This is a genomic window from Chryseobacterium sp. T16E-39 (genome assembly GCF_002216065.1).
In the GTDB taxonomy this organism is placed as follows: domain Bacteria; phylum Bacteroidota; class Bacteroidia; order Flavobacteriales; family Weeksellaceae; genus Chryseobacterium.
On record NZ_CP022282.1, the window covers coordinates 1,499,461 to 1,557,131 of the forward strand.

The window sequence follows — 57,671 nt, forward strand, 5'->3', positions numbered from 1 at the left end:
CAATAGGATTTCCATCTAAAAACCAAACGGGATGTCTGTGCCAGATTTTATTTTCAGCCTCCTGCAGCTGATGACCGATAATCACAGAGAGTTTTTTGCAGATTTCCTGATCCGATTCTTTCGATTGTGTATTGTTATAATCTATTGTATCGGGATGTATCATATTTTATGTATTGGTATTGTTAAGCATTGGAACAAACTTATATGCACCAAACTCTTCTTTTTCAATCTCCGTTGGAGAAATTTTTGTAAACCTATATAATACCTGTTCATCAGTAGGTCCTAACGGAATAACCATTTTTCCGCCCACTTTCAATTGCTTTAATAATTCAGTCGGCAGTACAGAAGCTCCGCATGTTACAATGATCTTATCAAAGGGAGCAAATGTTGGCAATCCGGCAAAGCCGTCCCCAAAACTCTGAAATTTTGGAAAAAGGTGAAGTTCCCTCAGTTTTTTCTTAGAAAAATCAAATAAATCTTTCTGTCTTTCTACTGTATACACCAAAGCTTTCATCGTTAAAAGAACAGCAGTCTGATACCCACACCCAGTTCCGATTTCAAGGACTTTTTCTCCGGGTGTTACTTGTAAAAGCTCCGATTGCTCAGCAACCGTTGAAGGGTGAGAAATGGTTTGATGAGCCAGAATAGGAAAAGCACGGTCTTCGTAGGCATAGTCTTCAAAAATACTTTCAATAAAAAGATGCCTCGGAACTTCATTCATGGCCGAAAGTACATTTTTATCTGTAATCCCAATTCTTTGTTGAAGATATTCAACTAAAATTTTTCTTTTTCCTTTATGTACAAACGAATCTTGCGTCATTAAATAATAGTTATTAGGTTGCTGATGGTAGTTCCTCACAAAAATAAGAATTAGATTTTAGATTTCAGGAAACCTCCGGAATTTTTGCTGATTAAAGTCAAAAGTCTTTATATCTAAAATATCATACCTAATGTATATCTTTACAAAAATTAAAAAAGCTATGTTGAAAGCAGGTTTGGTAGGCGCCGGACATTTGGGAAAAATACACTTAAAACTTCTCAATCAATCAGATAAGTATGATTTTGTAGGTTTCCATGATAAAGATGTAGAAAACGGAAAAAAAATAGAAGCCGAATTCGGTTACAAATATTTCGAAAACTTCGATGATTTATTGAATCAGATCGATATGTTGGATATTGTAACACCCACGGTTTATCATTACGATTACGCATTAAAAGCAATTGAAAAAGGATTGCATTTTTTCATTGAAAAGCCTGTAACGCAAACGCTTCAGCAAGCAGAGGAGATCCTTTACAAATGTCGTGAAAATGGGATAAAAGCTCAGGTAGGCCATGTTGAAAGATACAATCCCGCCTTTATGGCAACCAAGGAATATATCAAAAATCCAATGTTTATTGAAATTCACAGGTTGGCAGAATTCAATCCCAGGGGAACAGATGTTTCTGTAGTACTGGACTTGATGATACACGACCTGGATATTTTACTGAGCATGGTGAGATCAAAAGTAAAAGCAATCCATGCCAGTGGTGTCTGTGTAGTAAGTAAAACTCCGGATATTGCGAATGCTAGAATAGAATTTGAAAATGGATGTGTTGCCAATCTTACCACTTCAAGAATTTCTATGAAGGCGATGAGAAAAAGCCGTTTCTTCCAGAAAGATGCCTATATCTCGGTTGACTTCCTTGAGAAAAAGGCAGAAGTCATCCGAATGAAAGATGCCCCTGAGACCCCTACTCCATTTGATATGATCATTGAAAATGCTGATGGTGAAAAGAACCAGATCTTATTTGAATATCCAAACATCCAGCCTAACAATGCTATTTTAGATGAGCTCAATTCGTTTGCAGATTCTATCACCGAAAATAAAAATGTAGAAGTATCACTGGAAGATGGTACGGAGGCATTAAAGGTTGCTTTAGAAATCATGAAACTGATAAGCTAAGTAACAATAGCTATAAAAAACATTCCTCTTTAAATTGTTCATATATTTAAAGAGGAATTTTAATTTTTATTCAATATTTTTTAAATATATTTGTGATTAGCAAACTTATAATTCTAAAAACAATCCCATAATCTTATAAAATCAATACTATGAAAAGAACCATCCTAATTTCCGCTTTATTATTGTCTCAATTTGGGACATCACAATTACTCAAGACAAGCGGTCAAAAGATCGTAAATGACAAAGGTGAAAATATCCAGCTTAAGGGGCTCGGTTTGGGAGGATGGATGTTGCAGGAGGGCTATATGCTGAAAACAGCAGATTTTGCCGGTCCTCAATATAAAATCAAACAGAAGATCTCTGAACTGATTGGTGAGGAGGGAATGAAAGAATTTTATAAATCTTATTGGAAAAATGGAATTACCAAGCAGGATATTGATTTGCTTGCAAAAGCAGGCTTTAATTCCGTAAGGCTTCCGATGCATTATAATTTGTATACACTCCCGATTGAAAAAGAACCGGTAAAGGGCCAGAATACATGGCTTGAAGAGGGTTTTAAAATGACTGATGATCTTTTGAAGTGGTGTGCCGATAATAAAATGTATCTGATCCTGGATTTACACGCACTTCCCGGGGGGCAGGGAAATGATGTAAACATTTCTGATAACGACAAATCTAAACCATCACTTTGGGAAAGTGAGGAGAATCAGAAAAAGACCATTGCTTTCTGGAAGAAGCTTGCAGAACGTTATAAAGATGAGCCCTGGATAGGAGGTTATGACCTCATTAACGAACCTAACATCAATTTCACGGGGAAAAACCCAAATGGAACAGATGAAATGTCTAACGCTCCCCTATGGAAATTCCAGAAAGAGATCACAGAAGCCATTCGTGAAGTGGACAAAAAGCACATCATCATTCTCGAAGGAAACGGATGGGGAAATAACTATAATGGGCTGACTCCACTTTGGGATAATAATCTTGTTTTCAGTTTCCATAAATATTGGAATAATAATGATGATGCAACGATAAAGGGAATCCTTGATTTAAGAGAGAAACATAATATTCCGATCTGGCTGGGAGAAACCGGAGAAAACTCCAATGTATGGTTTACAGAACTGATCCAGCTGATGAATAAACACAACATCGGTTATGCTTTCTGGCCAATGAAAAAGATTGATAATACAGCAGGAATTGCCAATGTAAAAATTACCCCTGAATACCAGAAACTTTTAGATTACTGGAAAAATGGTGGTGAAAAACCAACAAAAGAGTTTGCAACAAAAGCTTTAATGAAAATTGCTGACAACTATAAATTCAGCAACGTTGAAATAAAACAAGATGTTATCGATGCCATGTTCAGACAAATAACAGATGATTCTACAAAACCATTTAAAAACCATCAGGCACCTGGAAGAATTTTTGCTGCAGACTATGATTTGGGAAGAATGGGTTCTGCCTATATGGATAATGATTTTACCAACCTTTGGGTAAGCGATCCGGCTAAAAGATCCGAATGGAATTCCGGTCACCAAATGAGAAATGATGGAGTTGATATCTATTTGTGTAAGGACAAGCCGAGCAATCAATACTACGTGGGAAAAACGGAAAAAGGAGAATGGCTGCAGTATACCATCAACAGTAAAACAGACAAAGGATACACTTTTGATATACGATATGCTGCAGGTAGTGATTCAAAAATAAGGATTGAAGATGCAGGAGGGAAACAACTCGCCACAGTTTCATTACCTTCAACAGGGGGGAAAGATCAGTGGAAAACAATCTCAGTTAAAGGTGTTAACCTGAAAAAAGGAGAAAACAAGATCAGGGTCATCTTTGAAAATGATGGTGTTGACCTCAATTACTTCGAATTAAAATAATAAATATCTTAAATTTCAAATCCCTTTAGAATCTAAAGGGATTTATTTTTTAAATTTACCCTTATGAAAAAAACAGGATTTCTTCTTCTTTTGATCTCAGCATTTAGCTTTGCTCAAACAACGTCACTGGAACAAAAGATCAACTCTATTGTAAATGGCAAAAATGCGACCGTAGGTGTTTCTGTCCTGAGCATTGAAAATGATTTCAATTATAACAAAAACGGGGAGAAAAAACTTCCGATGCAAAGTGTTTTCAAATTTCACATCTCCTCTGCTGTTTTAGATCTTGTTGATAAGGGAAAACTCTCATTGGATCAGAAAGTTTTAATTAAAAAATCCGATCTCCTGGATGACACCTGGTCTCCGATGCGGGAAAAGTATCCTGCAGGTAATGTTGAACTCCCTTTAAGTGAAATTATCGATTTTACCGTTGCTCAAAGTGACAATAATGGATGTGACATCCTTTTACGATTAATTGGAGGAACATCTACAGTACAGAAATTCATGAATTCAAAAGGAGTAAAGAATTTTCAGATCAAATTCAATGAAGAAGAAATGCATAAGGGCTGGAATGTGCAATATGAAAATTTCAGCACGACCAATTCTATTGTAGATGTATTGAAAAAGTTTTATCAGGGAAAACTACTTTCAAAAAAATCGACTGCCTATCTGATGAAAGTAATGCTTGGAACAAAGACCGGAGCCAATAAGTTGGTTGAACAACTTCCTAAAAATACGCCAGTCGCACATAAAACAGGTTCTTCAGGCAAAAATAAAGAAGGGCTTACCGGTGCAGAAAATGATATGGGAATTGTGACCCTTCCCAATGGAAAACACTATGCAATTGCTGTATTTGTAAGTAATTCCACTGAAACAGAAGCCGTAAACTGTAAAATCATTTCTGATCTTTCAAAGGTAGTTTGGGATGATTTTAATAAGTAGATTTTAAAGCTTAATTTTAAGCGAAAGAAAAAAGGCTTCATGTCTTAAAAAAAGAGGCTTAATTAACCTTAATTCTATTGATCAAAATGAAAAAATTAGCAATACTTCTCGGTATTTTTTGTGGTACATTCTTTTTCTCACAAAAGAATCAAAACTATTTACAGGTGGGATACGCAAGTATTTGTTGCGGAACTCCTTCTGAAGACCCTGTCATTAATTATATTTCAAAATTTCAAAAAAAGAATAAAACCAAACCTTTCGAAATTTACAGAGAAAGTGGCTTGGGAAGAGAAGGTGAATTTAACCTTTATATCGGAGTCGATGCTTTAGCAAAAAGAAAAAAAAGTAAATTCATATCGGGTCTTAAAGCTGCTATTTTTTCACAAAATGCACAAAGAAAAAGCAACAGTGGAAATGTGAATTTTGATGAAGCACAGGTGGTAACAAAAGCTGACTTAGCCAATTCAAGAAATCTAACTATCTATAAAAAATAATTTAATTAAAGGAAAAATGATCAAAAACGTTGTAGTTATCGGAGCTGGAACCATGGGAAATGGTATTGCACATACTTTTGCGCAAAGCGGATTTAAAGTAAGCCTGGTGGATGTATCTCAGGAAGCTTTAGACAGAGGAATAAAAACCATCACCACCAACCTCGACAGAATAATTGCAAAGGGTAACCTTACAGAAGAGCAAAAAGCAGAAACTTTAGGAAATATCACCACTTTTACAGAACTGAAGGGGGCTGTAGGAGCAGCTGATCTGATCGTAGAAGCAGCGACTGAAAATCAGGATCTGAAGTTAAAAATCTTTGGACAAATGGATGAATTTGCTCCTGAAAACTGTATTCTGGCAACCAATACTTCTTCCATTTCTATTACGAAAATAGCAGCAGCAACGAAGAGAGCTGATAAGGTGATCGGTATGCATTTTATGAATCCAGTACCTATCATGAAATTGGTAGAAATCATCAAAGGGTATTCTACATCAAAAGAGACTTTTGATACGATCTATGAAATGAGTAAAACCCTAGGAAAAGTACCTGTAGAGGTTAATGACTACCCAGGTTTTGTTGCTAACAGAATTTTGATGCCTATGATCAACGAGTCTATCGAAACATTGTATAACGGAGTGGCAGGCGTTGAAGAAATCGACACTGTAATGAAACTCGGAATGGCTCACCCAATGGGACCTCTTCAGTTGGCTGACTTTATTGGTCTTGATGTTTGCCTGGCTATCCTTAATGTCATGTATGATGGTTTTAAAAATCCTAAATATGCTCCAAATCCACTTTTGGTGAATATGGTAATGGCAGGAAAATTAGGAGTGAAATCTGGTGAAGGTTTTTATGACTATTCTGAAAGCAAAAAAGCAGAAAAAGTTTCGAAAATGTTCTCTAAATAATTCTCTGAACTACTTTTATATATTCAGACAGTAGGCTCTTGCTTGCCATCTGCAATTAAAAAAACAAATACTATTTGGTCATCACCAGCAAGTGATGACCATTTTTTCATTTCTTTATTAATAAGTCCCGGAAACAGGACAAATTAATTCTTACACTACAGATATGGCGCGGCTATCAGTAGATTTTAATGGTATAATTTGACTTTAAAGCGTGTAGACTTCTTATAGAAAACATCTGTTACTGGGTGCAAAGTTTTACAAAAAAACAGGCTCGACGAGAACAAATATCAATAATTTTATTATCTTTGAAAAAGTTAAAATATTAAAAAAATGAAATTACCAAAGTTTTTATTAGCAGATAATTCGGAATTTCCTGAGGATTTATTCGTGGTTCATACAGAATACCCAAGATTTATCTTAAACGTTGAGGAAGAAGAAGTTGAGTGGCTTGATGATTTGGAGGGTGACGATGAAGAGACCATGGCAGATGAAGCTACTAAAGTGGTAGAAGCAGCTTTCAAATGGTGTGACGAAGAATTGGCTAAGTACGACGAAGAAGAGGAAGAATAAGAAAACCTTAAAACATAAAAAAGGAACTCAATTGAGTTCCTTTTATTTTTTATTCTGATTTATTGAATTTCAATAACAAAAGATTGTCTTTATACAATTCTAAAGTAGTTCCGGAAATTACATATTTATTAGCTTTTCCCACCATATCCATAAAGTTCTGCTCCACATTCATATTGTCACAAGCCATTTTTGTAGACCCCATTGGACCCGCAGAAAAATTACCTGTTGAAGCATCCAGCTTTACTGTTCCAAAATAGTTGTTACATCCCCCATTTCCATTGATCTTTTCTCCTTCGATATTCAATGTAGGAATTTTTCCTTTCACATTATCTGCTAAGGTCCATTTTGTATTTACTAATGAAGGCTGAGATTTTCCTACTTTTGAAGCAGATGCGCTTGACATAGTTCCGCACGACGCCAAAATCACGGCTGCACTTATACTTAAAAAAAGATTTTTCATTTTTTTCTTTTTTGATTTTACCAAATTTACGGAAATTATATTACCTAAACGGTTTTCAAAGAATTTTATTATTCATCTATCCTTTGGATCTATAATTTATTTCCCGCAAATGGGGAGATAGGTTTTGGCTAAAGCCGAAATATGTAGATAATTATTTTAGGTAGGCTAAAGCCTACCTCTATTGATATTCATTTCATTTTTCTTTCAATGTATTTGGCTAAAACATACATTCTCCGACATATCTGTATTATATTAAAACAAAAAAAACGGGCTAAAGCCCGTTTCAATATATTTATATGTTTTATTTTATGATCTCAATTCTGCATTAAAGTCTTTTTGGAAAGATTTAATTAAAGAATCCATCACTTCGGAAATTTCTTTTTCCTCCAAAGTTTTTGTTTCATTTAATAACTCAAAGCTCATCGCATAAGATTTCTTTCCTTCCGGAAGATTTTTCCCTTCATATACATCGAATAAGTTAATATCCTTAATGAATGGAGATTTATTCTTTTTTGCCGTTTGATATAATTCCTGATACGTAATATTCTTATCAATCAATAGTGCTAAATCTCTTCTGATCTTATTGAATTTAGGAATATCCTTAAATTTCAGTTCATTAGTAGAACGCAATTGCTGAGCCATTTCCAATTCAATTTCTGCATAGAAACAATCCTGATCAACATCAAAATCTTTTAATAATCCTGCAGAAACTTTTCCAATTCTTACTAATGTTTTTCCATCTACTTCATAAGCTAATGCATCAGAGAATCTTTCATCAGATAAAGCTACCTCTTTATAATCAATCGCCAGTTTTTCCAGCAATACCTTTACATATGCTTTAAGGTTATAAAAATCAGTTGCCGATTTAGGTTGTAACCAGTTTTCTGCAACATCTCTTCCAGAAACAAGAATTGCTAATTGTTTTCTCTCTTCATATTGAGCTCTTTTGTGATAGATCTTTCCAAACTCAAAGAACTTGATATCCTGATTTTTTCTATTGATGTTGTAAACTGCATTTTGAAGAAGACCTTCCAATAAAGATTTTCTCATGAAAGCTAAATCACCACTTAAAGGATTCAGTAATTTTACTGCATCTGTTTCGTCTTTTACAGAAGTTAATGAATTATTCATTACTTCATTAAAACCTAAACTCTGCAATGTTCTTGCCCAGTTATTCTCCAATTCATCCTGATCGTTAGCGCTCAGCTTTACAGGTGTAAATGAAATCTTTTGTGGAGCATCAATTTTATTGTATCCATAGATTCTTAAAATCTCCTCAATAACGTCTATTTCTCTCGTTACATCAGCTCTGTAGGCAGGAACAGAGATTTCCAATCCATTCTGAATTTCATTTAAAACTTTGATCTCAAGAGCTTTTAAAATTTCTTTTACTTTCTCTCTGTGAATCTTAGTTCCTAAAATCTGTTCAATTTTAGAGAATCTGATAATTACATAGCTGTCTTCGATTTTCTTTGGATACTCTTCCAATAGTTCACCTACCAATTTTCCTTCTGCAATTTCCTGAATCATTTTGATTGCGTGGGTAATTGCTGTTCTGGTAAGATTTGGATCTACTCCCCTTTCAAATCTGAAAGATGCATCCGTATTCAACCCATGAAGTTTAGCCCCTTTTCTTACCGCTACCGGATTGAAATAAGCACTCTCCAGGAATATTGTTTTTGTTTCGTTGGAAACTCCGGAATTAGCACCACCGAATACACCGGCAATACACATTGGTTTATCTTTTCCGTCTTTGATCATTACCTCAGAACCATTCAAAGTTCTTTCAACACCATCTAAAGTCGTAAATTTTGTTCCCTTTTTTACGGTTCCTACTTTTACTTTTTTATCTGCAATCTTATCCGCATCAAAAGCATGAAGTGGCTGTCCAAATCCATGAAGAATATAGTTTGTAATATCTACAATATTGTTAATCGGGCTTAATCCGATTGCTTTTAATCTGTTTTTTAACCAAGCCGGAGATTCTGCTACTTTTACATCTTCAATGACAGCACCAATATATCTTGGACACAGATCTGTATTTTCTACTTCTAAAGTAAAGCTATGAGCACCTTCATTATTTAATGGCTCAGAAGCTACTTTTTCAAACTGCGCTTTCTGCTGATTGGTTGATAGAAACGCATATAGATCTCTTGCAACTCCATAGTGTGACATTGCATCTGTTCGGTTTGGTGTCAAACCAATTTCAATCACCTCATCATTCGTCAGTTCAAAATAGTCTGCAAAATTCTTTCCTACCTCATATTTCGTTTCATCCAAAACCATGATTCCTCCATGATCATCACTAAGACCTAACTCATCTTCAGCACAGATCATTCCCTGGGAAACCTCGCTTCTGATTTTTGCCTCTTTGATTTCAAAAAAGTTACCGGTTTTATCATAGATTTTTGTTCCAACAACTGCTACAGGAACTGTTTGTCCTGCCTCTACATTAGGAGCACCACATACAATGTTAAGTACTTTTCCATTTCCTACATCTACAGTTGTTTTCTTTAGTTTATCGGCATTTGGATGTTTTTCACAGGTTAAAACTTTACCTACTACGATTCCTTCCAAACTTCCTTTTACACTTTCAAATTTATCTATACCTTCAACCTCAAGACCAATATCTGTAAGGAACTCACCGATTCTTTCAGTTTTCAATTCCGTCTTTATGTAATCTCTTAGCCAGTTATTTGATATTTTCATCTGCTTAAATCTATTTTTTTATCGGTTAGATGGTACTGTTATAAGCATTCATCTACTTTATTTTGAAAAATTCCACTTCGAATTTTGCGTTTACAAAGGTCGTGTTTTTTTAAGAAATAACGAAATTTTTAACTTCTCAACTGACCTTAAAAACAAAAAAAAGAGGTCTTGAAAATTCAAAACCTCTGTTATTCATGTAACTTAATCTTATAATCCAATTACAGGCATTGATAACATTAAGATATTTTCGTTTTCTTCAAGACCGTCAAGAGGTTCAATAATTCCCGGTCTGTTGGGTTGAGACATTTTCATTGTGATATCGTCAGAACCAAGGATCGTTAACATTTCAGTTAAGAACTTAGAGCTAAATCCAATGTTGATATCTTCGCCGTTATAATCACAAGGAATCTGCATATCTGCTTTGTTTGCATATTCTGTATCTTCTGCATGAAGGTGAAGAATGTTTGCAGACAATTTAAATCGAACCTGATTGGTTGATTTATTAGACATGATTGATGCTCTTTTAATCGCTCCTAATAAAAGATTTCTGTTGATCGTTAATACATTCGGGTTTTCTTTTGGAATTACCGCTGTATAGTTAGGATATTTCCCATCGATCAGTCTACAGATCCAGATATGTTTACCAAAAGTAAATTTAGCCATGTTCTCGTTGAAATCAATCGTCACATCTTCATTAGAACTTGCTAAAATATTTTTGAAAATATTCAAAGGTTTTTTAGGCATGATGAATTCCATCGGTTCGGCATTCATCAGATCCATTCTTTTATAAACAACCAATCTGTGAGAATCTGTAGAAACAAAATTCGTTTCATTCTCTCCAAACTGGAAAAGAACTCCTGTCATTACCGGACGTAAAGAATCATTACTTGTTGCAAAAAGCGTATTGGTAAGTGCCTCAGAAAGAACTCCTGCAGACATTGTTACACTTTGAGAAGCATCAAATTCAGGTAATTCCGGATAATCATCTGCATTATCCAACGCTACCGCGAAATTATCCTTTTCATCTAAAATCTCCAGCTGGCTCCCTGTTCCTTCTGCGTTATCCTTTACAGATAACGTAAGCGGTTGTTCACCATAAGTTTTGATAAAATCTTGAAAAATTTTAGCAGGAACAGCAAATTTACCCGAGTCATCAGACTTCACTTCCAAAGAAGTAACAAGCGTTGTTTCGCCATCGGATGCCGTAATGGTAACTTGAGTTTCGTTTAGTTCGATAAGATAGTTTTCTAAAATCGGTCTCGATTGAGAGCTTGATATTACGCCACTTACAGTTTGCAAAGCCTTCTGCAGTTCACCACTTGAAATAATAAATTTCATAGATTTAAAAATAAATTTTTACAAATATAATAAATAGAAAATAGATTAAAAAATATAATTCTGAGAGTTATTAACAACGAGTAAAAGATTTTTATAGCTACTTCCGGTACACTTTTTCATGATTATAAAAACATCATAAAGGATTAAAGATAGGCATTTTCTTTAAGCAATTAATTATATTTGTACATAATCTTTTTGATCATGCGTAAACCACCTATCCATAGAAGTTTCCTGAATGCTTTTCGAGGTGTTTTTTTAATGGTAAAAAGCGAAAGAAATTTTCAGATTGAATGTCTGGCTCTGTTGATCAATCTGTTTCTCGTCTTTTATTTACAGCTGTCAAAGCTGGATGCAGCCCTGATTCTTATCGTCTCTTTCGGTGTTCTAAGTACTGAAATTCTCAATACAGCCATTGAACGGATATGTGATATCATTCAACCGGAATTTGACAGGAGAATTGGATTTATTAAGGATGTTTCTGCGGGTGCAGTAATTCTTATGGCGATTGTTTCGGTGATTGTTGGAATTTTGGTGTACTGGAAATATATTTTCATTTAAATTGCATTCCTAATAAGCACTCCCGCAGATTATGCAGATTGAGCATATTTTTCCGGTTTTCATTAATTAGCCCTATGTCTATAGTAAAAAAGCTTTATTGTGTCATTCAGAGCGAAACGAAGTGAAGCCTGGAATCTCTACCATTTTAATAGATACATACACAGACCGTTTTTATTACAAATTATTTCACAACATAAATAAATCCCTTTTTACCTGATCTAAAAGTGGTTTCAATCCTCTTATAATCATCTACTTCATATTCATCAGCCTGAAGGATTTCACCATCAGTAACTTCAAAAAGCATTCCCTCCACTTCGTCTTCAATCATTCCTGAAAACTCCAAAATCGGATGATACTTCTGATTACTTTTTCTCAGCACTTCAGGATCAGTGATCTCAAGCATTTTGAGTTTACATCCCATAAGAATATCTTTTTCACCGTTCAATACTCTTCCAAATGTTTCTGTTTGAACCTGTTCATTCTGTAAGGTTCCGTATGAAAATAAATAGGGCATTATAAATATTTTTCGATAATTGGTATTGCAATTTCCGCCATTGTTCCATAGCCTTTTTCATTGGGATGCACTCCATCCTGAGAGAGTAAAATTTCTTTATCCATCAAGAATGCAGCATAAAAATCGATATAAGCACATGAATTTTCAAGGGCAATGTCCTGAAGAATTTTATTATATACTAAAACTTCATCATTGGTCCTTAACTTTCCGGAAGCGACTTCAATTCCATCTACATTTTTAGAAAATGGTAAGATACTTACGAGATAAATATCGTCGGTATATTGTTTCGCAGAATTGATTGCGGTTTGAATATGTACTTTAAACTGTTCAGAGCTCACCATTTGGGATCCCTCTTTTATAGCCAGATCATTTGCTCCATATGCTAAAAAGACAACATTTCCTTCAGCTGAATATCGCGCATCCAATTCATGAGATATCCTTTTTACAAGACCTTCAGTTGTTTCTCCGCCAATTCCTAAATTGTAAACAATAACTTCGTTACTTCCTTCATGGAATTTTTGTAATGCATATCTTTTCAAAATATCTACCCAGCCTCCAAATACTCCGTCATATTCGCCATAAGTGATACTGTCCCCAAAGAACAGTGCATATATCATTCTTTTCATTTTTACAATTTATTTTACCCTTGAAAGAGTCTAATATAGCTTGAACCTTATTTACTAAATTTTCAGTCTAACGTCAATTTGATTTTTTCATGTGATTCAATGATTTCAATCAGAATATCAAATAAGGTCTGTCCTTCTCCTGAAATTAGGGCATCTAATTTTTCCTGAATCAGTTCTGTATTAAAAGGCCTTCCCTGTTTGATCTTTCTTTCATAAAACTCACGCGTTGCTTCAAGTCCCAACTCATCTTCTGACTTTTTAGCGTCCTTCCAGATTATTTCAATTTCTTCATTGTTTTCGAAAACTCCGAACCCTCCGTAAAGAATATCATCAAAACCATCCAGTGTTCCCACTTTCCAGTCTACATCTTTCATTAAAACGCCGGAAACCTCTTCATAGAACCCTGCCAGATTAGAAAAATGACCGCCATTAATGACGATCATTTTCTTGTTATTTTTATTTGAAGTACTCAACTCCATTTTTAAAGATGTTGTGATAATTCGCTGTTGGAATATTTTTCATGAGACCTTCAGCAAACCGTTCCGGGTGTCCCATTCTACCAAAAATCTTACCACATGGACTGGTAATTCCTTCAATTCCGAATAATGAGTTATTAGGATTGAATGGCATTCCATGCGCAATATTTCCATCAAAGTCAATATACTGGGTAGCGATCTGGCCATTTTCATACAACTTTTGAATTTCAGCTTCAGAAGCCATAAAGCGACCTTCACCATGAGAAATCGGAATGGTAAATGTCTGGTCTTTCATTCCTTTCAACCATGGACTTTCGTCATTCACTACCTTTACAGTAACCATTTGAGAAATATGTCTTCTGATTGCATTGTGAGCAAGCGTTGGAGCATTTTCATCAAGGTCTTTAATTTGTCCGTAAGGTAATAATCCTGATTTCACCAATGCCTGGAAACCGTTACAGATTCCAATGATCATTCCGTCTCTGTCTAAAAGATCGTGAACCGCCTTTTTCATTTTTTCATTCTTCAAGACGTTCACTATAAATTTAGCTGATCCGTCCGGCTCATCTCCTGCTGAGAATCCTCCAGAGAAAGCTAAAATCTGAGACTGTTTTATTTCTTCTACCCAAGCATCAATACTTTCATCAAGCAATTGGTGGTTGATATTTTTCAACGGTAAACTGTTTACCAGAGCTCCTTCTTTCTGGAATGCATTTAATGTTTCATACTCACAATTCGTTCCAGGGAACAAAGGAGCAAAAACTCTTGGCTGAGCAATTCCATGTTTTTTAATGATAATATTTCTAGGTGTTGTTGAATTCAGTTTCTCATCTAATTCAACTGTAATTTTTTCCTTCTCAACTGTTGGGAAAAGTTTTTCGAAAGTTTTTGTATAAGCAGATTCGAGATCCGAGATACGGGATTCCAGATTGTTTATTTTCAAAATACCGGAATCTTTCACTTCTCCAATCAACTGAAGGAATGCTGAACCTAACTCTTCTTTCGTCTCAATGATCAGACTACCAATATTTTTAGCTAATAAGGTATTTTCATCAACATTGATTTCAGCTCCAAGTCTGTTTCCAAAACTCATTTTTGCCAGGGCTACTGCTACTCCTCCATCTTTTACTGTTTTAACCGAAACAATTTTTCCAGCTTTAATATTTTCAAAAATGAAATCGTAAACAGCCTTTAAACTGGTATAATCTGGAAGACCATTTTCCTGAGCAATATGATTGTAGAAATACAGTTTATTTCCAACCGTTTTTAATTCAGGAGAGATAACATTCTTCTTTTGTCCGTCAGCACAAGCAAAGGAGATCAATGTTGGCGGAACATTCAGATCCTGATACGTTCCACTCATCGAGTCTTTACCTCCGATTGCAGCCAGACCCAGATTGATCTGAGCGTCATAAGCTCCTAAAAGAGAAGCTAATGGTTTTCCCCATTTTTCAGGGTTCTGTCCTAATTTCTCAAAATACTCCTGGAAACTTAGTCTTATATTTTTATAATCGCCACCCATGGCTACGATCTTTGCAACACTTTCTACTACAGCATAAGATGCTCCAAGCAATGAGTTCTGTTTGGAAATTTCGGCATCAAAGCCCCAACTTGCCAAAGAAACTGTTTCTATGTTCTTAGCTCCTAAGATAGGCAGTGTCTGAGCACTTCCTTCCATCAGTGTCTGCTGATATTTACCTCCAACCGGCATTGCAACTGTTGTTGCCCCAATTGAAGAATCAAACATTTCTAACAATCCTTTTTGAGAAGCTACATTTTTATCTGCTAAGATCTTTAAGAATTCTTCTTGTGAGAAAGTTTTTTGATCAAGTTTTACTTTTTCAAGATGAGTAATTTTTACCTCCTGGCTTTTTGCACATCCGTTGGTATCTAAAAATGCTCTTGAAAGATCAACGATCTTATCTCCTTTCCAGAACATTTGCATTCTTCCTGAATCTGTTACTTTTGCTACTTCTACCGCAACAATATTCTCAGCCTCACAATACTTGATGAACTGTTCTTTATCTTTCGGATCAACAACAACCGCCATTCTTTCCTGAGATTCAGAAATAGCAAGTTCAGTTCCGTTAAGTCCTTCGTATTTTAATGGTAATACATCTAAATTCACTTCCAAAGAGTCTGCAATTTCTCCGATTGCTACAGAAACACCTCCCGCACCAAAGTCATTGGATTTTTTAACCAATTTTGTTACTTCCGGTTTTCTGAACAATCTCTGAATTTTACGTTCTTCAACTGCATTTCCTTTCTGAACTTCAGAACTCATCGTGTGGATAGAAGTTTCGTCCTGTTCTTTTGAACTTCCACTTGCTCCACCTACTCCATCGCGACCTGTCGCACCACCTAAAATGATGATAGAATCACCATTTGCAGGCTTTTCACGTCTTACCCAATCAATAGGAACAGCTCCGGTAACGAAACCAACTTCCATTCTTTTAGCTTTATAGCCTTCATCATAGATTTCAGAAACCATTGTTGTTGCCAGACCGATCTGGTTACCATAAGAAGAATATCCATTGGCAGCCTGTTTAGTAATCGTTTTCTGAGGCAATTTACCTGGTAAAGTTTTGTCAACAGACTCTAATACATCTGCAGCACCCGTTAATCTCATCGCCTGAAAAACGAAAGATCTTCCAGACAATGGATCTCTGATTGCTCCTCCTAAACAGGTTGAAGCCCCACCAAAAGGTTCGATTTCTGTAGGGTGATTATGGGTTTCATTCTTGAATAACAAATACCATGGTTCTTTTTTACCATCATATTCTGCTTCGATCTGAATGGTACATGCATTGATCTCATCAGAAACCACAAGATTATCCAGATTCCCGGTCTTGTGGAAGTATCTTCCACAAACTGTCGCTAAATCCATTAAAGAAATAGGTTTCAATTCGCGGCCCAAGAATTTTCTTTTTTCAATATAGTCGTTGAAAATTGTCTCCAATGTCTGTTTAAAGTCTCCTTCAAACTGAATATCTGACAATTGCGTTTCAAAAGTCGTGTGACGGCAGTGGTCACTCCAATAGGTATCTAAAACTTTAAGTTCAGTTTCCGTTGGATTTCTTTGTTCAGTTTTAAAATATTCCTGAATAAATTTTAAGTCATCTAATCCTAATGCAAATCCATGCTGGTTGTAAAAATTCTCCAACTCAGCATCATTGAAATTGATGAAATTTTCGTGGATCAAAACTTTTGCTGGTACTTCATCTGCTGGAATATCTAGAACTGACAAATCCTTTAGCTGAGATTCTACTTTATTGATCAAAAGATCTTTTATTTTCACAAGATCAGCTTCTGAAACGCCTTCAAATTCGATCAGTTTTCCACTTCTTACTTTAGATTTTTCATTTTCAGTCAGTAAAGCAATACACTGTTGTGCAGAATCAGCACGCTGATCAAATTGCCCAGGTAAAAACTCCATCGCAAAATGGATGGTTTCTGCAGGGTTTTCTGTATGTAAAATATCAGTAACAGGGTCTACGAAAGTGCTGTTCACCACCTTCTCCAATTCACCATCATTCAAATTAAAGATATCGTATACATTGTATACTTTTACATTTTTGACTGACGGAACTACCGCTTTTACTTCATCAAAAATTTTTGGACTTTCTACATCGAAAATACCTCTTTTTTCTACGAAAATTCTTTTGTTATTAGACATTAGATGTCAGATATTAAATATTATTAGACTTATTTACTTAATTTATTCGGATTATCCGGGTGCTCCTTCTGGTATGCTTCTGCTTCTTTGATCTCTTTCTTCAGCCACTGGTCAAATGGAAGTTTGTCCACATCATAGTCCTGTGCAAATACTTTTTTACCATCTTCTGAGACTAAAAATTTGAAATCAAATGATAATCCTCCATCTATCTTTCTATAATCGTACGTATAGACCTGATAAAAAGGAAAATTCTCTTTGGGCCTTTCAACGATTTCAAAAAATAGTTTTTTTTCATCTCCTGATAATTTATTATACCAATTCACATAATAAATTTCCGAAAGCTTCTTATTTTGTTTTTCAAAAAATTGAAGAATACTCTTCTCTTTTTCATTGTATTTGAATGGATTCGGATAAAATTTCCCGCTAACTTCTACCGCGTTTTCTGGTATTGAAACAGGCTGAGTAATTTCTCCTTTAAAGTTCATCACGCCCCAGGTTCCTCCAACAATTGCTTTGTGTTCATCCTGTGTCTTCTCCCAGTCACAACCGTCACAAAATGCTGCATAGCCATAATTAAAAGGAGAAACAAAATCGTGCTTTGCTTCAATGATGGTCTTTCCATTTCTATCTGCAAAACCAACCTTCCCATTTTTGACAAATCTTCTTACCCCTTCTGAGAAATAATCAGCTCCATTATCATAAAGAAAAGGCCTGTATAAGAAGTTCCCTTTTTTATCATAGACATATCCCCAGGCGTTTTTTTCTTTGACCTCATCTTTCTTAAAACCATCAAATTCGATCGTTTCACCTTTTACCGTTTCACCATCTTCCAGAACAGAATATACCCTGAATTGCGCAGGAATAATCACTTTTCCATTTTGGTCTTTTACTCCAACTAAAGAATCTTTTGATTTAAAATACATTAAAACATCTTTCCCTTGTGAAAAGGAAATGAAAGGTATCCATAAAAGTAAAAATGATATTTTACTCATTCTTCAGATGAAATAAAATATGCAGCCGAAAAGACTGCATATGATGTTATACTTTAAGATCAGCTTCCAGTCCTATCAGGTCTTTGTTTTGATCGAGAATCGGCTGAACTTCATTTTTAATGAATTCCTCCGTCTGAATTGGTGCAAAGCCAATGAAATTTTTAGGATCTAAAACTTCTTTTAATTTTGATTTATCCAGTTTTAAAGAATCATCATTCAAGATTCTTTCAATCAGATCATTTTCTTTTCCTTCTTCTTTCACCTTTTTGGAAGCTTCCATTGAGTGAACTCTGATCACTTCGTGAATTTCCTGACGGTCTCCCCCTGCTTTTACTTCTTCCATGATGATATATTCAGTTGCCATGAAAGGTAGCTCTTCTTCGATATGCTTGTTGATTCTGTTTGGATATACCACGATTCCGTTCATGATGTTATTCCAGATCAATAGGATTGCATCCACAGCTAAGAAAGCCTGAGGAATCGTTAATCTTTTGTTAGCAGAATCATCTAATGTTCTTTCAAACCATTGTGTAGAAGCTACCATTGCAGAACTTGTCGTTAAAGACATTACGTATTTAGCTAAAGCTCCAATTCTTTCACTTCTCATCGGGTTACGTTTGTAAGCCATTGCGGATGAACCGATCTGGTTTTTCTCGAATGGTTCTTCAATTTCTTTAAGATTTTGAAGAAGACGTAAATCGTTTGTAAATTTATGTGCAGACTGAGCTATGTTTCCTAGTAAAGCAACTACTTTAGCATCAATTTTTCTGTCATACGTTTGTCCTGAAACCCCAAAAACTTTTTCGAAACCAAATCTTTTTGAAAGTTCTTTATCTAAGTGTTTTACTTTAGAATAATCACCATTGAAAAGCTCTAAGAAGCTGGCAGCAGTTCCAGTAGTTCCTTTTACCCCTCTGAAACGTAATGTTTCTAAGAAGAAATCAAGTTCTTCGATATCAAGAACCAAACTTTGTAACCAAAGTGTTGCTCTTTTTCCAACAGTCGTTAACTGAGCTGGTTGGAAGTGAGTAAATCCTAAAGTAGGAAGGTCTTTATATTGAATAGAAAAATCTGCAAGATTCTTCATTACGTTAACAAGCTTTTTCTTTAAGATCAAAAGCCCGTCACGGATTTGAATTAAGTCTGTATTATCCCCTACAAAAGCTGAAGTAGCTCCCAAATGTATAATTCCTTTTGCTGAAGGTGCTACGTCTCCATAGGTATGAACGTGAGCCATTACATCATGACGGAATTTTTTCTCATATTCTGCTGCTTTATCAAAATCGATATTTTCAGCATGAGCTTTCAACTCTGCAATTTGCTCGTCAGAAATTTCAAGTCCAAGGTCTTTTTCGATTTCAGCAAGAGCGATCCAAAGCTGTCTCCAAGTACGGAATTTATTATTATGTGAGAAATTAAATAACATCTCTTCGCTGGAGTAGCGCTCTTCCAATGGATTTTTGTAGGAATTCATTCTTTCTTATTACTTTTTAGATGCACAAAAATACGGATTTTCGGTGAGAGATAAAAATTGTTAGGTTGGTTTTAAATTTTGATTAAAACCAATGGGTTGGAGAGCAGGTGGTTTCATATCCATGAGTTAATTTTGAGACCTTATATTGCTTTACAGGCCTATGTTTAGCCCCGATAGAAATGGTTACCCCGCAGCTGGAATTGGGATTGCTTTGGAGCGAGGAGTATGAATGGAAGCGGGAAATAGCTCCAAAAAATAGCGAATTATTGTTCATAAAAAAGCCACTCTTTCGAATGGCCTTTTTCATCTATTGATAAATGACTACGTCATCTTTTTTAATCTGGTAACCTGTTTTTTTGTAAGGTACCAAAACATAACTTTCTTTAATGTAGCTTCCGCTTTTCCAGACTTTGCTTTTTCCTTCTCTTGCCAGGATAATACTTTTTGCATTTCCATCTGGAATGAAAATTTCAGCTCTTTTCATGTCCTTACTAAAAATAACAGCCGTCATTGTAGTATAACTTTTATCTGAACCTACTTCTTTTAACTTGATTTTCTGTTCGAAAACCCTTACACAGTCATTTTTGATTTGTGAATAAGTATAGCCTGCAGAGCCTTTACAACCGTGGACATCTCTGTCGCCTCCTACTACAGGGGCTTGTTTTTGTGCAAAAGCTAAAGAACCTAGGAACATCGCGCTCAATAAAATTGTTTTTTTCATATTTAAATTATTAATGTTTTCACTTTGGTAAAAAGTATGCCAAAAAATAGGTATTAGTTAATTTAATCCTAAGTTACAAAAAAAGCCACTCAAAATGAGTGGCTTATCTATTTTATTTTGTCCAATTGATTTTTGAATGTTTCACATCCTCGGAATTGGTTCCGATCATGATGTCAAATTCTCCCGGTTCCCAATCAAATTTTAAATCTCCATTATAGAATTTAAGATTTTCCGGTGTAATATCGAAAGTAACTTTCTTAGACTCGCCTTTTTTCAGGAAAACTTTTTGGAATCCTTTTAGTTCTTTTACAGGTCTGGTAATGCTTCCGACCATATCTCTGATGTATAACTGTACTACTTCTGCCCCATCATAATTTCCTGAATTTGTAACAGTAACTGAAGCCTGAATTGTCTGATTCCCTTTTGGATTGGAATTAGACACACTAAGATCAGAATAATTGAATTTTGTATAGCTCAATCCATAACCGAATGGATAAAGCGGGGTGTTACACTCATCCATATAATTGGAACGGAAACGTTGGTATTCACATTTATCAACCAATTTCTGGTCTAACGGACGTCCTGTGTTTTTAGCATTATAGTAAATTGGAACCTGCCCCAGACTTCTTGGGAAAGTCATTGGTAATTTCCCGGAAGGGTTTACTTTTCCAAATAAAACATCTGAAATCGCATTTCCAGCTTCAGAACCCGAGAACCATACATTCAGAATAGCATCAGGAGTATCTTTTACATTCGTTAATGCCAAAGGACGGCCTGTGAAAAGAACCATCGCAATTGGTTTTCCTGTTTTCTTCAATTCATTTAAGAGATCAACCTGAGACTGAGGAATCGTGATTTCTGTTCTGGAGGAAGATTCGCCACTCATTTCCGCAGATTCTCCAATAGCCAGAATAATTACATCTGCTTTATTCGCAACATCCACAGCTTCTTTCAACAGAGCTTCTTTTGAACGGGTATCTCTATCCGTCTTCTTTCCATGAGCTGCATAGATATTTTCTAATTTTTCGCTGTAATCTATGTTTGCTCCTTTAGCAGAAATAAACTTCACCTCTTTTCCAAGATTATCCTGAAGCCCCTGCATTAGGTTAACAGCAGTTGCATGCTTGGCAGCCACACTCCATGTTCCGGCCATATTCAGTGAATTATTAACCAGTGGTCCGATTACCGCTACCGTTCCGGATTTTTTCAAAGGTAAAACCTGATTATCATTTTTCATCAATACCATCGACTGAGCGGCAACATTTCTGGCAATCGTACGATTTTCAAGATTATATACTTCTTTTGCAGCTAATTTTGCATCCCCATGTTTATATGGATTATCGAATAACCCTAAATCATATTTAGCTTCAAGAATTCTTTTAGCAGCTATATCAATTTCTGCCTGGGTAACTTTCCCTTCAGATAAAGATTTCTTGAGGGTTGTTAAAAAGCCTTCCCCTACCATATCCATGTCTACCCCAGCTTTCAAAGCCAGAGCAGAAACCTGCTGGAGATCTCCCATCCCATGGTCCACCATTTCATTGATTCCGGTATAATCGGTAACTACAAAACCTTTGAAATTCCATTTGTTTCTCAGAACCTCTGTCTGCAGCCATCTGTTTCCTGTTGCAGGAACACCATCCACCTCATTAAACGAAGCCATTACCGAGGCAACTCCTGCATCTACAGCAGCTTTATAGGGTGGAAAATATTCATTGAACATTCTTATATGGCTCATATCAACTGTATTGTAATCCCTTCCCGCTTCACCAGCTCCATACAATGCGAAGTGTTTTACACATGCCAGAATGTTTGTTCCGTTTGCCAAATCTTTCCCCTGATAGCCATAGACCATATTTTTGGCAATTTCACTTCCTAAATAGGGATCTTCACCAGAACCTTCAGAAACTCTTCCCCATCTCGGTTCGCGAGAAATATCCACCATCGGAGAGAATGTCCAGTTGATCCCATCAGAAGATGCTTCTCTCGCTGCAACCTTTGCAGACTGCTGAATAAGATTCATATCCCAGGAAGCAGCTAAACCTAAAGGAATAGGAAAAGTGGTCTCATAACCATGGATAACATCCATTCCAAAGATCAATGGAATTTTCAAACGACTTTTTTCTACGGCAACTTTTTGAACTGCTTTAATTTTATCAGCTCCTTTTATATTGAATAATCCGCCGACCAGACCTTGTTCTACTTTTTTACCTATATCAGAGCTTTGAGCTAACCCGGTTGTAAAGTCCCCTGAACTTGGTAAGTTAAGCTGTCCTATTTTTTCATCTAAAGTCATTTTTGACAAAAGCTGATCTACAAAGGCCTTTTTCTTCGCTTGATATTGAGCTGTCTGGTAGGATTGAACAGGTTTCACAACCATTTCCTGAGCCGAAAACACCTCCGAAAGCGCTAAAGCGGCTATTAAAATTAACTTTTTACTCATTTTATCTTCATTTTTTAATAGTATTCTTGAATCTTAGATTTCATAAATTTATCTTCTTACATTATAGTTCTTACTTTTTGTTCTATTTTAATTAAACGCAAAGGCGCAATTTTTGACAAACTTTATATTTTTAAGACGCAAAGGCGTTTCACTTAACCAAGGCTTGTACTTTATTTTTCCTAATAGGATTATTTATCTCCCTTTTTCTTAGACAACATCCATTCGTAGAGTTTGGGATCTGAATACGCAGAATCCCAGGAATTATGATTATCATTAGGGAATATAATGAGTTCTGCACCAGGATTTACCGGATGGAGCTTCTGGTAGAATTTAAATGCATTTTCAGGTAAGACAATATCGTCCATTCCTCCATGAAAAATTTTCATATTCAGATCTTTATACCGGTTGATATTTGCCGTCATTATCTGATCCGTAGGTGCACAGACAGGAACTACAGCTGCAAACATTTCAGGATGTTCCATAGCCAGCTTTAAAGTACCCCATCCTCCCAGTGAAAGGCCTGTCAGGTAAATTCTTGAGGCATCAATTTTATATTTTTTCTGAATCTCTTTGATCAGATTATAAATGGTCACTGTATCCCACCAACTGTCCGCAGGACACTGAGGTGCTAAAATTGCTACAGGTTCCTTGATCAGATTTTTATAAGTAAAAGGACTGTGGACTTTTACCAGTTCCAGATCCGTTCCTCTTTCTCCTGATCCATGCAGAAATACAATTAAAGGAACATTCCCTTTTACTTTTTGTGGATAATCCAGAATATAAGATACTTTTTCCGCCCTCTTGATTTCTTTGTTCAGTTCAGCTTTGATCTCCTGCGCATTCAGTTGTAATGCAAGAAGAGGAAGCAAGAGGAGCGCATGTCTTAGTTTTAATTTCATATTGTTATTTAGATTTGGCTAAAGCTTGTTTCTATTGGTGATTGGGTTTATAAAATTAAATTACTTAATTCCATATTTTGTTGACTGAAAGCTTAATTTCTTAAGCCCTTGTTGAATTTCAGGGGCATTCATAAATAATTTCCATAAAAATCCTGTTCTGTAATTTTCTATCATGGGAGCAATGGTTCCCTGATCTATCGCCAGATATCTTGGTGTAAACCAATTGTTATAATTGATCGATGTCGCATCATAAGGCCCCGCAGAACCAACAAATTCAGGTTTTTGAATATAAATAAATTTCAAAAAATTCATGGATTCTTTTGGTGAATAAGGAAAACTACTTAAGGCAGCTGTTGGAGAAATAACACCATGATCATTTTGAGGAAAATGGGCGTTGTATCCTGTGGTTCCATCTTCATTTCTGGAATAGCTTGCAGTAAGTCCCCAATAGTTTGGCCCATACCCCTTCCATTGTTTTGGATTTTCTACGCAATATTGGTAATCGATCAAAACCTGATTTTTATTGAGATCAAAATAATTTTTAATCAACTTATCAGACAATCCGGTCGGATCTAAACCGATATAGGAATAATGTGCCCAGAAAAGGGGGCCTCCATATTCTTCAGCATAATTATGCTTCACATACATCGGAAGCCCATATTTTGTTTTATCTGAAAGAAAAGTTCCGTTTCTCGTCCACCCTTTATAATACGTTTCAGCATCAATGGAATAGGTTGGAGATGAAGCCGCCAAAATGTAGGTAATCATGCATTCGTTATATCCCTCCAACGGAAAATTCATTTCCCACTGGTACTCGGGTGACCAGTGCCAATACAGCACCTTTTTACCCCCTTTTGTATACCAGTTCCACTGAATACCTTTCCACAATTCATCACATTTTTTAGCCAACGCTTTTTCCTCTGCATTTCCATTTTTAAAATATTCACGGACCATTAATATTCCTGATGTTAAAAATGCAGTTTCAACCAAATCTCCACCGTTATCTTTTTTACCAAAAGGAACCGTTTTTCCTGTTTCTCCATTGATCCAGTGTGACCATGCTCCTTTAAAACGATCCGCCTTAGCAAGGAAGTCCATCATATGGGAAAGTCTTTTCACCGCTTCTTTTCTTGGGACAAAGCCTCTTTCCACTCCGACTAAAATTGTGGCCAGCCCAAATCCTGATCCACCTGTAGTTACTACATGTTTATCATGATCCGGATAGATGTCGTCTTCGTGATAACGCTCCCTTCCCAACATAGAATTCGGTTCTGCATACTCCCAGAAATACCTTAGAGCATCTTTCTGAACTTTATCCATTAATTGTTCATCCGTAATATCGTTTTTTACTGTTTCCTTTTTAAGAACTTCTTGACTTTGAATCTGAGCTTTACAGAAAAAAAGAGATGCAACTGTAATAATAGAGACAATACCTAGCTTCATAAATGGCTTTTTATTTAGGGTTAAGTAAAAATAGCCAAAGCTGAACTTTGGCTATTTTATATGATTATAGATTAATAACCTGGGTTTTGAGCCGACAAACCTCCAGACTCACTAATAAACTCTTGAGGCAAAGGAAATACCTCATGTTTTCCAATTTGGAATACCTTCCCACCATCTGCAGCCATAGCTGCTTGTGCCTGACCTGTTCTTACAAGATCAAACCATCTGTCGTGTTCGAAAGCTAGTTCCAATCTTCTTTCTTTCCAGATTGCATTCCTTACATCTGCTTGAGAACTTGCTGTCGTATTTGCAACACTAGCTCTTGTTCTCACTTGGTTTAAAAATGGAATAGCTGCAGAAGTCTGCCCCAATTCATTCATCGCCTCTGCTTTAATTAAAAGAATTTCGGCATATCTTAAATAACGAATATTTGTATCTGTAGATGCCTGATCTCTATAATTAGATGAGTACGCTTTATAATTGTAAAATTTATTTTCCACATTAGGTCCTACGTGATACCCATCATATAAGGTCATATCCTTATGGATTATTGTTGCATCTCTTCTTGTATCTGTTGTCGAATAAGCATCGTATAATCCTTGAGTAGGAGTTGCAAATCCCCAACCCCAACCAGTAGTACCTCTTGCTCCTTGGACCTGACTATATTGCTGAATAGCTTTCCCAGAAGTTCCTCCACTACCTTGAATTTCAAAAATAGATTCTCCATTATTTTCTCCAGACACTTTATAAATATCAATAAAATTAGGAGTAAGAGAATAACCAGTAACCAAGTTTGTTTGTTCTATTGCTAACTGCCATTTTTTCTGGTATAAATACACTTTAGCCAATAATGCATGTGCAGCACCAACAGAAGCTCTTCCTACATTAGCTCCTGTATAGCTCGACTTATCTGGAAGTGCTGTAATTGCATCTTTTAAATCCTGTTCAATAAAAGCATAAATTTCTTCTTTACTTTTTCTTGTAAGAGTCATCTTTTTATCTTCCTCATCTCCAGAAACAGGAACATGATCAACTAAAGGAACACCACCAAATGATTTTACCAAAGTAAAATACATAAATGCGCGCAAAAACTTAGCTTCTCCAATCAATCTTTTTCTTAATTCTGAATCTGCCTTATTTAGCTGAGGAATATATTTTAAAGCTTGATTAGCTCTATTAATTCCTTGGTAATTTGAAGCGAATAATTCTTTAAAAGAAGGGGTCGATGGAGTGAAATTTAAAGCGTCTAAAATATCTTTATCTGATCCTGCATCTCCAGGGCTAGAGCCTTTATCCGCATCATCTGAAACAATAGAAGTTACTCCAATCCAAGCAAATGTACTCATATTCCAATCCAAGAACTTAGCATAAATTGCAGTAACAAATTGATTTGCTCCATCATTATTATTATATATTTCCAAATTTGATTCTGGAATATTTTCCGATGGAGACACATCAATAAAATCATTACTACAACTTTGATTTATAGCTCCAAAAAACAATATAGCAGCTGCTATAATATATTTCTTATTCATTTTTTTAAAAATTTAAGTTTACTCCAAATACGAAAGATCTTAAGCTAGGGTAAGTATCCAGTTCAACACCTGTTAGCTTGTATGGATCTCCCTCTACAGCAGCATCTGTGGGATTATAGCCTGATAACTCAGACGAATAACCCGAATACTTTTGGAATACAAAAGGATTAATTGCGCTTACATATAATTTAATTGATTTCACATAATCAGTGATATTTTTAAATGTATATCCTACTGATATGTTATTGATTCTAAAATAATCACCACTTTCTAAAAAGAATGACGAAGCAATTGGTATAGCGGTCGTTGGCGCTGGATTCGCAGCTCCTGTGTTAGATGGTGTCCAATAGTTATCTGCTACAGAAGACTCTATGTTTTCTCCATTGATTCTTTGAGCTTTTTTTCCATTATATACTTTAAAACCAAATGCTCCATACCCATTTATTGCAAAATCCCAATTCTTATAAGCCATTGAAACATTAATACCTAATGTAGATTTTGGAATATATGAGTCAAAGTAACGTCTATCTCCAGCGTCTGCTTTACCTGTTACCCCATTACCATTTAAATCTTTAAACTTCATGTTTCCATTGGAATCATATCCATCAAAATCCCATAAATAGAAACTTCCTAAAGCATGCCCTACTGAAGATGCATCAAATAATTTTGTCCATTCTCCATTCCCTAAACTTCCTCCGTTAATCTGAGAAATAGGTTTTGAAGCATCTATACTTGTCAACCTATTTTTATTAAATGAATAATTAGCGCCAACGGAGTAGGAAAAGTCTTCACCTACTTTATCAGACCAATTCAAACCGACCTCAGCTCCTTTATTTACAACACTTCCCATGTGCGAATAATTCACTTCCGAAATTCCAGTCCCTAAATAAGGAGTAACTGCTAGAATAATATTTTTAGTCTTTCTGTTATAAACATCAAAAGATCCTGTTAATCTATTATTTAAAATTCCAAAATCCAATCCTGCTGAAGATTCTTCTGTCACTTCCCATCCTAAATTTGGATCATAACTTTTATTCACAGTAATACCGTTACTTACCGGAGAATTACCAAATCCATAATTGTAAGCAGCACCAGATAATAATGGTAAATAGTTAAGGGGAACATTTTGGTTACCAATTTTACCCCAACCTCCTCTTATTTTTAAAGTATTAAAAAATCCGCCTTTCAAAAAGTCCTCTTCAGAAATAATCCATCCCGCTCCTAATGAAGGAAATGTTCCCCATTTGTGCCCATCAGCAAATTGAGAAGAACCATCACGTCTTATAGTACCACTTAATAAATAACGATTCATAAACTTGTATTGTACTCTACCAAAATATGAAATCGTTGTATTCCTGTTATATTTTACAGATTCAATAGCTTTAGTAGTCGCATCACTGTACAAGTAATTATAATAATCTGTTCCCGAAAGATTCCAATAATCTTGAGAAACAGGTACATTTTGTCTATTGATGATTAGGGATTCAATACCATTTTTCACAGACGCTTCCGTTCCAGCAACCACTTCTATATCATGATTACCGGTCTTTTTAGTGTATGTTAAATAGTTACTTAATAACCAATTGTAATAATTTTGATTTTTGTTCGTCAATCTGGTAGTGGGCGAAGTAGACTGATATTGACTCTCAAGTCTTGTAGGATCATTAGCTAACCATAAAGATTTAGAATTAACAAAGTTATAATACTTGTAATTATTATATTCTCCATTAAATTGAGATGTGAATTTTAAATCTTTGACAATGTCAATATCCAATTTTAGTCCTCCCTGTAATAAAAAGTTTTTGCCTCTTTGATCATCATAAGCTAATTGCATAACTGGATTTGATACATTATTAAACCTCCCTCCAGTATAACTTATATTTCCATTGTTATCATATATTGGTTGCCCATATTGCCCACTAGGATAATAAACAGGAACAAGAGGAGATTGTTTATAAGCTGATGTAAATGCTCCCAACGATTTCGGAGTATCATTTGTAAAAGTGACACTTAAATTTTGAGATAAGCGAATGCCTTTAGCAATTTTATATTCGTTATTTAACCTTACAGTATTTCTATTATAATTTGTTCCATTAAGAATTGATTGTTCATCATAATTACTAAAACTCAGAAAATATTTCACTGCCTCAGTCGATCCGGAAATTGAAACATTATGCTGATTGTATACACCAGTCCTTGTGATCTCGTCGAACCAATTTGTATTATACGGTTGATTAGGATTTAAATTAACACTCCCGACTCCTGCATTATTATAATTTGCAAACTGGGAAGCATTAGCCATTTTAACTTTCTTTAGTGGGTTTCTTATTCCAATTAACCCATCATAAGATACACTTAACTTTCCTTTACCACTTTTTGTAGTGATAATAATAACACCGTTTGCAGCTCTATTACCATAAATCGCCAATGCTGTTGCATCTTTTAGAACATCATAGGTTAAAATATCATTTGAATTAATATTATTAATATTATCAGTAAACATACCATCTACAACATATAATGGTGTTCGTCCTCCTAGTACAGTCCCGAGACCTCTAATTGTAACTGTTGGAGTTGATCCTGGCATATCAGAAGCTGTTACTTGTACCCCTGCTGCTTTTCCTTGAATAGCTTGCGAAGCATTTAAAACTTTCGTTCTTGTTACTTCCTCCGCGCTTATAGAACTGATAGAAGTTGTATTATCAACCTTCTTACGGCTTCCATATCCAATCATAACCACCTCTTCGATCTTCTGTTCTTTGGTAACAGTATCCTTAGGTGTCACCTGTGCATTGACGTTCATACCAAAGTATAAAACAGCAACGAGTGATGAATACTTTAAATCACTTTGTTTCATATAGTTCAATTTTATTTCGTACAATCAAATTTCGAGACAGGTTTTTAAACCATCAAGCTGTCTTTAATTAAATAAATATTCTATTTCTCAAAAAAAGACATTAACCAAAATTATAAAATATATGAACTATTCTTAAAATATCGTAATAATTCTAAAATTAGCTTAATACTCCATGTTGCATGTGTGAAAAGTTTATTTTTTAACGTATTATCAATAAAAATAAATTTAGTTTAACATTAAATTTATAATGAATTTTAAAGGGTTTCTAGAGAATAACTCCCCAAAACACGAACATTAATTTAATATTTTGTTAAACAGATTTTCCTCTTTACCTTTGGCGTACTATTTGAAAATACTACCATTAATAAAAATCAATGAAAAAATACATTTTAGCAATAGCTTTAATAGCAGGAACAGCTGCAGTAATTACTACTTCTGTACAATCATGCACCAGTCTTGCGACTACTGATTTGGGATTATCCATTATCAAAAAGTTTTTATTGAACGGAATTGACAAGGGAATGACTGTTTATGGCAATAAAGATGCTTTCCTGCAAAATAATATGGTTGATAAAGCGTTACCTAAAGAGCTAAGAGATATCAACACGATGCTGGAGAAAATATCTCCTTCACTGGTAGCCAAAGAAAGGGAATATGTTGCAGAGGCAGCTGCTTATACCGTGAATATTTCAAAGCCAATTCTTCAAAATGCAGTTAACAGTTTAAATGCACAGGATGTAACAAGAATTATCCAGGGAGAAAAGGGAACAGCAACCTTAATCCTGAAGGAAAAAACTTCCGATCAGTTAGTAGCTGCCATTGCTCCTAAAGTGGACGAACAGTTAAACCGATATGGAATTGTTAAAACTATTAATACTGCATTGGCTGGAAGTAATTTTTTAGGAAATTTATTAGGAGGAAATAACAATACCGTTAATGCGGGAGGCTTAAGTCAATTAGCTTCAGAGCAATTGGTAAATGGTTTATTTAATATCATTGAAGATTACGAAATAAAGAACTCCAAGACCCTTTTAGGACCACTTGGAAAATAGAAAAAATTTCGTTAAATTTATATATAATTTAAAATTGTTAGATGGATATCATTCAAGGAAATCAACACGCAAGTCCAGAGGATTTTTATGATTCTTTAAGGGAAAAATTAGAAGGTCATCACGACTTTCCGGAAGATTATTTATTTAAATTTATTATTCCCACAGATCAGGCAAAACTTACAGAAATATATAGAGTTTTTGATGGAATTAAGTTTACACTTGGAAACAGAGAAAGTAAAAATGGGAAATATACAGCCTGCAATATCAATGCTTTTGTCTTAGATGCCGATCAGGTCGTTCACATTTATAAAGAAGTTGGAAAAATAGAGGGAGTAATTCTTTTATAAAAATAAAAAGTCAGCCTAAAGCTGACTTTTATTGTATATCATTGTTTGAATTTATTTTTCAATAAAAAACTTTACATTTTCAATTGGTCTTCCCAACATAGCTACAGAGCCTTTTATCAGAATAGGTCTTTGTATCAGTGAGGGGTTTTTAGATAAGATCTCCAGCCATTCTTCTTCTGAATAATTCTTAGCTGCAAACTGATCAAGATATAATTTTTCAGTCTTTCTGATCAGATGAAAAACACTTTGATTCAGTTTCTTTAAAACTGTTTTTAATTCTAAAATACTTAGTGGGTCTTCTACTATATTAATAATCTCAAATGGCACCCCATTCTCGTCCAAATACTCTAAAACAGCATTTGATTTTGAACAACTTCCATTATGTAAAACCTTTACTAACATATTTAATTACATTAAAAAATTAAACTTGTCTTATAACAAATTTAAAAAGAAATCGAGTTACAAAAATCTTAAGAGATAATAAATAAATGTTAATTAAAACAAACCATTCAGTTCAGCCTCAATTTTCTCCAGAATAAATCCAAAATCTTCCGGTTTTTCCACAAAGTCCAGATCATCCACTTCAATTACCAACAGCTTTCCTTCCGTATAGTTGGAAATCCATTTTTCATATTTCTGATTTAATTTTGAAAGATATTCAATACTGATCGAAGCTTCATACTCTCTTCCTCTTTTGTAGATCTTTTTTACCAGATTAGGTACATCAGATTTTAAATAGATCAATAAGTCCGGCGCTGAAACAAAAGATTTCATCAAATTAAAAACATCCTGATAATTCTTAAAATCCCTGTCAGAAAGCAAATGCATATCATTTAAGTTTTCAGCAAAAATGTGAGCATCTTCATAAATGGTACGATCCTGAATAATATTTTTCCCACTTTCTCTTATTTCTTTTACCTGACGAAATCTGCTCCCTAAAAAGTAGATCTGTAAAGCAAAACTCCATTTGCTCATGTCCGCATAAAAGTCTTCTAAGTAAGGATTGTGATCTACATCTTCAAATTGTGCATCCCATCCATAATGCTTAGAAAGCATCGTCGTTAATGTCGTTTTTCCTGCTCCGATATTTCCTGTAACCGCAATGTGCATATTCTATTTTCCCTTATGTTTATTGATATCGATGAAATCATTAAATGCCAACAGATTGAACTTCTGATGTCTCTTCAATAAGTTTTTTCAGAGTATCTTCTGCAGGTTTCTCTACATTTTGATCTTTAATAAACTTATCCTGAGCTTTTTCTAATGATTTATCTGTCGATTCAACTGGTTTTTCGACAGGTTTTTCATTATTTTCGGGTTCCGACTTAGGCTCTTCTAACTGCTTAGCTTGTTTAATTTTTTCAAGGCTGTAAAGATAAAGGTTGTTCGCTTTGATTTCAAAATAAGCAAGGGTATTTTTATCCACAATTTGTGCATCAGGGTCTTCAAAAATTTTCACTAAACCTTTTTCAGGGATATACTTTAGGATCGAGCTGTTGGTCATCATTAAAATAAATTCATTCTCCCGTCTGAAACGTTTTCCATTTTCTATTGGAATCTCCACCAGCTTTTCAAATTTCAGGCTGTAAATCCTGAAGTGCTTTCTTGTCAGTATATAAACCTTATTTTCATACACCAAAAGATCCATTAAATCATCAAAACTGGCATCAAAAGGATACGAATTTATGGTTGTATCATTTCTGAAATTATATTGGATAAGGCGTTTTGAACTTTCATCCAATAACCATATTTGCTGAAGATCCTCCGCGTAAGCTATTTTAATAAAAGCAAATTTCTGCTTGAAATCTATTCTTTGGATCTCATTAAGGTTTTGATCTACAAATTTCAATTCCTGGGCATTTTCTGAAAACAACGGAACAGTTAAAGGGTTTTGAACGCCCTGAATTTTAAATGGTACCGTAAGCATCATTTTTCCAATTTGCTTTCCCAGGGAATCATACTTGGTGAGACTAAAGTCTTTATTCTTATAGATGTATAGATTTCCATAATCATCAGCAAAGAAATCTTTAGCTTCTTTTAATTTTAAAGTATCCAATGCCACAGCTTTCTGCGCAGAATATGAGCAGAAAATAAAAGCAAATATGAAAGGTAATAATTTCAATGTTCGTTTACTAAGATAGCGTCCCTGAGGAACGCTACCAATTTAATACTTTATTTTAAAAGAAATTGCCTTAATTATTGAATAACAACTTCATAAATTTTCGACCAGTTTTTACCTGTTACCAGCATGTTTTCTCCTTTGAAAGCAATTCCATTTAATACGTCATCACTTCCTTTAGTATTTTGTTTAGCAATATCTGTGAAATCAAACATTCCCACTACCTCTCCATTCGCTGGATTAATTTTCAGGATAATCGGTTTTTGCCAAACGTTTGCGTAGATAAAACCATTATGGTATTCTAATTCATTCAGCTGATCATAAGCCTGAGAACTCCCTGCTACAGCAATGTATTTAACTAGTTTTGAAGGATCTTTAGGATCAAGGAAATACAATAGTTTACTTCCATCTGAAGCGATCAGATTTTGTCCATCATACGTTAATCCCCATCCTTCACCAAGGACATTAGGATATGCAAATTCCGATAAAAGCTTCAAAGAACTCTTATCATAGATGTACCCTTTTTTGCTTTGCCATGTTAGCTGGTATACTTTATCTCCTACAATGGTACTCCCTTCAGAGAAATCCTGCTGCGCCTGTTTTGTTGAAGCTAATGGTGTAGTAGTTCCTAAAGTATATTTTAAGATTTGTGAAGATCCGTTCTGCCCGTCACTTTCATAAATGGTGTTCCCTTCTATCTGAAATCCCTGAACGAAATTCGCCGGGTTATGAGGATACTCTGCAATAATTTTATAAGAAATCTTTTTCTCAGGATTTTTTGCAAAAACATTGATCGTTGCATCCTGGTTCAAAGTTTCCCCACCTTTAGTTTTAATATTAAAAGTAACTGCATTATCCCCTAAAGTGAAAAATTTAGGATCTACAACTAAATTTGAAGTTTCCTTATCTCCAAAACTGATGGTTACACTTTCAGCATTATCTGCAACATCTTTAGGAAGTTCAAGTTTATCCCCAAAGTGATATCCCTTACTTTCCATTGAATTGTTATAATCATTTAAACTATTCAACATTTTTTTATCATTGTTACACGACGCCAACATTAAGACCGCTGCAAAACCAACTATTATATTTTTTTTCATTGAATTTCTAAATATTTCCCCAAAAATAGCAAATTTTATTCCGTTGTACTAATTTGATCCACGGGCTGACCAAATTGTAATATATATCCATTGTTATCATAAATGGCAAATTCCCGCATACCCCATTCAAAGGTCTCTATTTCATAGCAAATTTCAGCCTGGTCTTTTAATTCTTCCCATAGTCCATCTACATTATCAATGTTAAAATAAAAAGAACCTGTAAATCCGATTCCATTAAATTTTTCATGATCATTGGGTTTTGAAAGCATGATCTGTACATCATCTTTATTAATCGTCGCCCATTCCCACTCATCATTTCTTGCCATTAAAGTAAAGCCAAGAGTCTGAATATAAAAACTTAAGGTTTCATCGATATTTTGTGTCCAAAGTATGGGACGCAGAGAATTATATTTTATCATAACATTGAGTTTATACTTAAAAACGCAAAGACACTGATCTGCGTCTTTGCGTTTTTGTTATTTATTTTCCACATATGATTTCAAACTTTGTCTGATAATTACATTCCAACCTTTAGTAAAATCTTCTTTCGAAAATCCTTCGCCAAGGTCTTTGAAATGATCAACATTCTCATGGGTTAATTTGACGATCGTCCCTTCATCTTCAGGATAAAGTTCCCATGAAATGATCGTTTCAGCATCAGAAAAATCGGGATAAGACCACGAATGTTTTAGTTTTTCATTGACAACAAAATCCAGAACAATTCCCTGGTGATGATATTTTTTAGCATCTCCCGGTTCATAGAAATTAAATTGCTTCCCAATTTCCATTTCAAAATCAGAAATATCAAAATACCATGATTTCATCTCCTCTCTATCAGTCAATGCACTCCAAACCTCATCAATTGAAGCATCCATTTTTTGCTGAACAATAATAGGTGTTCTCATGTTCTTCTTTTTAGTAAGTTATCAATCTACCCATGGGTAAATCCGGTAATTTTTGCTTCATCAAAATCCAGCTGCATTTCTATCGTTCTCATGACGTGATCATCAAAGATCTTCTCCCGTTTCATCCGGTGAAGTTCGTTTCTTTGTGCCTGAATGACCTGTCTTAACACATCTTTATTTTCATTCATTGCTGAAACATAATCCCCTGTCGACGCCATGCATTGTGCTTTATCAGCCATCATCATCATTTCATTTTCCAATTTATGTTTTTGATGGCGTACCAGGCTGTTCTTTTCTGCCAGTTCTGAGAAATCTGTATCCAATTTATGCAAAGCTGTTTCTTTTAACTTTCTCATTAAAATAACTTCCTGCTTTTCTTCAGGGATCTCACTTCCTGCATCACTTATTTTCAATAACTTCAAAATAGGAGATAATAACAGCCCCTGACCAACCAAAGTAATTAAAATAATGACAAAAGTTACGAATAATATAATATTCCTGTGAGGAAATGCATCTCCATTTGGCAAAAATGCCGGTATAGATAATGCGGCAGCTAAGGAAACCACTCCCCTCATAGCAGCAAAACTGATGATAAAAGGTTCCCGCCAATCCGGTCTGGGAACTTTCAGCCTTAATTCTTTTGAGCAAAGCCTTGGAAAATACATTAATGCATAGCTGTATGCAATTCTTGTTAAAATAATTGCCCCGCCAATCACAACGCTGTAAAAAATACCTTCGGAAATGGTATATTCTTTCATCGCAGCAATAACAATAGGTAATTCAAGTCCGATAAGGATAAAAATAATCGTATTCATTAAAAATATCAGAACACTCCATACATTCCCTGACTGAATCCTTGAAGTATGGCTTAAATAACAATGTGAATTATACGACATCAGCAGTCCTCCTGCGACAACAGATAGTACTCCGGAAAAATGAAAATGCTCTGCACCCACATACATAATGTAAGGGACAATCAGTGTAATGATGGTATCAATATTAGAGTTTGAGGGGATCAAACGAAGTAAGGCTCCAAACAGAAAACCTACGGCAATCCCAATTGCAATGCCACCAATAGCCATAATAAAGAAGTCCTGTACAGCCTCTCTGAAGATAAACTGTCCGGAAATTACAGCTGCTAAGGCAAATTTAAATACAATTAAACTCGATGCATCATTAATCAGACTCTCTCCTTCAAGAATACTCGTAATCTTCTTAGGTATTTTCATATTTCTTAATACGGATGTTGCAGCAACCGCATCAGGTGGAGAATTCACTCCCCCAAGCAAAAACCCCATAGCCACAGTAAGCCCCGGAATAATAGATGACGAGAGATACGCGACTACTATGGAGGTAAGGAATACCAATCCGAAAGCCATAGAAAAAATCTGTTTCCGCCACTTATGGAAATCCTGCCATGAAGTAAACCATGCTGCCTCAAATAAAATTGGGGGCAGAAAAATAAGAAAAACTAAGTCTGGTTCTATTTCAATGTGGGGCATTCCCGGAATAAAGCTTATTAATAAACCCGCTATAACAAGGAAAATGGGATAAGCTACTTTCAGTTTCTGCCCGATCATTACTAATATCATCACAGACAACAACACTGCGATTGATATTATGACGTAATTGTGAATCATTTATTTATGATTTTATGTATTAATATTAAGTTAGAAATCTAAATAAATTCTTTTCTTTATGTGTGTTTATAATTTTTTTAAAGGACAATATTGTTCTTAGGAGTAATAGGTGAAGGGAGATCAGTTTCATCCAGCATATCTCTCATATCAATTTCTATTGTACGGCTAATCTGTGTAATAGGAACATCATTAGGACTTCCTTCAAACGGATTTACAGAAGCTTCTCCTACACTATCCAACGTGTGAAAGCACCAGGTTACCAAAAGTGAAAACGGAATATTAAACCATATGGTAAAGCCTTCCAATACCGTTCCTTCCCCTAATTTATCAAATTCTTTTAATAATCCAAAAGGAACAAAAACAATGAATAATAAAAGCAAATACGTAGTTATAGAGGAAAAATTCCTGGGATAGGGAAAGTTCTTAATTCTTTCCGCTTTTCCCTGATCATCTGTAAACTTCACCAATTGCTGATTGATTTGTGTCCATTGAAAATCATTGATCTCTCCTTTTGCATAAGCCTCTGATAATTCCTTGCTCTGAGAAGCCATCAACTGCGTGGCCCTATTTTTTTACTTAAAATATATTGAAGTTCCTGATCAGAAAGATAATTTTTCAATTCGTCATCCAGTTTAGCAAGTCTTTCAGGAATATCATATTTCTTGGAATATTCATCATACTGGACGGTATTCATATTCTCCCAGGTTCTTGGCTCTCTAAGCTGAAAACGAAGCGCCGTCAGCCATGCATAATGACGTAAAAAAATTTCTTTTACTCTGATGGAATTTTTTTCTGAAAACGAATCTCTTACAATATATCCAAAACTTCGGCTGTTATTAATAATGGAACCATAGATCTGTCTTGCTTCCCAAAGCCTGCTATAACTGGCATTATTTTTAAAGCCTACGATAAACGCTACCGCAGTTCCCATAATAGCAATCGGCTGCCAGGGAAATGATACAAATTTTAACCCGCAATAATATAATACTGTAGGAATCGCTGCTAAAATGGCCAAAACATAAATACTTCGTCTTGTCCAAATTATAAATTCGCGTGCTCCAAATCTTTTTCCTGAGTGCATATGTGTTTTGTATTTATTTTACTTTTTATTGAATGGTATATTGTTATAAAATCCAATCTGAACCTGTCCCCGATTTTTATTTTCCTGAATCTGATTCATATATCCGGCTTCAATCCTTAAATTTTTATTGATGACATATCCTAATGCTCCATATACCCTGTTTCTGTCAAAAGTCGGACTATTGAAATTCAGAAATATCTCATTATACACTGAGGCATAAAATGTTTTCGGCAGCATTTCTTTGTTATTGATCGGAATATTAAGTCCCAGAAAATACCTAAACCTCATTCTGAAGTCATCTTGCAGAAAACGTTCTTCCAATCGGTAACGGTGCTGAAGATAGATTCTTCCAAATTGTTGTTTTGTTATAAACTGCTGGAAAATCCTATGTTCAATATTTTCCTTTTTCTCACCATTTACATAGGGTTGGCTTAAAATAAATCCGTAACCTAATAAAACATTGTTATTATTTTCGGATAGGTCATACCCAATTCCTGTCCGTATCAGAAGCTGTTCCAGATCTCCCCCTGCATCGAAATTACGATACTGAATTTCATTATGCCAGTTCCATTTTTTATTAATTTTATTGTTTCCAAAATACATATACCAGGCTCCCAAATCACTTTTCTGAGCAAATGAAAGTGTTGTTGCTACAATAAAAATGAGCAGAGCTACCGACCTTATAATCTCCATACTAATCTCCTTCGTTTATTCTTTATTAATTTGCCTGACCAATTTCCAGTTTATCAAACTTTCCTTCACTATTGATATTAAATTTAAAAAAGGTCCGAAAGTCTCCCCAACTCTCTGTATGAAATTGACCGTAGATCGTTTTACCATCATTTTCAATCTTATCTATCGAGGTAAATTTTTCATGTCCGCAGGCATCTTTTACAAATTTTTTAAAATCTCGTGGATTCCCATCATCATATAATTGAGCATTACCGGTAAAGAAAGAAGTAAAAGTTTCTGCATCACCACTTTGCCAGGCGTCGAAAGCTTTTTTCACCGTGTCATTGAGCTTTGTTGTATCCATAGTCTGTTTTGTCTGTTGTTGAGTTTTAGTTATTTTTTGAGAATCATTTTTTTGTGCACAAGCTGAACACATTGAAAATATGAGCAGCAAAAGAGAGATTTTTTTCATGAAAATTTAAATGGATAATTTAAGTAAATAATAACAAGATTCAAAGCAATGAAAGGAAGTTCAATTAATGCTCCTTTAATATCCCCATGAAAAAGCTCAAGACACATAATAAGCAGTATCGTTCCAGCCATCAAAAAATTCCCCCATACAAAGGTCTGTGGAATGAGGATCATCACCGCACTGATCAGGGTAATGATCCCTAAAATCATAATTGCAGTACTATTCATTCCTAATTTCCCAAGCATCTGCAACATTTCAGGTTTTCCTGAGACCATTGCCAGACCTTGTTTACAACCCATATACACTGCAATAACAATCAATGCAATGGTTAGTATTTTTAAAATCATAAAGTGTGCTTTTTTTAATTATTTAAATCTATTGAGAGGGTATTTGCTCTACTAAAATATGGTTCTTTTTATAGTCAAAATAGGTACAAGTCATTTCATTTAAATCCATTTCCCAACCCTCAATTCCACTCTCAGCGCAATCCTGACAAAAAGTAGGGTAATCTGTTCCTCCCTTCTGATGCAGTTTCAATCTTGTTTTAAAATGATCCAGATTTAAAGTTTCAGAAATAGACAAAGTATTATATTTACCTCCCGTTTCAGCTGATTGATTCTCGTTATCAAAATATTGAGTATTTCCATCGGAAACATATGTCGTATAATGAGAAACTCCTTTTTCTTTAATTGCCTGGATGTAGCGGGGAAAATCGGCACCACTTTTTACTTTTTGGTGCTCTGCTTTAATTTCATCGATCGTAAATTTCATCATGTAGTTTTATTATTTTACTAAAATAAGAATTTCAAATTTTACTTTCTAAAAATCAATCCTATTTACATTAAAAAAATCAGGAGTGCAAATGTATAATAAAATGAAAACCGGCGGGATATCCTGCCGGTTATATTTAACTATATTTCGTATACAAAATATGAATATTACGGATGAGCCTGAGCTTTAGCCGGATCATCATAATTGACCATCCAATTGATGCCAAATTTATCCGTGAACATTCCAAAGTAAGCTCCCCAGAAAGTATCTGCCAAAGCCATTGTTACATTGCCGCCTGCTGACAGTCCGTTGAACAGTTTTGTTGCCTCATCTTTTGATTCCGCATTAATAGAAATTGAAATATTGTTTCCTTCTTTAAACTGAGAAGCCCAGTCTTCACCCGTATCACTTCCCATCAGTACTGTTTCTTTAGAAATCGGAAGGGAGACATGCATAATTTTATCTTTGTCAGCTTCAGGAGTTTCTTTTCCTTCCATTGGAGGCATTTCTCCGAAAGTTCCTATATAAGGATATTCGCCGCCAAAAACTGATTTGTAAAAATCAAATGCTTCTCTGCAGTTTCCATTGAATGTAAGATAAACGTTTAATGATGCCATAATTTTTTAAAGTTTAGTTAGTTTAATTTGTACGCATTAAGGTTTTTCCGAAAGTTCTTTTAACTTCAAGAGTCCTTTGTCATAATCTTTTCCAATAGCGTCATCCATATTCATAAACAATTTCATAACCGTAAAAGGATAAGGAATTTGCGACGTAAAACCCCACGTCACTTTACTTCCACTTCCATCAGCAACTACTACAACATAGGTATCTGCCTCACTGTCATAAGGCGTCATAAACCTAATCGACGTATCTATTCTTTTATTGATACGATCTACTTTTTTGATCTCCTGACATCCTTTTCCCGCTTTTTCATTGTTGCTGCTCCAGCACATTTTTTCACCTGCCTGACCAGTTGTTCCGGACCAATCCTTTTTCATTCCTGTATCCAGTTGATTCCACGGACTCCATTGATCCATTGCTTTTAAAGTACTGGTATTTTGCCAAATTTTTTCCACAGGAGCATTAATTGTAATCGATTTCTCATATTTGAAGTCACCGGAAATTAATGCGGCAACCGCCAGCCATACGATAAGTATCGCAGCCAGCGCAATCATGATCCATTTTAAAATCTTCATATTGCTTTTTTATCTGTGTTGATCAATTAAAATCATATTCCCATCAGGATCTTTAAGTGTTATATATTCAGGTCCGGAAGTAGATTCATCAGCATCCTTTTCTAGTTGGACATTATTTTCTTTAAGATGTTTCTGAATATCGCGCACATCATCGAAAGACTCCAGATTCTGAGCATTTTCGTCCCAACCAGGATTAAAAGTAAGCATATTCCCATCGAACATAGCCTGAAACAGACCAATCAAGGTATTTCCATTTTTCATGATAAGATAATTCTGGTCCATATTTCCCCCCATGGAACTAAAACCTAACTTTTCATAAAAATCTTTAGACTTTTGAAGGTCTTTAACACTTAAACTCAGAGAAAATACTCCTAATTTCATATCCTTTTTTTTATTTTTTCTTTAAAAATCTTACAATCGATACTATTGGTTGGTTATCCGGGTTTTGAAATCGAGAGTTCCATCATAACTTTTCCAATTCCCAATGAATTCAATATATTGACCTTCAATTTTTTCACTGGTTTTGTTCCATTTAAAAGTATAGACAAATTTACCTTTGAAAAGACCGGAATGTTTTCCTTTGTTTTCTTCAGCAAATTCATACTCTCCATAAACAGTTCCTTTCTTCTTGGTATCCTTGTATTTGCTGATCGTTAAATTACCTTCAAATTTTGTATAATTCTTATCGACAAGCGTGTACCCGGAAACAAAATATTCCTGGTCATTCTTCCTGTTCTGTTCGGAAATATTGATTTTAAGTTTTATGGCTTGCTTTTCATTTCCAATAGTACCGGCATATGCTTTACTGTTATTAAGCCAGACATTTGAAATATTCGGCATCTGAGCAAAAGCAAATTGGGAAATAAGAATGAGGAGTAATAAAAGTTTTTTCATATTGTTTTGGTTTTAATTGAAGATCACTTACGCACTATCAGCAAGGGGTAATTTTATAAACCGGTGTGGGAATGGTTCATGTATTCTTCATTACAGTTTCAATTCAGAATTATACTCCAAATTGAGATAAGTGGTGATTTAAATGTTTCGCAAACATATTGCTCCATTCATGAGATTTCAGTTTGCCAAAAGAGAATGATTCTTTTCCATCGAAAGCTTCTGCTCCCAATTGCTGTGTTTTCTGAATAAATCCTATCAACCTTTTCTTTTCTTCTTCGAAATCTCTTCTTCCAACGACCATAAATTGTGGTGCTGTAGGAGAATCTCGCGGATAGGCTTTTTCACTGACTACTTTAGGTTTTACAAAATTTTTCAGGATAAATTTTGCGATAGCTCCAGGTTTTTTATGTTTTTCCGGTTCATATACCATCTCATATGAGACACTACAGTGGGCCAACATTTGGTCCACCATCATTTTTCCCCAGATACCATGGGTATCTTCAATAAGATTATTTATTCTATTGATATAATCCTGAGCAACTTTTGCATCAAATACGTTTTCCATTGTTTGTTTAATTGTTCGGAAAACAAATATATTAGTTTTTTCTGATGATTTTATATCCTTTTTTAAAAACCGTAAAAACACTGGAATGAGGTGAGGGTTTATACTTTCAGACGTAGGATCATCAATATGAGGTGCGAGATGCAAGGTCCGGGTTATGGAGCGGAAAAGGTTAATTATCTAGGATTTAATTATGTAGGGCGACCTATCCTATTTCTTCAAAATCTTCCTTTTCCTGAGGAGCTTCTGGTTTTACATATCTGAAGATTAACCACAATTTGATCTTTAAAGCTACCCATCCTAAAAAAGCATAGATTAGGACAAGAATTCCCAGGTGTTTAAGGTAGGGAAATGTAAGCTCTACCGAACCTTTTTGTATTAATAAAATTTTGAAGGCCTGTAAAAATGGTGTCAGCGGAATAATATTCGCTATAAACTGGACAAAAGCAGGCATGGCATTTAGCGGCCAGGTAAATCCACTGATGATAAATGCTGGAGAAGCAATAACCATCAGAATCTGAGTTGCTTTCAGGGCGTCCGGAATTAAAATACTGATAAAAACGCCTAAAAAAGAGGCTGATCCTACAAAAACGGCAGTCAGGATAATGAAGTTAAAGATTCCTTGCGGCATAGGAACTTTGAAAATCATGTGCATGAAATAATACATCCCCACGATTAAAATAGAAAATATCCAGATGGGAATCACCTTGATCAGCATCGTTGGGAATGCCCATTTTCTCATTCCATAATATTCCTTTACAAAGGAGCCTCCTTTAAATTCTGCTGCAAAACTTACCGCCATCGCCAAAAGGATCACTTGCTGCAATACCACAGCCAACATTGCCGGCCACATAAAAATAAGATAATTGCTGGTGGTATTAAAAAGTGTTATATAGTTGGTTTTAAAAGGTTCAAATTGGGTTGCAGCACGGGTCGCAGGCATTCCGGCCTTTTGAAGTGCTTTTATGGATGCTCCGGCCGAAAAGGTTCCTATAGTAAGTTGAAGCGCTTTTGTGGCAAAATTAGCTGTCAGAACATTTCCTGTATTAATATATACATTGACCTCCGGGTATTTTTTCTGCAGCATTCCAGCTTCGAACTTAGACGGGATGATCACGACTGCAGCAGCCTCGTTTTTGATGACCTCATCTTTTATACTTAGAGGTTCCTGAATGTACTTAAGAACCCTGATCCCTTTGTTGTCCTGCAACATTTCAACCAACTGGTTAGATAAAGGGGTATTGTCTCTGTCAATAACAATGACCGGGGTATGTTCTACTTTTCCGCTTTTATAAACGAACCCTAATAAGGTAGCATAGAATAATGGAGCCACAAAAAATACGGTCCGTAAGGTGGAGTTTTTAATGAACATTTTAAACTCACGCTTTAAAAGGCGGAAAAACTCTTTCATCTTTTTATTTTCTATGTTTTTTAGCAGAGTAATGGAATTTGAAAAACAATCCCATTAGCAATATCTCATGATTATTTTAGGATAACATTCGCATTGACCAGAATATTTTTGGCTTTATTCATATCCTTTGGTTTTACTTTGATCTCATAAATTGCATCCTGGAGTTGATAATCCGGATAAGCTGTTGTAATATCCGCATATCTTGTCAGCTGTTTAATGTATAGGATTGTTCCCTCAAGCATTTCTTTATTATAAACTACCTGCATGGCAACAGTTTCTCCTTTTTTGTATTTTGATATTTCACTTTCAGGAACGGTAAACCTGAAATAGGTACTCTCGGGAATATACCCATTAAATAATGCAAAACCTGCCGTCGCCAGCTCACCTGCATTCAGACTGATGGTTTCAATTTCCATATCATTTGTTGCTATAATATAGCGTTCCGAATATGCAACATTGGCTTCCTGCAAAGCTCCTTTTGCCTGAGATGCCTGCCCTGCTGCCATTTCCACTTTTTCGAAACGGGTCCCTCTTTTTACGTCATCCAATTCTGCTACCACAGCATCATATTGTGCTTTAGCCCCCTGAAGCTTTGCGTAGATCTCATCATAAGCCTGAGGTGACATCAGACTATCCCGGAACATATTGGATGCTCTTTTGAAAGATTTCTGAGCAAAATCATATTGTTCTTTCAGTCCTTTATGCTTTGCCTGAAGCTGTCTCAGCTGATCAGCAGTCGCTCCATTTTTAGCCATCTGCTCCTGTGCCGTTGCTGCACTTACAGCCCCCTGTGCCTGAGCAATTTTAGCCGAAACTTCGGGAACATCCAGTAAAGCAAGGGTATCTCCTTTTTTTACGGTCTGTCCTTCCGTTACGTATATTTTAAGAATCCTTCCGGTTACCTTTGGGGCAAATGAAACGACATCTTTTTTTGTTTTTCCTTCTGAATCATTAAGATTTTCTTTTTTTTGAGTACAACTTCCCAATAAAACCAGAAAACCAAAGAGTATAGAAATATTTTTTTGCATCATTTTAATTTTAATGGGTTAATACAGTTTCGCAATATCCAGTTCCTGAGTAGATCTCATCAGTTCTATCCCTGCTCTGCGTTGGTTAAAAATAGCATTTTGATATTCCAGTTCCACAACTTCAAGATCAGTTTCGGCTTCTATCAGCTGTGATGATTTGCTCATTCCATACCTGAATTCTTTTTCTGCTTGCACGAGGGCATTTTTAGCCAATTCTTTTTCTTTGCTCTTCAACGTTATCTGTGCGGTAGCGATATCATAATTGGTTTGGTTATTCGCCAGATTCAGGGTTAATTTCTTTAAAGCATCTTCTTTTTTATTCTGCAGGACTTCCTTTCCAATACGAGCTGTCTCTTCTGCATGTTTTCCTTCTTTTCCATCAAAAATTTCCCATTTAAAACCTACTCCTGCTGTAAATAATGGGAGTATATTGATATTCGTTGGTCTCCAATCGAGTTTTGCTCCTTCATATCCCAGGGCTGGGATTGCGGGAATTACATTTTCAGATGTTTTGATCCTGCTTCCGTACAATCCGATGTAATATGCAGAGGCCATCAGCTGAACTTTTGGAATCATCCAAGTCCTTTCGGCTTTTATTTTATAATCTGCAGCAACAATTCCATGTTCTAATGCGCGGATCTCTGCTCTCTGCTCAATTCCTTTTTCATGAGTAAGCATATCTACCGGGGACAGGACCGGATCTATCAAACGAAGCCGTTCTCTGTTGATTCCCGTTAATATGTACAATTGGGTTAGGAGCAATTCTTTTTTACCTTCATATTCTACGATCTTGGCATCCAGTGTTGCCTGGGCAAGTTCGATCTTTTTATGGTCATAAGGAGTAATCAATCCATATCCTAACGCTTTGTCTGCTGTCTTTCTGTTGATGTCCAGTCTTTTTTTACTTTCATCTAACACGTTTTTAGACTGATGAATTAAAGCCAACTGATCATATGCTTTGGAAACATTGGCTACAACCTCATCTCTTGTTTTTTCAAGAAGAATATTTTCTGAGACTTTCTTTTCTTCGATGGCTTTCTTCAGATACTTTACTTTTCCCCCTGAATAAACAAGCATTTTGGCATCTGCCTTCGCGATGCCAGAGAAACCGGAAATATTCAGATTGTTATCATATCTTCCTGCCGGAATCTGTATAAAAGGCTGAAGATTGATTTCGGGAGAAGTTAGGCGTGCGGTTGCATTCAGATATCCGACCTGTCCGCTTAATTCCAAAGTCGGAAGAAAGATATCTTTCAGTTTGTGTTCGTCAAGATCAGTGAGTTTATTTTGGGTGACCTGCATTTTGAGATCAGAATCCCGAACCATTGCACTGTCTAAAAGCTCCTTAAAGTCTGGCGCTGACTGTGCCCAACCAAAAGCTGGAAGTACAAAAAAACCAAGGGCAAAAATCAATAAATTGTTTTTCATGGTTCATGTTTACAACAAATATAATGCAAAAAAGCTTCAATTTCACAAATGAACCTCACGAATTCGTGAATTTAAAAATTGTTCAATGTTTATCTGCTTTTATTAGCATTCTCTCTTTAATCGTTTAATTTTAGTTTAGAACAAAAATAATTTTCTTTATTCCCCAAATACTATAGAATTATTACCTATTTTTTCATGATTACACTGTATTAAAACAAAAAAACTCTCCAACAATGTGGAGAGTTTTATATTTAAATAAGTTGAAATTACCTCTGAACTGCTTTCTTCATTCCAGCATCCGGACGTAAAACTCTGTAACGTACTTCTAAGTCTTTAGGTACGTAAAATACCAAAGGAAGTCTGCTGTTATATCTTACGATTTCTGGTTTGATATAAATGAACTTCTTAGTGGCTTTTTTATTCATGCAACCCATTAAAGTTCCTACTGCCTCTCCATTAGATTCCACTTCATAATAGTTGTAGCCCCAACCCTGAAGGTCCTGGGATTTCACACTCCCCATTAAAGAATAGTTATTACAATCCAGCATTTTTTCGGTTCCTACAAAATACTCAACTTTTAGATCCTGTTCATTCTTTGCGACAGGAAGCTGAATATACACTTGCTTATATCCGTCTTTTGCTTTAGGAAACATTTCGATCTCTAATTTTTCAAATTTTTCCGCTTTCTTCTGAGCAAAAGCATTTACTCCTACCACCATGATCAATCCTGCGATTAACGTCTTTGAAAATTTCATATTTTTTGTATTTATTTTTTACTGATTCTCTAAAGTCAAAAATCATTCCAAAATTTGAACACTACTTCCTTTTGTATGAGCATTCATCTGCGGCGCATAGTAATTCTGCATTGTGGTAATCCCATTCGAGAACTTCCCTGAAGCATTGGCAACATAATCATATTCAAATACATATTTACCTTTTGGCATATATTGAATATAGAAATTTGTAGAGGCATCTTTAGTAGATTGATAATATCCCAAAGAATTTTTCCACTGATATCCCGATAAGGTATTTACAGGTTCAAATCCGGCAGCTCTCATATCTTTAATATGAATATATTCCATTGCACGATCGGTATTTAAAATCATTCTTACTGTTACTTTATCCCCTACTTTCAGTGGAGTATCTCCAGAGATTTTCTGTAGCTCTTCTCCATTTACTGTTTTTACTTTTTTATAAAGCTCTTTCGTAATAGAGATATAATTTTCAGATGATTTTATCTTATCCAGATCTTCATAATACTGCCAGAACAATCCACCCTGAACAATTCCAGGTCCAGGTTTTGTGATGGTAACAGTACTTAGGTTTTTATCCACCACATCAGTTTTCACTGTTGATTTCACATATCCTGTTGCCTGTGTTTGTGGAGCTAGCTCTTTTCCACCCCAAACGATCGTCGCTTTATCACTTTCAGCACCCGTCCACGATTTCCCTGAATTTAATATGGTGAAAATCACTTCTGAAGTCCCTCTTGAACTTCCCCATGAGTTCACTTCTTTCTGAGTCACTAACCAGATCTTCATGTCTTCAATGAACTTCTGATCGTTCGGTTTTAATGTATTAAAGGCTTCAAGCGCACCCGCGTGATTCACTACTTTTGAGCTGAACCAGCCCCAGTCATTAAGATTCTGTTTCCAGTATACTCCTTGTGTTTTGGTATCTGTAGACGTTTCTTTAAGATAGTTCATTAATTTATCTGAAGTATCTTTCATTCCGTAATCATTCATCAGTAAAGCAGCACGGTGAAGTCCAAAGAATGTAAAATCAGTGATTTTTGCCGTTTTTGCTTTTTGTTTCACTAATGATTTCAAAGTAGCTCCTTTTCCTTTCAAAGGATATTGTTTTTCCCAATAGTTTCGGGTATCTAAATAATCCAGAGCCCAGTTGTTCCAGATATTTTCTTTGGTGTCAGCATATTTATTGATTTCATTATCTACATACTGCACCAATTGAGCAACCATTTCATTTTGTGTAGAACTTTGATAATCCTTTACATTGTCTTTCAACCATGCGTTGATTTTTCCTAAATTTTTAAGAACATAGAGTGAAACTCCATAAGAGCTTGGATATCCTGAATACCATGAGAAACCTCCATCCGGATTTTGCAGTTTTTTGAAATCATCCCAATCCTGATTGATCGAGTTTTTCATCGTATTGACATCAAACAGCAATGCCAGTTTCTGCATTTGTTCCTGTTCATTTTTACTTTCCAATACCCAAGGCGTTTCTTCTAATAACAATTGTTTTAATTCCTGATTTTTCTCAAGATTAGAAGTTAACAACCCTTTGCTTTGATATTCTTCGAAAATGGTTTTCATTTTCGGATTTGCTTTGAATATTTCAGAAGCCAGAACATCAGCAAACCATTTATTAAAGACCACATCAGCAGAACTGTTCTGATCATTTTTCAGACTTGGAAGTGCAAACATAATTTCCCAGATCGGGTTGGTCGTCAATTCCAACGTATTTGAAACATTAGATATACTTGTTGAAGTCGCATCTTTAAGATTATCTAAAACAAACGTTTTAGTCTCTCCTTCTTTTACAAAAACCGGAACAGCATCTGTCACCAACATTCTATTCGGTAAAACAGCAATTGCCTGTTGCTCTCCATCGGAATAAGCACCAGCTTTTGCCACTACTTTCAGAATGATCGATGAAACATTATTGGGAACTTTTACTTTCCATGTTACTACTGAGTTTCCACTTTCATTTAGATCAAAATTCTGAGTATTTGAATTCAATCCAAATTTTGACGAAATATCTTCGTTGGTGAACGCATCGAAGATCTGTAAAATTGCGGAACCATTTAATCGCTTAGCAGTTAAATTAGAGAGTTTTGACTGAAGATTCAGCTCATCCCCTTCTCTTAAGAATCTCGGATAATTTGGAGTTACTGAAAATTCTTTCTGTGTAACCACTTCTTTTTCTAACGTTGCTGCTCTGGCATCTTTTGTATGAGCAAGGAACATCAGTTTCCATTTTGTCAATGCTTCCGGAGAAGTGAATTCAAAATTAACGTTTCCTTCGGCGTCAGTTTTCAGATCCGGATAGAAAAATGCAGTCTCATTCAGATTTTGACGAACAGGAACTTTTTCCAAAGATTCTTTGTTTTCAATAACATCTGTATATTCTTTCTTTTCTCTTTCACTTAATTGTCTTCCAGAATTCACAACATCTATTGCAGCATCTGCCATTACTTCTTGTTTTGCGGCAGCAACAGGAGCCGGCAACGCTTTATAAGAAATATTTCCACGAATTCTTACCCCGCTTGCCCTTCCTTCTAAATTTTGAAGACCTCCATTAGAATAATACAGCGAATTATCAAACCAGTCAAAAGCCGGTACATCCACATATTTTCCATTCATGTATTTGAGTCTCTTCTGATAATATTTCTGTAACAGATTTTGTCTGATATCATAAGAGGTAATAATAGTATAAGGTGTATATAATTTCTCCCAATTGAAGCTGTTGGCAGCAAACTGATCGAGAGACATATCATACATATTGGCCAATACTTCAGCATTGATCTTCTCTTTATCGTTACCCGACACTTTTACTGACCATTTTTCTTTAGAATTAGGTTCCAGCTTATCTCTAAATGTAACGGTTTCAATTTTCAGTGGCTGTTCAGAATCTTTTATTTTTAAATTAACGGATTCAGTCTGTACATCATTAAATGCAGCTACCTGAAACTGCACATTTAAAACAGATACACTTTTATCTTTAGGGATATCTACTGTATATTCTAAAACTCCGTTTTTAAGCTTATAGCTTTCGGAAACGGTATTTCCGGAACCATTCTGTACAAATACATTCACCAAAGCATCCGGAATAGCCGAATACACATAAATTTTTGCTTTTTCACCTCTTGTGAATTCGTTTTTAGGTTCCAGAACTTTTAAGAATGTTTTCTGATTGGGTTTTAAAGAAGCTTTATCCCAAACACTGAAATTCTGTAAAGATTTTATGGTGTCTTTTCCTTCAATATTATAAAGCTCCAATTGGTAATCTCCTGTTTCCAATTTACCCAGATCAAGATTGGTTGCCAATTGTGCCGGGACATTTGAAGCTTCCTGAGTTTTAGTGAAAACTACTTTTCCAACCTTCCAATTCTTTAATTCATCGTTTTTATCAAACAGGTCATGTGGGAATTTTTTAATGAATTCCTCTTTACTTAATTTTGGTAAATTCTGAACTTCTGTCTCGAAGTTGCTTCTGAAAATCCTGTCAGGAGAATCCAGTTTAGATAATTTAACCTGATATGATTTTTTAAGATTCTGTTCGTTATAGTTTTTCGTTTCTACTTTTACCTTTACGTTTTCATCAGCAAAAGCATTTTTGATTTCATCTGCCTTAATATAATGGGATACTGATGCTACTTTCAGTTGTGTATTGGCCGTCTGTGTTTCCCCATTAATATCTGTCACAGAGGCATTGATCTCATAATTATCAATCTGGATGCCTTCTAATTTCTCATCTTTTTTAAGATCCAGACGAATGACAAATTCTCCTTTTTCATTTGTTTTTGCTTCTCCTAATATCGAGTTTTCATTATCATCCCCTTGTGGATACCACCAAAAGTATCTCCAACGGATATTGTGTTTTTTAATTTCATAGCTTACTGTGGTATTGCTTAGAGCAACTCCTGAAAACATGGCTGCTTTTCCTTTCAGTTCTATCGTCTGACCATATTTATATTCTTCTTTTACCGGATCGAAAGTCACCTCGAACTTTGGTCTCTTATATTCTTCTACCCGAATATCTTTATATCCCTGTGTATTGCCATCTGTATTCAGATAAAATACACCATTTAGTTTTCCTTTTGGTAAAATAAAACTTCCATGGTAAGATCCGAATTCATTCGTGGTGAAATTCTGTACAGAAACCTCCTGACCATTCGCATCCACCAATGTGATCTTTTGCTTCAAACCGGAAGCAACTCCTTCTATTTCTTTATCAATTTTAGTATTGATTACTTTAAAATAGACTGTTTGTCCAGGTCTGTAAATTGCTCTATCTGTAAAGATCTGAGCTTTTGTGCGAGCCTGTTTATTAGGGTTATAGTCAGAATAACCATCATTACCATAAACCTGCATGATCTGATAATCGTTGGTCTTAGGCTGTTGAATTAAAAAAGTTCTGTAATATTCTTTATTCGTTGTTGCCGGAAATTTGAAAACTCCCTTATCGCTGGTTTTACCATCAACTTTATTTAAAGTTTTATTGGCTACAAATTCATAAAACGAAATATTCTCATTTACAACAGGTTTTCCATTTTCACTGTTAACCAATTTCAATTCATTTGAAAGTTGATTTCTGTCTGTTTTGGATTGATAAATTACTTTATTGTTTGACACTAAGAAGTAGAAATTTTGCCTGTCATCAGTAGCTTTCTCAGCACCTGCAACAGTATATTCTGCCACATAAATTCCTGAAGGTAAAGGTTGTATTTCAAGAGAAGTTTTATGAAGCTGATAATCTTTAAAATCAGGAAGCTGATAGGTCTCCTTTCTGATCAGGTTTTTCTTTAATTTACCAAATGTATTTCCATAAGAATTTCTGATATGTTGCATCAGTGAAGTAAAATCGTCTTTTACCTCATAGATGTTTATTGAAAATTCAGAAACATTTTTATGTTCAGCTACAAAGTGAATGGGAAGGTTAGCCTGAGTCTGTTCTTCATATTTAATATTAAGATTCGGATTGATAATCTGTTCTTCCTTATTCTTTATATTTTCAAGAAACGGAGATTTTGGATATTGGCTCTTGGCCTGAACAGCAACTGCTAAAGCTTCTTTTGATTGTTTTTTAGCAAGGTATTCGTTCATAACCTCTTCCATGATCAGTACTTTATAATCTCCTTCTGTATTGGATTTTAAAAGATTCTGCAACTGGGCAAGTTTATCCTTACACTGATTCGAGTTGCAGTTTTCAGAAAGCTTCTGATGCATAAAATACAATTTAGCATTTCCTGTATTCTGAGCAATTAATTCATCAAAAATTGTATTGATCTGAACTTTGTTTTCTACAAGTTCATTTTTTGTAAAAAGTCCATTTTCAGATAAGAAATTTATTTTCTTTAAAGAATACCAATCCCATAAAGTAGGAAAGTAAGCAATATCCTTTGTATTGGAAAAAGCACTTTTATATTTTTCCAATGTAATCTTCTTCATTTCCTGTTTTTGCTGATCGAGGTCCTTGAAGTTTTTATTGAGATAATTTTTAAAATCCAGCTTACTCCATGTTTCAATTTGTGAAACATCCTGTGAGTTCAGATTGGTTCTGCCATTGATCTCCCATGAGTGCTGGTTATAATAATCCAAAAAGAAACCACTTAACAGAACATCATAGACGATTTTTTCTTCGCCCTTCAACTGCTTTTGTGTATCCTGTAGTTTACCAAAGAATTTTGAAGCAGAATTGTTCTGATCATCGTCAGTTGTTTGATTTACAATACTGAACTCTGCTTTGAGGGAACGGATCAACTGCAGCGTATTATTTTCTTTCATAGCTTGTTTTTGTATGTCTAAAACAATGGGAAGATTTGATTTATAAGCTCCTTTTTGACTGTTATCAGCAATTTTTTTCCACTGATCATCGTAGTATTTCTGTGCAAAAACTGCTGAAAAATTCAGCATTAAAAGCAAAAGCATAAAAACCTTGGAAAATCTTTTCATAAATGTTATTTTTGATAGATGAATTTCTTAAAAATACTGAAAAAATATGTTATAGACAGTCAAATATATGTCTCCATAATGGGAACTCTTTTTGCAGTATTTTTCATGAGAGAGCAAAACACATTCCGTTTTCCAACCTTTTTCTTAATTTTTATCACCTATTTTGGAGGTTATCTTTACACAAAGTATCAATACACTAAATATTTCTTTAAAATATTAATAGTAAACGCTATAGCAGGAATAATCTGTGCATTTCTTATCATCCATAATCATAATGAAATAAGATTATTAAAATGGTTTGTAATTGTTGTTCTGGGATTATTATACAATAGTTTTTTTCTGGATGTTTATATAAGAAAAATCCCATTATTGAAGGTTTTTTATGTGGGACTTGTCTGGGCGCTGGTTAACTGCTGGCTTACTTTACCGAAATTCAGCTTTCCCATTTTCCTGATCAGCTTCTTTTTTATTACAGCTTTGGTACTGCCTTTTGACATCAGGGATATGAAAAGTGATACTGTAAAGACCTTTCCGCAGATCATTGGAGTTCAGAACACCAAAAATATAGCTTATGTGCTGGTTTTTATAAGTACTGTTTTAGCTTCTCTATATCTCGATCAGCAATATGCTGTTTCTTTTTTTCTGACAACTATTGTCACTTATATTCTCATCTACTATTCTGAAAACAAAAGAGATGACGCTTACTTTTCTTTCGGAGTCGAAACTTGTTCTGCACTTCCCTTTTTATTTTTAGGAATAATGAAGTATTTTTGACAAATGATTATTAAGAAACTTTCTCTGTACAATTTTAAAAACCATGCTGAGAAAAAATTTGAATTCTCCCCGCAAATCAACTGTTTTGTAGGCAATAATGGCGTTGGAAAAACCAATATTCTTGATGCTTTGCATTATTTATCCGTAGGAAAGAGTTTTTTAGGGAATACTGATCTTAATAATATTAAAAAAGAAGAAGACTTTTTCACAATTGATGCGGAAGTTCAGAATGACGAGAGTGAAGATACTTTAAAAATATCCCAACCTAAAGAGGCCAAAAAGATCATTAAAAAGAATGACAAAAGCTATGACCGGATGTCTGATCATATTGGATATCTTCCAAGTGTAATGATTTCTCCATATGATTCTAACCTCATCTCAGATTCGGGGGAGAGTCGTAGAAAGTTTTTGGATTCAATGATCTGCCAGACAGATTCGGGATATCTTTTCGATCTTATCCAGTACCAGAAAATCATTCAGCAAAGAAATGCCTTATTAAAGTATTTTGCTAAAAACAGGGTTTTTGAAAAAGATTCTCTAGAAATCTATGATGATCCGATTACAACATTCGGAACCAAGATATTTGAAAAAAGACAAGAATTTGTTTCTCAGCTTAATCCAATTATACAAAACTTTTATCAGATCATCTCTGGTGCAAAAGAAGCTGTTTCTGTAATTTACGAATCCCATCTGATAGAAAATTCTTTTGAAAATTTATTAAAAGAAAGCATTGAAAGAGACAGAATGCTAACCTACACATCAAAAGGAATTCATAAAGATGATCTGCTTTTTGAAATGGATTCTGTCCTGATCAAGAAGATAGGATCCCAAGGACAACAAAAATCTTTTCTGATTTCATTAAAACTTGCCCAAATGAGTCTTGTAAAAGAATTAACAGGAAAAACTCCTATTCTCCTCTTAGATGACATCTTTGACAAATTAGATGACCATCGTGTAGCACAACTTATTGAGTTGGTGAATCAGGAGAATTTTGGACAGATTTTCATTACGGATACACACAGAGAACGAACAGAAAATGTGGTAAAGAAAATCAATGAGGAAAGCATAATTTTTGAGATTTGATATGAGATACGAGTTTCGTGATGCGAGGTAAGATACGAGGTGCGAAGGATATAAAATAAACACAAATGGGTGAAAATTATGAGTTACAGAAATTTAGATATTTACAAGATTGCTTTTGATTTGTTCCTAAAAACACATAAAGCCTCACTTCTCTTACCTAAACATGAACTTTATGAATTGGGAAGCCAACTGAGAAGATCTTCTGATTCGGTCATAACAAATATTGTAGAAGGTTATGGTAGATCCTGTTATAAAAATGACTATATCCGGTTTTTAGTTTTCAGCCATGCAATTAATGATGAAACCATAAATCATTTAGAAAAAATTACAATACTCTATCCTGAATTTGCGTTAGAATTTGAAACACTAAAATCAGAATATAATACATTAGGTGGAAAAATTAATAACTATAAAAAATGGGTTAAAGAAAACTGGAATGAAAGCAAACCATAAATTAACCCTAACAATATGAACATTTAACTCATACTATCACACTACGAAAACTCGAACCCCGAACCCCACAACCCCTCTCATGAAAAGAAAAAAAAGAGAATTCCAGTCTTCCGACCTTGTCAAATCCTTTGCCAGAATCCATGGTTTTGAGCATAAATTAATCGCATTTGAAATTAAAGATTTCCTTGAAGACTATCTTGATGAAAGCCTTTTCAATGAAATAAGAAGTGTAGGGATACAGGATCAATGCATTATCATTAAAATTGATTCTCCGTTATTAAAGAATGATTTTAAAATGCGGAGAACTTTCTATCTTAAAAAATTTCAGGATAAATTTGGAGATGATAAATTTAATGATCTTCAAATAATATAAGAAATCTGAATTAATAAGGTTTTATTATTTTGAATATTGATAGCTCATCTATCGAAAAATTAGCATAGCATAAGCCTATATTCTTTTTCTGATTTCTATTCAAAATTGTTTACTTTTATCCTCTAAAAATAAACCAACTACATTTTGAGAACCACTCTTAAATTTATAGTAGCTTACTATTAGCCTTAACAACCACAGGCTGATAATTCTTTTGTTTGGGTAACTCTACCTAAACAGGTTTTCCATTTAAACATATTATTCGTTGCGTTGCTTTTAAGCAACCCATCTCTTATTTCAATTTTTGATTGTTTATCAATCAAAAACTGTAATACAGCGGATAATTCTAAAAAACTTAACAAGAATATTAAGCACCATTATAAATTAATGAGACAAGAACATATATGGGAAGTACAAGTTAAAAACACTCCTCTTTTAAAAAGAAAATGCAATCATTGTGACAGTAACAGATATTATTGCAGTGAAAAATTCAGGATGAATGCTCAAAAAAAGAATATTGATGTATGGTTAATTTACAGATGTGTAAAATGTGACAATACCTATAATCTCAGCCTGTTTTCAAGAATAAGAACTGAATCAATTAGCCCGGATTTATTTGATAAACTTTCGGGAAATAACAAAGAAATAGCACGCGGATATGCATTTTCCTATGAAATCATGCGAAAAAATAATATTGAAATGGACTTGGATACGATCGAATATGACATTCAACATACAGCCATTTCGATAGATGATATTTTAAATTCGAATCATACGACGGTCTTATTTAAAATTAAGTATCCTTTTGATTTTAGCCTTAAATTATCGACTCTGATCAGAATATGTTTACAGCTATCAGCCAGTCAGTTAAATAAATTAATTACAGCAAAAGCGATTTTGGTTCAGGAAAGACATCTCCTGAAGAAGCATAAAATTAAAAATGGCGATATCATCCAGATAGACAGAGATAAACTGAGAGGTGTTTTTGTAATCTAAAAAGGGAATAAAAGAAATGTATGAGCAATTGTACATCATTAAATTGTAGAGTCTAATCTCACCGGTTAGACTTTACAATCTATTTCTATGAAAATTGAGTTAGACACGATAGATTGGCTTTTAACAATCCAAGCAATTTAATGATCTTCAGATTTTGTAGAGATTGTATTACTCATCAGGTCATTTGCCTTTTTATCTAGTCTGGAACTTAAAGGAAAGAAAAATTTGAAAGGGTGACTGAGAAAATATCTAAATATCTCTTTATAAATTTCACTTACCTGTCCAAAATTCAGTTTTCGGGATCGAAATGCTAAAAACATTGACAGTCCAAAGCTTACCAGGAAGTTGAAGAATCCAATGAGGAACACGGTAAAAAAGGAGATCCAAAAAGTATAGGAATCTACTGAAAAATCTTTCCCGTACAATCCTATCGCGAAGTTCCCAGCGGCAAAAGTAATGTGACGAATATCCAGATCCAATCCAAAAAACAAACCTACCGGAGCAGTCGCTCCGAGGAAAACCCCAAACCAGAAATTAGATACTATCCCTGGCCAGTTCTTCGCATAATATTTAGAAAGGCTTTTCGCAAATTTAGCTCCGAATAATTTTCGAATAGAAATATTTTTTGCAATACGCTCCGGTATTTGATAGAAAACAGAGTTATTCCCAATATTGCCTGAGATTATTCCCGAAATAAAAAGATAAAAACCTGCTATACTTGCATGTAAAATAGCTTTCGATTGAAATGGATCCAAGTCTTTCAGTAATTTATCAGATCGGTCAACAGCTAGATTTTGAGAGAAAAACACATCCAAGCCATAAATAATTGCCAAAGCAATTGGAAATGACAATGCTACATTTCCCACAAACGCAATGAACTGGCTCCTAAATAATTTAGATACAAGATGGGCAAATTCAATATTATTTCCTTTGCTGTTTCCCTCTTCTGACAATACTTTTGTCATCGTAGCCGCAGTCATTGCAGGCTGCTTTGTTGCTAAAGTAAACCCCATCAGATAGATCATAATAAAGCCCATTGCATAGTTCATCGAATATAAAAATGCATGGGAAAAATCACTCCCCGGAATATATCCATAGAGCATTTTCAAAACACAGAGCGCACCTACAATAATTCCTCCCCCACTTGCTTTGTAAAACA

55 protein-coding genes (2 of these 55 only partly in view) are annotated in these 57,671 nt (G+C 34.9%); 14 read left to right on the forward strand and 41 right to left on the reverse strand.

Annotation, left to right across the window (positions count from 1 at the left end; all coding sequences use genetic code 11):
* Nucleotides 1–163, reverse strand: partial view of a DUF1801 domain-containing protein gene (locus CEY12_RS06830; RefSeq protein ID WP_089026982.1) — the 5' portion only. It extends 233 nt beyond the left edge of the window; 163 of the gene's 396 nt are visible here — the first part of the coding sequence; it begins with the start codon at nt 161–163; its stop codon lies beyond the left edge, outside the window.
* A gap of 3 nt (nt 164–166) precedes the next feature.
* Nucleotides 167–820 (reverse strand): protein-L-isoaspartate(D-aspartate) O-methyltransferase, encoded by a 654-nt coding sequence (locus tag CEY12_RS06835; RefSeq protein WP_089026983.1) that lies wholly within the window; start codon nt 818–820, stop codon nt 167–169.
* A 160-nt stretch (nt 821–980) separates the two neighbouring features.
* Between CEY12_RS06835 and CEY12_RS06840 the strand changes: the two genes are divergently transcribed.
* From CEY12_RS06840 to CEY12_RS06865, 6 genes are all read left to right on the forward strand, one after another.
* Nucleotides 981–1,943 (forward strand): Gfo/Idh/MocA family protein, encoded by a 963-nt coding sequence (locus CEY12_RS06840; protein WP_089029808.1) that lies wholly within the window; start codon nt 981–983, stop codon nt 1,941–1,943.
* A 149-nt stretch (nt 1,944–2,092) separates the two neighbouring features.
* Nucleotides 2,093–3,823, forward strand: a complete 1,731-nt coding sequence (locus CEY12_RS06845) for a cellulase family glycosylhydrolase (protein WP_089026984.1) — start codon at nt 2,093–2,095, stop codon at nt 3,821–3,823.
* Between the two features lie 63 nt (nt 3,824–3,886).
* On the forward strand, nt 3,887–4,765 hold the full coding sequence (gene bla-A, locus CEY12_RS06850) for a CGA/CIA family class A beta-lactamase (RefSeq protein WP_089026985.1): 879 nt from the start codon (nt 3,887–3,889) through the stop codon (nt 4,763–4,765).
* Nucleotides 4,766–4,851: 86 nt separating this feature from the next.
* On the forward strand, nt 4,852–5,259 hold the full coding sequence (locus CEY12_RS06855; protein ID WP_089026986.1) for a hypothetical protein: 408 nt from the start codon (nt 4,852–4,854) through the stop codon (nt 5,257–5,259).
* A gap of 19 nt (nt 5,260–5,278) precedes the next feature.
* Nucleotides 5,279–6,169: a 3-hydroxybutyryl-CoA dehydrogenase gene (locus CEY12_RS06860; RefSeq protein WP_172821065.1), complete on the forward strand. Its 891-nt coding sequence runs from the start codon at nt 5,279–5,281 to the stop codon at nt 6,167–6,169.
* Between the two features lie 330 nt (nt 6,170–6,499).
* On the forward strand, nt 6,500–6,739 hold the full coding sequence (locus tag CEY12_RS06865) for a hypothetical protein (protein WP_007845674.1): 240 nt from the start codon (nt 6,500–6,502) through the stop codon (nt 6,737–6,739).
* A gap of 49 nt (nt 6,740–6,788) precedes the next feature.
* Here the strand turns inward: CEY12_RS06865 and CEY12_RS06870 are convergent, their stop codons facing one another.
* The 3 genes from CEY12_RS06870 to dnaN form a co-directional block, all read right to left on the reverse strand.
* Entirely contained in the window at nt 6,789–7,199 is a 411-nt protein-coding gene (locus tag CEY12_RS06870) for an META domain-containing protein (protein ID WP_089029809.1), read from the reverse strand.
* Between the two features lie 306 nt (nt 7,200–7,505).
* Nucleotides 7,506–9,908, reverse strand: coding sequence for a phenylalanine--tRNA ligase subunit beta (pheT, locus tag CEY12_RS06875; RefSeq protein ID WP_089026988.1), 2,403 nt, complete (start codon nt 9,906–9,908; stop codon nt 7,506–7,508).
* Between the two features lie 207 nt (nt 9,909–10,115).
* Complete coding sequence (dnaN, locus tag CEY12_RS06880) at nt 10,116–11,246, reverse strand: DNA polymerase III subunit beta (protein WP_089026989.1); 1,131 nt, start codon at nt 11,244–11,246, stop codon at nt 10,116–10,118.
* A 201-nt stretch (nt 11,247–11,447) separates the two neighbouring features.
* Here dnaN and CEY12_RS06885 point away from each other — a divergent pair, with 201 nt between their 5' ends.
* A complete protein-coding gene (locus tag CEY12_RS06885; protein WP_089026990.1) occupies nt 11,448–11,804 on the forward strand; it encodes a diacylglycerol kinase family protein in 357 nt (118 codons plus the stop codon).
* A gap of 181 nt (nt 11,805–11,985) precedes the next feature.
* Here the strand turns inward: CEY12_RS06885 and CEY12_RS06890 are convergent, their stop codons facing one another.
* From CEY12_RS06890 to CEY12_RS06945, 12 genes are all read right to left on the reverse strand, one after another.
* Complete coding sequence (locus CEY12_RS06890) at nt 11,986–12,318, reverse strand: gamma-glutamylcyclotransferase family protein (protein WP_089026991.1); 333 nt, start codon at nt 12,316–12,318, stop codon at nt 11,986–11,988.
* Nucleotides 12,318–12,944, reverse strand: a complete 627-nt coding sequence (locus CEY12_RS06895; RefSeq protein ID WP_089026992.1) for an SGNH/GDSL hydrolase family protein — start codon at nt 12,942–12,944, stop codon at nt 12,318–12,320. The genes CEY12_RS06890 and CEY12_RS06895 overlap by 1 nt, the downstream gene beginning before the upstream one ends.
* A 62-nt stretch (nt 12,945–13,006) precedes the next feature.
* The gene (locus CEY12_RS06900) at nt 13,007–13,423 is read right to left on the reverse strand and encodes a ribonuclease inhibitor (RefSeq protein WP_089026993.1); all 417 of its coding nucleotides are present in this window, start codon (nt 13,421–13,423) and stop codon (nt 13,007–13,009) included.
* Nucleotides 13,401–17,096, reverse strand: coding sequence for a phosphoribosylformylglycinamidine synthase (locus CEY12_RS06905; protein ID WP_089026994.1), 3,696 nt, complete (start codon nt 17,094–17,096; stop codon nt 13,401–13,403). The genes CEY12_RS06900 and CEY12_RS06905 overlap by 23 nt, the downstream gene beginning before the upstream one ends.
* A gap of 29 nt (nt 17,097–17,125) precedes the next feature.
* Nucleotides 17,126–18,088: a WG repeat-containing protein gene (locus CEY12_RS06910; RefSeq protein ID WP_089026995.1), complete on the reverse strand. Its 963-nt coding sequence runs from the start codon at nt 18,086–18,088 to the stop codon at nt 17,126–17,128.
* 46 nt (nt 18,089–18,134) lie between these two features.
* Nucleotides 18,135–19,562 (reverse strand): adenylosuccinate lyase, encoded by a 1,428-nt coding sequence (gene purB / locus CEY12_RS06915; RefSeq protein ID WP_089026996.1) that lies wholly within the window; start codon nt 19,560–19,562, stop codon nt 18,135–18,137.
* A 307-nt stretch (nt 19,563–19,869) separates the two neighbouring features.
* Nucleotides 19,870–20,283 carry a hypothetical protein gene (locus CEY12_RS06920; protein WP_089026997.1) on the reverse strand — a complete coding sequence of 138 codons (414 nt, stop codon included), beginning with the start codon at nt 20,281–20,283 and terminating at the stop codon, nt 19,870–19,872.
* A gap of 112 nt (nt 20,284–20,395) precedes the next feature.
* Nucleotides 20,396–22,726, reverse strand: coding sequence for a beta-glucosidase BglX (bglX, locus tag CEY12_RS06925; protein WP_089026998.1), 2,331 nt, complete (start codon nt 22,724–22,726; stop codon nt 20,396–20,398).
* A 188-nt stretch (nt 22,727–22,914) separates the two neighbouring features.
* Complete coding sequence (locus CEY12_RS06930; protein WP_089026999.1) at nt 22,915–23,625, reverse strand: prolyl oligopeptidase family serine peptidase; 711 nt, start codon at nt 23,623–23,625, stop codon at nt 22,915–22,917.
* Between the two features lie 60 nt (nt 23,626–23,685).
* A complete protein-coding gene (locus tag CEY12_RS06935) occupies nt 23,686–25,068 on the reverse strand; it encodes a glucoamylase family protein (RefSeq protein WP_089027000.1) in 1,383 nt (460 codons plus the stop codon).
* Nucleotides 25,069–25,139: 71 nt separating this feature from the next.
* Nucleotides 25,140–26,603, reverse strand: a complete 1,464-nt coding sequence (locus tag CEY12_RS06940) for a RagB/SusD family nutrient uptake outer membrane protein (protein WP_089027001.1) — start codon at nt 26,601–26,603, stop codon at nt 25,140–25,142.
* Between the two features lie 4 nt (nt 26,604–26,607).
* Entirely contained in the window at nt 26,608–29,460 is a 2,853-nt protein-coding gene (locus CEY12_RS06945) for a SusC/RagA family TonB-linked outer membrane protein (RefSeq protein ID WP_089027002.1), read from the reverse strand.
* Between the two features lie 374 nt (nt 29,461–29,834).
* On the opposite strand from CEY12_RS06945, the gene CEY12_RS06950 reads away from it, so the two are divergent.
* Together CEY12_RS06950 and CEY12_RS06955 are read left to right on the forward strand one after the other, a co-directional pair.
* The gene (locus CEY12_RS06950; RefSeq protein ID WP_089027003.1) at nt 29,835–30,512 is read left to right on the forward strand and encodes a DUF4197 family protein; all 678 of its coding nucleotides are present in this window, start codon (nt 29,835–29,837) and stop codon (nt 30,510–30,512) included.
* Nucleotides 30,513–30,553: 41 nt separating this feature from the next.
* Complete coding sequence (locus CEY12_RS06955; protein WP_089027004.1) at nt 30,554–30,859, forward strand: DUF493 family protein; 306 nt, start codon at nt 30,554–30,556, stop codon at nt 30,857–30,859.
* A gap of 51 nt (nt 30,860–30,910) precedes the next feature.
* Here CEY12_RS06955 and CEY12_RS06960 read toward each other — a convergent pair whose 3' ends face one another.
* The 23 genes from CEY12_RS06960 to CEY12_RS07065 form a co-directional block, all read right to left on the reverse strand.
* A complete protein-coding gene (locus tag CEY12_RS06960) occupies nt 30,911–31,261 on the reverse strand; it encodes an ArsC/Spx/MgsR family protein (RefSeq protein ID WP_089027005.1) in 351 nt (116 codons plus the stop codon).
* Between the two features lie 93 nt (nt 31,262–31,354).
* Nucleotides 31,355–31,969, reverse strand: a complete 615-nt coding sequence (locus tag CEY12_RS06965; protein ID WP_089027006.1) for a deoxynucleoside kinase — start codon at nt 31,967–31,969, stop codon at nt 31,355–31,357.
* A 40-nt stretch (nt 31,970–32,009) separates the two neighbouring features.
* Nucleotides 32,010–32,981 (reverse strand): hypothetical protein, encoded by a 972-nt coding sequence (locus CEY12_RS06970; RefSeq protein ID WP_089027007.1) that lies wholly within the window; start codon nt 32,979–32,981, stop codon nt 32,010–32,012.
* A 74-nt stretch (nt 32,982–33,055) separates the two neighbouring features.
* Nucleotides 33,056–34,078 carry a glutaminyl-peptide cyclotransferase gene (locus tag CEY12_RS06975; RefSeq protein WP_089027008.1) on the reverse strand — a complete coding sequence of 341 codons (1,023 nt, stop codon included), beginning with the start codon at nt 34,076–34,078 and terminating at the stop codon, nt 33,056–33,058.
* Between the two features lie 35 nt (nt 34,079–34,113).
* Complete coding sequence (locus CEY12_RS06980) at nt 34,114–34,497, reverse strand: bleomycin resistance protein (protein WP_089027009.1); 384 nt, start codon at nt 34,495–34,497, stop codon at nt 34,114–34,116.
* Between the two features lie 57 nt (nt 34,498–34,554).
* Nucleotides 34,555–34,983 (reverse strand): SRPBCC family protein, encoded by a 429-nt coding sequence (locus CEY12_RS06985; protein WP_089027010.1) that lies wholly within the window; start codon nt 34,981–34,983, stop codon nt 34,555–34,557.
* 26 nt (nt 34,984–35,009) lie between these two features.
* Nucleotides 35,010–36,623: a Na+/H+ antiporter gene (locus CEY12_RS06990; protein ID WP_089027011.1), complete on the reverse strand. Its 1,614-nt coding sequence runs from the start codon at nt 36,621–36,623 to the stop codon at nt 35,010–35,012.
* 77 nt (nt 36,624–36,700) lie between these two features.
* Nucleotides 36,701–37,174 (reverse strand): bestrophin family ion channel, encoded by a 474-nt coding sequence (locus tag CEY12_RS22730; RefSeq protein ID WP_262484961.1) that lies wholly within the window; start codon nt 37,172–37,174, stop codon nt 36,701–36,703.
* Complete coding sequence (locus tag CEY12_RS22735) at nt 37,174–37,704, reverse strand: bestrophin family ion channel (protein WP_262484962.1); 531 nt, start codon at nt 37,702–37,704, stop codon at nt 37,174–37,176. The genes CEY12_RS22730 and CEY12_RS22735 overlap by 1 nt, the downstream gene beginning before the upstream one ends.
* Before the next feature lie 18 nt (nt 37,705–37,722).
* A complete protein-coding gene (locus CEY12_RS07000; protein ID WP_089027012.1) occupies nt 37,723–38,397 on the reverse strand; it encodes a DUF2490 domain-containing protein in 675 nt (224 codons plus the stop codon).
* Between the two features lie 25 nt (nt 38,398–38,422).
* Entirely contained in the window at nt 38,423–38,848 is a 426-nt protein-coding gene (locus tag CEY12_RS07005) for a hypothetical protein (protein ID WP_228409810.1), read from the reverse strand.
* The gene (locus CEY12_RS07010) at nt 38,845–39,195 is read right to left on the reverse strand and encodes a DoxX family protein (RefSeq protein ID WP_089027013.1); all 351 of its coding nucleotides are present in this window, start codon (nt 39,193–39,195) and stop codon (nt 38,845–38,847) included. The genes CEY12_RS07005 and CEY12_RS07010 overlap by 4 nt, the downstream gene beginning before the upstream one ends.
* Before the next feature lie 28 nt (nt 39,196–39,223).
* Nucleotides 39,224–39,622 carry a DUF1398 domain-containing protein gene (locus tag CEY12_RS07015; protein ID WP_228409811.1) on the reverse strand — a complete coding sequence of 133 codons (399 nt, stop codon included), beginning with the start codon at nt 39,620–39,622 and terminating at the stop codon, nt 39,224–39,226.
* A 164-nt stretch (nt 39,623–39,786) separates the two neighbouring features.
* Nucleotides 39,787–40,236: a VOC family protein gene (locus CEY12_RS07020; protein WP_089027014.1), complete on the reverse strand. Its 450-nt coding sequence runs from the start codon at nt 40,234–40,236 to the stop codon at nt 39,787–39,789.
* Nucleotides 40,237–40,272: 36 nt separating this feature from the next.
* Nucleotides 40,273–40,815 (reverse strand): SRPBCC family protein, encoded by a 543-nt coding sequence (locus CEY12_RS07025; RefSeq protein WP_089027015.1) that lies wholly within the window; start codon nt 40,813–40,815, stop codon nt 40,273–40,275.
* A 9-nt stretch (nt 40,816–40,824) separates the two neighbouring features.
* Nucleotides 40,825–41,196 carry a VOC family protein gene (locus CEY12_RS07030; RefSeq protein ID WP_089027016.1) on the reverse strand — a complete coding sequence of 124 codons (372 nt, stop codon included), beginning with the start codon at nt 41,194–41,196 and terminating at the stop codon, nt 40,825–40,827.
* Between the two features lie 42 nt (nt 41,197–41,238).
* A complete protein-coding gene (locus CEY12_RS07035; RefSeq protein WP_089027017.1) occupies nt 41,239–41,709 on the reverse strand; it encodes a hypothetical protein in 471 nt (156 codons plus the stop codon).
* Between the two features lie 109 nt (nt 41,710–41,818).
* Nucleotides 41,819–42,274 carry a DUF1569 domain-containing protein gene (locus CEY12_RS07040; RefSeq protein WP_089027018.1) on the reverse strand — a complete coding sequence of 152 codons (456 nt, stop codon included), beginning with the start codon at nt 42,272–42,274 and terminating at the stop codon, nt 41,819–41,821.
* Nucleotides 42,275–42,476: 202 nt separating this feature from the next.
* Nucleotides 42,477–43,682: an ABC transporter permease gene (locus CEY12_RS07045; RefSeq protein WP_089027019.1), complete on the reverse strand. Its 1,206-nt coding sequence runs from the start codon at nt 43,680–43,682 to the stop codon at nt 42,477–42,479.
* A gap of 71 nt (nt 43,683–43,753) precedes the next feature.
* Nucleotides 43,754–44,710: an HlyD family secretion protein gene (locus tag CEY12_RS07050; protein WP_089027020.1), complete on the reverse strand. Its 957-nt coding sequence runs from the start codon at nt 44,708–44,710 to the stop codon at nt 43,754–43,756.
* A gap of 18 nt (nt 44,711–44,728) precedes the next feature.
* A complete protein-coding gene (locus CEY12_RS07055; protein WP_089027021.1) occupies nt 44,729–46,138 on the reverse strand; it encodes a TolC family protein in 1,410 nt (469 codons plus the stop codon).
* 266 nt (nt 46,139–46,404) lie between these two features.
* Nucleotides 46,405–46,893 (reverse strand): ecotin family protein, encoded by a 489-nt coding sequence (locus tag CEY12_RS07060; RefSeq protein WP_089027022.1) that lies wholly within the window; start codon nt 46,891–46,893, stop codon nt 46,405–46,407.
* Nucleotides 46,894–46,935: 42 nt separating this feature from the next.
* Nucleotides 46,936–52,836: an alpha-2-macroglobulin family protein gene (locus CEY12_RS07065; protein ID WP_089027023.1), complete on the reverse strand. Its 5,901-nt coding sequence runs from the start codon at nt 52,834–52,836 to the stop codon at nt 46,936–46,938.
* Nucleotides 52,837–52,914: 78 nt separating this feature from the next.
* Between CEY12_RS07065 and CEY12_RS07070 the strand changes: the two genes are divergently transcribed.
* From CEY12_RS07070 to CEY12_RS07090, 5 genes are all read left to right on the forward strand, one after another.
* Nucleotides 52,915–53,610: a hypothetical protein gene (locus CEY12_RS07070; RefSeq protein WP_317043953.1), complete on the forward strand. Its 696-nt coding sequence runs from the start codon at nt 52,915–52,917 to the stop codon at nt 53,608–53,610.
* A gap of 3 nt (nt 53,611–53,613) precedes the next feature.
* Nucleotides 53,614–54,693: a DNA replication/repair protein RecF gene (gene recF / locus CEY12_RS07075; RefSeq protein WP_089027025.1), complete on the forward strand. Its 1,080-nt coding sequence runs from the start codon at nt 53,614–53,616 to the stop codon at nt 54,691–54,693.
* A 78-nt stretch (nt 54,694–54,771) separates the two neighbouring features.
* Nucleotides 54,772–55,146 (forward strand): four helix bundle protein, encoded by a 375-nt coding sequence (locus tag CEY12_RS07080; RefSeq protein ID WP_089027026.1) that lies wholly within the window; start codon nt 54,772–54,774, stop codon nt 55,144–55,146.
* 79 nt (nt 55,147–55,225) lie between these two features.
* The gene (locus CEY12_RS07085; protein WP_089027027.1) at nt 55,226–55,519 is read left to right on the forward strand and encodes a hypothetical protein; all 294 of its coding nucleotides are present in this window, start codon (nt 55,226–55,228) and stop codon (nt 55,517–55,519) included.
* Between the two features lie 384 nt (nt 55,520–55,903).
* Complete coding sequence (locus CEY12_RS07090; protein ID WP_089029812.1) at nt 55,904–56,512, forward strand: DUF1062 domain-containing protein; 609 nt, start codon at nt 55,904–55,906, stop codon at nt 56,510–56,512.
* A gap of 137 nt (nt 56,513–56,649) precedes the next feature.
* On the opposite strand, the gene CEY12_RS07095 is transcribed toward CEY12_RS07090, so the two are convergent.
* A protein-coding gene (locus CEY12_RS07095; RefSeq protein ID WP_089027028.1) for a recombinase crosses the window boundary here: on the reverse strand, nt 56,650–57,671 show its 3' portion. Its footprint extends 1,009 nt past the window's final position; the window shows 1,022 of its 2,031 coding nt (coding positions 1,010–2,031); its start codon lies off the right edge, out of view; it ends in the stop codon at nt 56,650–56,652.

What these genes read in the sequence shown, in the direction of transcription:
- CEY12_RS06835 (WP_089026983.1), bottom strand. Translation starts at nt 820, where the DNA reads ATGACGCAAGATTCGTTTGTACATAAAGGAAAAAGAAAAATTTTAGTT.
- CEY12_RS06840 (WP_089029808.1), top strand. Translation starts at nt 981, where the DNA reads ATGTTGAAAGCAGGTTTGGTAGGCGCCGGACATTTGGGAAAAATACAC.
- CEY12_RS06845 (WP_089026984.1), top strand. Translation starts at nt 2,093, where the DNA reads ATGAAAAGAACCATCCTAATTTCCGCTTTATTATTGTCTCAATTTGGG.
- bla-A (WP_089026985.1), top strand. Translation starts at nt 3,887, where the DNA reads ATGAAAAAAACAGGATTTCTTCTTCTTTTGATCTCAGCATTTAGCTTT.
- CEY12_RS06855 (WP_089026986.1), top strand. Translation starts at nt 4,852, where the DNA reads ATGAAAAAATTAGCAATACTTCTCGGTATTTTTTGTGGTACATTCTTT.
- CEY12_RS06865 (WP_007845674.1), top strand. Translation starts at nt 6,500, where the DNA reads ATGAAATTACCAAAGTTTTTATTAGCAGATAATTCGGAATTTCCTGAG.
- CEY12_RS06870 (WP_089029809.1), bottom strand. Translation starts at nt 7,199, where the DNA reads ATGAAAAATCTTTTTTTAAGTATAAGTGCAGCCGTGATTTTGGCGTCG.
- pheT (WP_089026988.1), bottom strand. Translation starts at nt 9,908, where the DNA reads ATGAAAATATCAAATAACTGGCTAAGAGATTACATAAAGACGGAATTG.
- dnaN (WP_089026989.1), bottom strand. Translation starts at nt 11,246, where the DNA reads ATGAAATTTATTATTTCAAGTGGTGAACTGCAGAAGGCTTTGCAAACT.
- CEY12_RS06885 (WP_089026990.1), top strand. Translation starts at nt 11,448, where the DNA reads ATGCGTAAACCACCTATCCATAGAAGTTTCCTGAATGCTTTTCGAGGT.
- CEY12_RS06890 (WP_089026991.1), bottom strand. Translation starts at nt 12,318, where the DNA reads ATGCCCTATTTATTTTCATACGGAACCTTACAGAATGAACAGGTTCAA.
- CEY12_RS06895 (WP_089026992.1), bottom strand. Translation starts at nt 12,944, where the DNA reads ATGAAAAGAATGATATATGCACTGTTCTTTGGGGACAGTATCACTTAT.
- CEY12_RS06900 (WP_089026993.1), bottom strand. Translation starts at nt 13,423, where the DNA reads ATGGAGTTGAGTACTTCAAATAAAAATAACAAGAAAATGATCGTCATT.
- CEY12_RS06905 (WP_089026994.1), bottom strand. Translation starts at nt 17,096, where the DNA reads ATGTCTAATAACAAAAGAATTTTCGTAGAAAAAAGAGGTATTTTCGAT.
- CEY12_RS06910 (WP_089026995.1), bottom strand. Translation starts at nt 18,088, where the DNA reads ATGAGTAAAATATCATTTTTACTTTTATGGATACCTTTCATTTCCTTT.
- purB (WP_089026996.1), bottom strand. Translation starts at nt 19,562, where the DNA reads ATGAATTCCTACAAAAATCCATTGGAAGAGCGCTACTCCAGCGAAGAG.
- CEY12_RS06920 (WP_089026997.1), bottom strand. Translation starts at nt 20,283, where the DNA reads ATGAAAAAAACAATTTTATTGAGCGCGATGTTCCTAGGTTCTTTAGCT.
- bglX (WP_089026998.1), bottom strand. Translation starts at nt 22,726, where the DNA reads ATGAGTAAAAAGTTAATTTTAATAGCCGCTTTAGCGCTTTCGGAGGTG.
- CEY12_RS06930 (WP_089026999.1), bottom strand. Translation starts at nt 23,625, where the DNA reads ATGAAATTAAAACTAAGACATGCGCTCCTCTTGCTTCCTCTTCTTGCA.
- CEY12_RS06935 (WP_089027000.1), bottom strand. Translation starts at nt 25,068, where the DNA reads ATGAAGCTAGGTATTGTCTCTATTATTACAGTTGCATCTCTTTTTTTC.
- CEY12_RS06940 (WP_089027001.1), bottom strand. Translation starts at nt 26,603, where the DNA reads ATGAATAAGAAATATATTATAGCAGCTGCTATATTGTTTTTTGGAGCT.
- CEY12_RS06945 (WP_089027002.1), bottom strand. Translation starts at nt 29,460, where the DNA reads ATGAAACAAAGTGATTTAAAGTATTCATCACTCGTTGCTGTTTTATAC.
- CEY12_RS06950 (WP_089027003.1), top strand. Translation starts at nt 29,835, where the DNA reads ATGAAAAAATACATTTTAGCAATAGCTTTAATAGCAGGAACAGCTGCA.
- CEY12_RS06955 (WP_089027004.1), top strand. Translation starts at nt 30,554, where the DNA reads ATGGATATCATTCAAGGAAATCAACACGCAAGTCCAGAGGATTTTTAT.
- CEY12_RS06960 (WP_089027005.1), bottom strand. Translation starts at nt 31,261, where the DNA reads ATGTTAGTAAAGGTTTTACATAATGGAAGTTGTTCAAAATCAAATGCT.
- CEY12_RS06965 (WP_089027006.1), bottom strand. Translation starts at nt 31,969, where the DNA reads ATGCACATTGCGGTTACAGGAAATATCGGAGCAGGAAAAACGACATTA.
- CEY12_RS06975 (WP_089027008.1), bottom strand. Translation starts at nt 34,078, where the DNA reads ATGAAAAAAAATATAATAGTTGGTTTTGCAGCGGTCTTAATGTTGGCG.
- CEY12_RS06980 (WP_089027009.1), bottom strand. Translation starts at nt 34,497, where the DNA reads ATGATAAAATATAATTCTCTGCGTCCCATACTTTGGACACAAAATATC.
- CEY12_RS06985 (WP_089027010.1), bottom strand. Translation starts at nt 34,983, where the DNA reads ATGAGAACACCTATTATTGTTCAGCAAAAAATGGATGCTTCAATTGAT.
- CEY12_RS06990 (WP_089027011.1), bottom strand. Translation starts at nt 36,623, where the DNA reads ATGATTCACAATTACGTCATAATATCAATCGCAGTGTTGTTGTCTGTG.
- CEY12_RS22730 (WP_262484961.1), bottom strand. Translation starts at nt 37,174, where the DNA reads ATGGCTTCTCAGAGCAAGGAATTATCAGAGGCTTATGCAAAAGGAGAG.
- CEY12_RS22735 (WP_262484962.1), bottom strand. Translation starts at nt 37,704, where the DNA reads ATGCACTCAGGAAAAAGATTTGGAGCACGCGAATTTATAATTTGGACA.
- CEY12_RS07000 (WP_089027012.1), bottom strand. Translation starts at nt 38,397, where the DNA reads ATGGAGATTATAAGGTCGGTAGCTCTGCTCATTTTTATTGTAGCAACA.
- CEY12_RS07005 (WP_228409810.1), bottom strand. Translation starts at nt 38,848, where the DNA reads ATGAAAAAAATCTCTCTTTTGCTGCTCATATTTTCAATGTGTTCAGCT.
- CEY12_RS07010 (WP_089027013.1), bottom strand. Translation starts at nt 39,195, where the DNA reads ATGATTTTAAAAATACTAACCATTGCATTGATTGTTATTGCAGTGTAT.
- CEY12_RS07015 (WP_228409811.1), bottom strand. Translation starts at nt 39,622, where the DNA reads ATGATGAAATTTACGATCGATGAAATTAAAGCAGAGCACCAAAAAGTA.
- CEY12_RS07020 (WP_089027014.1), bottom strand. Translation starts at nt 40,236, where the DNA reads ATGGCATCATTAAACGTTTATCTTACATTCAATGGAAACTGCAGAGAA.
- CEY12_RS07025 (WP_089027015.1), bottom strand. Translation starts at nt 40,815, where the DNA reads ATGAAGATTTTAAAATGGATCATGATTGCGCTGGCTGCGATACTTATC.
- CEY12_RS07030 (WP_089027016.1), bottom strand. Translation starts at nt 41,196, where the DNA reads ATGAAATTAGGAGTATTTTCTCTGAGTTTAAGTGTTAAAGACCTTCAA.
- CEY12_RS07035 (WP_089027017.1), bottom strand. Translation starts at nt 41,709, where the DNA reads ATGAAAAAACTTTTATTACTCCTCATTCTTATTTCCCAATTTGCTTTT.
- CEY12_RS07040 (WP_089027018.1), bottom strand. Translation starts at nt 42,274, where the DNA reads ATGGAAAACGTATTTGATGCAAAAGTTGCTCAGGATTATATCAATAGA.
- CEY12_RS07045 (WP_089027019.1), bottom strand. Translation starts at nt 43,682, where the DNA reads ATGAAAGAGTTTTTCCGCCTTTTAAAGCGTGAGTTTAAAATGTTCATT.
- CEY12_RS07050 (WP_089027020.1), bottom strand. Translation starts at nt 44,710, where the DNA reads ATGCAAAAAAATATTTCTATACTCTTTGGTTTTCTGGTTTTATTGGGA.
- CEY12_RS07055 (WP_089027021.1), bottom strand. Translation starts at nt 46,138, where the DNA reads ATGAAAAACAATTTATTGATTTTTGCCCTTGGTTTTTTTGTACTTCCA.
- CEY12_RS07060 (WP_089027022.1), bottom strand. Translation starts at nt 46,893, where the DNA reads ATGAAATTTTCAAAGACGTTAATCGCAGGATTGATCATGGTGGTAGGA.
- CEY12_RS07065 (WP_089027023.1), bottom strand. Translation starts at nt 52,836, where the DNA reads ATGAAAAGATTTTCCAAGGTTTTTATGCTTTTGCTTTTAATGCTGAAT.
- CEY12_RS07070 (WP_317043953.1), top strand. Translation starts at nt 52,915, where the DNA reads ATGGGAACTCTTTTTGCAGTATTTTTCATGAGAGAGCAAAACACATTC.
- recF (WP_089027025.1), top strand. Translation starts at nt 53,614, where the DNA reads ATGATTATTAAGAAACTTTCTCTGTACAATTTTAAAAACCATGCTGAG.
- CEY12_RS07080 (WP_089027026.1), top strand. Translation starts at nt 54,772, where the DNA reads ATGAGTTACAGAAATTTAGATATTTACAAGATTGCTTTTGATTTGTTC.
- CEY12_RS07085 (WP_089027027.1), top strand. Translation starts at nt 55,226, where the DNA reads ATGAAAAGAAAAAAAAGAGAATTCCAGTCTTCCGACCTTGTCAAATCC.
- CEY12_RS07090 (WP_089029812.1), top strand. Translation starts at nt 55,904, where the DNA reads ATGAGACAAGAACATATATGGGAAGTACAAGTTAAAAACACTCCTCTT.